The 57671-nt window shown below is 68.7% G+C and carries 52 protein-coding genes and 3 pseudogenes (1 of these 55 running past the window's edge); 13 read left to right on the top strand and 42 right to left on the bottom strand.

The features are described 5' to 3' along the window. Both RF637_RS02965 and RF637_RS02960 read left to right on the top strand, forming a co-directional pair. A protein-coding gene (locus tag RF637_RS02965) for a DUF349 domain-containing protein (protein ID WP_368844112.1) crosses the window boundary here: on the top strand, positions 1–558 show its 3' end. It extends 885 nt beyond the left edge of the window; only the last 558 of its 1443 coding nucleotides appear in the window; its start codon lies off the left edge, out of view; the stop codon is at positions 556–558. Between the two features lie 258 nt (positions 559–816). Continuing rightward, positions 817–1440, top strand: a complete 624-nt coding sequence (locus tag RF637_RS02960; RefSeq protein WP_368844111.1) for a type IV toxin-antitoxin system AbiEi family antitoxin — start codon at positions 817–819, stop codon at positions 1438–1440. Here RF637_RS02960 and RF637_RS02955 read toward each other — a convergent pair. From RF637_RS02955 to RF637_RS02895, 13 genes are all read right to left on the bottom strand, one after another. Continuing rightward, positions 1430–3883 (bottom strand): bifunctional (p)ppGpp synthetase/guanosine-3',5'-bis(diphosphate) 3'-pyrophosphohydrolase, encoded by a 2454-nt coding sequence (locus tag RF637_RS02955; protein ID WP_368844110.1) that lies wholly within the window; start codon positions 3881–3883, stop codon positions 1430–1432. The genes RF637_RS02960 and RF637_RS02955 overlap by 11 nt on opposite strands. 262 nt (positions 3884–4145) lie before the next feature. Beyond that, positions 4146–5180 carry a protein translocase subunit SecF gene (secF, locus tag RF637_RS02950; protein WP_035961645.1) on the bottom strand — a complete coding sequence of 345 codons (1035 nt, stop codon included), beginning with the start codon at positions 5178–5180 and terminating at the stop codon, positions 4146–4148. Next, the gene (gene secD, locus RF637_RS02945; RefSeq protein ID WP_368844109.1) at positions 5177–7111 is read right to left on the bottom strand and encodes a protein translocase subunit SecD; all 1935 of its coding nucleotides are present in this window, start codon (positions 7109–7111) and stop codon (positions 5177–5179) included. Before secD ends, secF begins: the two co-directional genes overlap by 4 nt. A 95-nt stretch (positions 7112–7206) precedes the next feature. Next, complete coding sequence (gene yajC, locus RF637_RS02940; RefSeq protein WP_368835255.1) at positions 7207–7794, bottom strand: preprotein translocase subunit YajC; 588 nt, start codon at positions 7792–7794, stop codon at positions 7207–7209. Positions 7795–7898: 104 nt separating this feature from the next. Continuing rightward, entirely contained in the window at positions 7899–8999 is a 1101-nt protein-coding gene (gene ruvB, locus RF637_RS02935) for a Holliday junction branch migration DNA helicase RuvB (protein ID WP_144931886.1), read from the bottom strand. Positions 9000–9001: 2 nt separating this feature from the next. Continuing rightward, a complete protein-coding gene (ruvA, locus tag RF637_RS02930) occupies positions 9002–9643 on the bottom strand; it encodes a Holliday junction branch migration protein RuvA (RefSeq protein WP_064845905.1) in 642 nt (213 codons plus the stop codon). Positions 9644–9828: 185 nt separating this feature from the next. Continuing rightward, entirely contained in the window at positions 9829–10554 is a 726-nt protein-coding gene (gene ruvC / locus RF637_RS02925) for a crossover junction endodeoxyribonuclease RuvC (RefSeq protein ID WP_368844108.1), read from the bottom strand. 4 nt (positions 10555–10558) lie between these two features. Next, on the bottom strand, positions 10559–11320 hold the full coding sequence (locus RF637_RS02920; protein WP_064846326.1) for a YebC/PmpR family DNA-binding transcriptional regulator: 762 nt from the start codon (positions 11318–11320) through the stop codon (positions 10559–10561). An 86-nt stretch (positions 11321–11406) separates the two neighbouring features. Then, positions 11407–12138 carry a glutamine amidotransferase gene (locus RF637_RS02915; protein ID WP_098055456.1) on the bottom strand — a complete coding sequence of 244 codons (732 nt, stop codon included), beginning with the start codon at positions 12136–12138 and terminating at the stop codon, positions 11407–11409. Positions 12139–12147: 9 nt separating this feature from the next. Then, the gene (locus tag RF637_RS02910; RefSeq protein ID WP_368844107.1) at positions 12148–13461 is read right to left on the bottom strand and encodes a MurT ligase domain-containing protein; all 1314 of its coding nucleotides are present in this window, start codon (positions 13459–13461) and stop codon (positions 12148–12150) included. A gap of 52 nt (positions 13462–13513) precedes the next feature. Beyond that, positions 13514–14089 (bottom strand): HIT domain-containing protein, encoded by a 576-nt coding sequence (locus tag RF637_RS02905; protein ID WP_144931830.1) that lies wholly within the window; start codon positions 14087–14089, stop codon positions 13514–13516. Beyond that, entirely contained in the window at positions 14086–16218 is a 2133-nt protein-coding gene (gene thrS, locus RF637_RS02900) for a threonine--tRNA ligase (RefSeq protein WP_144931829.1), read from the bottom strand. Before thrS ends, RF637_RS02905 begins: the two co-directional genes overlap by 4 nt. Positions 16219–16539: 321 nt before the next feature. Beyond that, on the bottom strand, positions 16540–17409 hold the full coding sequence (locus tag RF637_RS02895; protein WP_368844106.1) for a DUF2382 domain-containing protein: 870 nt from the start codon (positions 17407–17409) through the stop codon (positions 16540–16542). Between the two features lie 336 nt (positions 17410–17745). On the opposite strand from RF637_RS02895, the gene RF637_RS02890 reads away from it, so the two are divergent. From RF637_RS02890 to RF637_RS02880, 3 genes are all read left to right on the top strand, one after another. After that, positions 17746–18237, top strand: a complete 492-nt coding sequence (locus tag RF637_RS02890; RefSeq protein WP_368835251.1) for an NfeD family protein — start codon at positions 17746–17748, stop codon at positions 18235–18237. 50 nt (positions 18238–18287) lie between these two features. Next, positions 18288–19508: an SPFH domain-containing protein gene (locus RF637_RS02885; RefSeq protein WP_368844105.1), complete on the top strand. Its 1221-nt coding sequence runs from the start codon at positions 18288–18290 to the stop codon at positions 19506–19508. A 118-nt stretch (positions 19509–19626) separates the two neighbouring features. After that, complete coding sequence (locus RF637_RS02880) at positions 19627–19962, top strand: RNA polymerase-binding protein RbpA (protein WP_085105991.1); 336 nt, start codon at positions 19627–19629, stop codon at positions 19960–19962. A 164-nt stretch (positions 19963–20126) separates the two neighbouring features. Here RF637_RS02880 and RF637_RS02875 read toward each other — a convergent pair whose 3' ends face one another. From RF637_RS02875 to RF637_RS02805, 15 genes are all read right to left on the bottom strand, one after another. Beyond that, complete coding sequence (locus RF637_RS02875) at positions 20127–20867, bottom strand: polyprenol monophosphomannose synthase (protein WP_035961575.1); 741 nt, start codon at positions 20865–20867, stop codon at positions 20127–20129. Positions 20868–21055: 188 nt separating this feature from the next. Continuing rightward, positions 21056–22318 (bottom strand): hypothetical protein, encoded by a 1263-nt coding sequence (locus tag RF637_RS02870; protein ID WP_085105990.1) that lies wholly within the window; start codon positions 22316–22318, stop codon positions 21056–21058. Between the two features lie 48 nt (positions 22319–22366). After that, positions 22367–25195, bottom strand: coding sequence for an RNA helicase (locus RF637_RS02865; RefSeq protein WP_085105989.1), 2829 nt, complete (start codon positions 25193–25195; stop codon positions 22367–22369). 47 nt (positions 25196–25242) lie between these two features. Continuing rightward, positions 25243–26055, bottom strand: coding sequence for a twin-arginine translocase subunit TatC (gene tatC / locus RF637_RS02860; protein ID WP_085106078.1), 813 nt, complete (start codon positions 26053–26055; stop codon positions 25243–25245). A gap of 195 nt (positions 26056–26250) precedes the next feature. Then, positions 26251–26604 carry a Sec-independent protein translocase subunit TatA gene (gene tatA / locus RF637_RS02855; protein WP_144931827.1) on the bottom strand — a complete coding sequence of 118 codons (354 nt, stop codon included), beginning with the start codon at positions 26602–26604 and terminating at the stop codon, positions 26251–26253. Then, a complete protein-coding gene (locus tag RF637_RS02850; RefSeq protein ID WP_035961557.1) occupies positions 26588–26968 on the bottom strand; it encodes a hypothetical protein in 381 nt (126 codons plus the stop codon). Before RF637_RS02850 ends, tatA begins: the two co-directional genes overlap by 17 nt. A 24-nt stretch (positions 26969–26992) precedes the next feature. Next, positions 26993–29257, bottom strand: coding sequence for a WYL domain-containing protein (locus RF637_RS02845; protein ID WP_085105987.1), 2265 nt, complete (start codon positions 29255–29257; stop codon positions 26993–26995). Beyond that, positions 29258–29653, bottom strand: a complete 396-nt coding sequence (locus RF637_RS02840; protein WP_064846990.1) for an FKBP-type peptidyl-prolyl cis-trans isomerase — start codon at positions 29651–29653, stop codon at positions 29258–29260. A 64-nt stretch (positions 29654–29717) separates the two neighbouring features. Further along, complete coding sequence (locus RF637_RS02835) at positions 29718–30725, bottom strand: FKBP-type peptidyl-prolyl cis-trans isomerase (RefSeq protein WP_085106077.1); 1008 nt, start codon at positions 30723–30725, stop codon at positions 29718–29720. A gap of 104 nt (positions 30726–30829) precedes the next feature. Then, positions 30830–32239: a Pup--protein ligase gene (pafA, locus tag RF637_RS02830; protein WP_368844104.1), complete on the bottom strand. Its 1410-nt coding sequence runs from the start codon at positions 32237–32239 to the stop codon at positions 30830–30832. Positions 32240–32243: 4 nt separating this feature from the next. Beyond that, complete coding sequence (locus tag RF637_RS02825; RefSeq protein ID WP_098055493.1) at positions 32244–32450, bottom strand: ubiquitin-like protein Pup; 207 nt, start codon at positions 32448–32450, stop codon at positions 32244–32246. A 52-nt stretch (positions 32451–32502) separates the two neighbouring features. After that, on the bottom strand, positions 32503–34230 hold the full coding sequence (gene dop / locus RF637_RS02820; RefSeq protein WP_368844103.1) for a depupylase/deamidase Dop: 1728 nt from the start codon (positions 34228–34230) through the stop codon (positions 32503–32505). Further along, positions 34227–35939: a proteasome ATPase gene (gene arc, locus RF637_RS02815; RefSeq protein WP_368844102.1), complete on the bottom strand. Its 1713-nt coding sequence runs from the start codon at positions 35937–35939 to the stop codon at positions 34227–34229. Before arc ends, dop begins: the two co-directional genes overlap by 4 nt. Next, entirely contained in the window at positions 35932–37011 is a 1080-nt protein-coding gene (locus tag RF637_RS02810) for a tRNA (adenine-N1)-methyltransferase (RefSeq protein ID WP_144931822.1), read from the bottom strand. Before RF637_RS02810 ends, arc begins: the two co-directional genes overlap by 8 nt. A gap of 149 nt (positions 37012–37160) precedes the next feature. After that, positions 37161–38339: a site-2 protease family protein gene (locus RF637_RS02805; protein ID WP_240918840.1), complete on the bottom strand. Its 1179-nt coding sequence runs from the start codon at positions 38337–38339 to the stop codon at positions 37161–37163. Positions 38340–38420: 81 nt separating this feature from the next. On the opposite strand from RF637_RS02805, the gene RF637_RS02800 reads away from it, so the two are divergent. Next, a complete protein-coding gene (locus RF637_RS02800; protein ID WP_064846984.1) occupies positions 38421–39317 on the top strand; it encodes a PAC2 family protein in 897 nt (298 codons plus the stop codon). 28 nt (positions 39318–39345) lie between these two features. Here the strand turns inward: RF637_RS02800 and mshC are convergent, their stop codons facing one another. The 3 genes from mshC to RF637_RS02785 all read right to left on the bottom strand — a co-directional run bounded on the left by mshC (position 39346) and on the right by RF637_RS02785 (position 42116). Further along, positions 39346–40659 carry a cysteine--1-D-myo-inosityl 2-amino-2-deoxy-alpha-D-glucopyranoside ligase gene (mshC, locus tag RF637_RS02795; RefSeq protein WP_368844101.1) on the bottom strand — a complete coding sequence of 438 codons (1314 nt, stop codon included), beginning with the start codon at positions 40657–40659 and terminating at the stop codon, positions 39346–39348. 112 nt (positions 40660–40771) lie between these two features. Continuing rightward, positions 40772–41605, bottom strand: a complete 834-nt coding sequence (locus RF637_RS02790; protein WP_131333006.1) for an undecaprenyl-diphosphate phosphatase — start codon at positions 41603–41605, stop codon at positions 40772–40774. Between the two features lie 124 nt (positions 41606–41729). Then, entirely contained in the window at positions 41730–42116 is a 387-nt protein-coding gene (locus RF637_RS02785) for a primosomal protein (RefSeq protein WP_368844100.1), read from the bottom strand. Positions 42117–42203: 87 nt separating this feature from the next. Here RF637_RS02785 and RF637_RS02780 point away from each other — a divergent pair, with 87 nt between their 5' ends. Further along, positions 42204–42401, top strand: coding sequence for a DUF5703 family protein (locus RF637_RS02780; RefSeq protein WP_094067061.1), 198 nt, complete (start codon positions 42204–42206; stop codon positions 42399–42401). Positions 42402–42414: 13 nt separating this feature from the next. Here the strand turns inward: RF637_RS02780 and RF637_RS02775 are convergent, their stop codons facing one another. Then, the gene (locus RF637_RS02775) at positions 42415–43599 is read right to left on the bottom strand and encodes an acyl-CoA dehydrogenase family protein (RefSeq protein ID WP_368844099.1); all 1185 of its coding nucleotides are present in this window, start codon (positions 43597–43599) and stop codon (positions 42415–42417) included. 141 nt (positions 43600–43740) lie between these two features. Continuing rightward, on the bottom strand, positions 43741–45060 hold the full coding sequence (locus RF637_RS02770) for a M20/M25/M40 family metallo-hydrolase (protein ID WP_144996796.1): 1320 nt from the start codon (positions 45058–45060) through the stop codon (positions 43741–43743). A 211-nt stretch (positions 45061–45271) separates the two neighbouring features. Here RF637_RS02770 and RF637_RS02765 point away from each other — a divergent pair, with 211 nt between their 5' ends. Further along, the gene (locus RF637_RS02765; protein ID WP_231885618.1) at positions 45272–45778 is read left to right on the top strand and encodes a GNAT family N-acetyltransferase; all 507 of its coding nucleotides are present in this window, start codon (positions 45272–45274) and stop codon (positions 45776–45778) included. Between the two features lie 255 nt (positions 45779–46033). On the opposite strand, the gene RF637_RS02760 is transcribed toward RF637_RS02765, so the two are convergent. From RF637_RS02760 to RF637_RS02730, 7 genes and pseudogenes are all read right to left on the bottom strand, one after another. After that, positions 46034–46480: a pyridoxamine 5'-phosphate oxidase family protein gene (locus RF637_RS02760; protein ID WP_098055514.1), complete on the bottom strand. Its 447-nt coding sequence runs from the start codon at positions 46478–46480 to the stop codon at positions 46034–46036. Between the two features lie 134 nt (positions 46481–46614). Then, positions 46615–47424, bottom strand: coding sequence for an SOS response-associated peptidase (locus RF637_RS02755; protein WP_368844098.1), 810 nt, complete (start codon positions 47422–47424; stop codon positions 46615–46617). Between the two features lie 31 nt (positions 47425–47455). Then, the gene (locus tag RF637_RS02750; protein ID WP_064846977.1) at positions 47456–48178 is read right to left on the bottom strand and encodes a lipoate--protein ligase family protein; all 723 of its coding nucleotides are present in this window, start codon (positions 48176–48178) and stop codon (positions 47456–47458) included. A 131-nt stretch (positions 48179–48309) separates the two neighbouring features. Then, on the bottom strand, positions 48310–48744 hold the full coding sequence (locus RF637_RS02745) for a hypothetical protein (protein ID WP_207387829.1): 435 nt from the start codon (positions 48742–48744) through the stop codon (positions 48310–48312). Positions 48745–49673: 929 nt separating this feature from the next. Next, positions 49674–50786, bottom strand: a complete 1113-nt coding sequence (locus RF637_RS02740; protein WP_368844097.1) for a hypothetical protein — start codon at positions 50784–50786, stop codon at positions 49674–49676. Between the two features lie 424 nt (positions 50787–51210). After that, positions 51211–51426, bottom strand: coding sequence for a hypothetical protein (locus tag RF637_RS02735; protein WP_368844096.1), 216 nt, complete (start codon positions 51424–51426; stop codon positions 51211–51213). Between the two features lie 74 nt (positions 51427–51500). Next, positions 51501–51815 (bottom strand): annotated as a pseudogene (locus RF637_RS02730) (integrase core domain-containing protein); the annotation flags it as partial. Between the two features lie 54 nt (positions 51816–51869). Here RF637_RS02730 and RF637_RS02725 point away from each other — a divergent pair. The 5 genes and pseudogenes from RF637_RS02725 to RF637_RS02705 all read left to right on the top strand — a co-directional run. Further along, positions 51870–51917 (top strand): annotated as a pseudogene (locus RF637_RS02725) (hypothetical protein); the annotation flags it as partial. Between the two features lie 352 nt (positions 51918–52269). Beyond that, positions 52270–53148 (top strand): hypothetical protein, encoded by an 879-nt coding sequence (locus RF637_RS02720; protein ID WP_368844095.1) that lies wholly within the window; start codon positions 52270–52272, stop codon positions 53146–53148. A 180-nt stretch (positions 53149–53328) separates the two neighbouring features. After that, positions 53329–53496 (top strand): hypothetical protein, encoded by a 168-nt coding sequence (locus RF637_RS02715; RefSeq protein ID WP_368844094.1) that lies wholly within the window; start codon positions 53329–53331, stop codon positions 53494–53496. A 134-nt stretch (positions 53497–53630) separates the two neighbouring features. After that, positions 53631–54548, top strand: a complete 918-nt coding sequence (locus tag RF637_RS02710; RefSeq protein WP_368844093.1) for a hypothetical protein — start codon at positions 53631–53633, stop codon at positions 54546–54548. Between the two features lie 222 nt (positions 54549–54770). Next, positions 54771–56618, top strand: coding sequence for a DUF262 domain-containing protein (locus RF637_RS02705; RefSeq protein WP_368844092.1), 1848 nt, complete (start codon positions 54771–54773; stop codon positions 56616–56618). Positions 56619–56763: 145 nt separating this feature from the next. Here the strand turns inward: RF637_RS02705 and RF637_RS02700 are convergent, their stop codons facing one another. Next, entirely contained in the window at positions 56764–57186 is a 423-nt protein-coding gene (locus RF637_RS02700) for a hypothetical protein (RefSeq protein ID WP_368844091.1), read from the bottom strand. A gap of 40 nt (positions 57187–57226) precedes the next feature. Further along, a pseudogene (locus tag RF637_RS02695) lies at positions 57227–57541 on the bottom strand (IS3 family transposase); the annotation flags it as partial. Positions 57542–57671 lie beyond the last annotated feature (130 nt).

Below are 57671 nucleotides of genomic sequence, written 5' to 3'. Positions count from 1 at the left end.
AAGTACCGCGAGCTCATGGACCGGTGGAAGGATGCCCCGCGCGCGTCCCGCAAGGAGGACGACGCCCTGTGGGCCCGGTTCCGCGCCGCCCAGGACGTGTTCTTCTCCGCGCGCACCGCCGCGAACGAGCGGATCGACCAGGAGTACGCGGGCAACCTCACGGTCAAGGAGCAGCTGCTCGCCGAGGCCAAGCAGATCCTGCCCGTCAAGGACCTCGACGCCGCCAAGAAGCAGCTCGCGTCCGTCCAGCAGCGCTGGGAGGAGGCCGGTAAGGTCCCGCGCGCCCACATGCGCCGCGTGGAGAACGAACTGCGCGCCGTGGAGGACGCCGTGAAGAAGGCCGAGGACGACCGCTGGCGGCGCACCGACCCCGAGACCAAGGCGCGCTCCAACTCCATGCTGTCCCAGCTGGAGAACAAGATCGCCGATCAGCGCGCTGCCCTCGAGGCCGCCCGTGCGGGTGGCAACACCAAGAAGGCCGCGTCACTCGAGAAGGACCTGGCCACGAGCGAGCAGTGGCTCGCCACGCTGCAGGCCTCGGCGTCCGAACTGCGCTGATTTTCTGCCGCTGACTGCAGGAACGCCCCCGTCCCCGGTGTGCCGGGGCGGGGGCGTTCCTCGTGGTTCCTTCGGGTGGGCGTCCCACTGGTTCCTTCAGGTGGGCGTCCCGGCTGTCTCCTCACCGCGGCGGGAGACGCGAACGGCACTGGCTCGCGGGCCATCGCGGGAGCCCGCCGCGCGGCTCGTTGCACGGGCGTTCTCCACAATCGGTGCGCTGCCCTGCCCTTCCAGTACGCCGTGGGGTGGGATGGGTCCATGACCTCCGTGCTCACCGCTCGCGGCACCACCGCACCTCTCGTCCTGCTCCCGGGCCACCCGTTCAGCCGCGCCGAACTGAGCGCGATGGCCGAGGACGGTTTGCTGCGCCGCGAACTGCTCGACGCCTACGTACCCGCGACCGCCGCCCCCACGCTCCAGTTAAGAGCCACGGTGGTGAGCAGGGTCGTGCCCGGGCACCTGCAACGGCGGGGTGTGCTGGGGCGGCTCGGAGCCGCGTGGTTCTACCGCTGCGCACCCGAGCCCTCGCCCGTGACGATCCTCGTGGACAAGTCCGCGCGCACAACCACCACGGTGCCGCCGGGCCTCGTGATCCACCAGACGGGGTTCGCGCCGCGGGACCTCGTGGTCCACCACGGCATCACACTGACCACTCCCCTGCGCACCGCCGTGGACCTCGCGGTGCACGTCACGGGCCCGGCCGGCGACGCCGCTCTGCTCGCCCTACTGAGCGCACCGCGCCTGCACTGCTCACCGCAGCAGCTGCTCGCCGAACTCGAGGCCCTGGCCAAACTGCCGGGTCGCCGGGTCGCGATCGCCCGGGTCCGCAAGCTCGCACGGGCGCTCGAGGCCGGACACGCGGGCGGACCCGTCAGGAGTTGACCGGGCGGTGTCCCGAGGTGCGGTAGACGTCGTAGACGCCGTCGATCCGACGCACCTGGTTGAGCACATGGTCCAGGTAGCGGGTGTCCCCCATCTCGAACGAGAACCGGGAGATCGCCAACCGGGAGCGAGACGTGTGCACCTGCGCCGAGAGGATGTTCACGTGGTTCTCCGACAGTGCCTTGGTCACGTCGTAGAGCAGGGACTTGCGATCCAGGGCCTCCACCTGGATCTCCACGAGGAACAGCGAGGACTGGGTGGGCGCCCACGAGACGTCCTTGATCCGGTCGTCGTCCTCGGGGATGACCCGCATGTTGGCGCAGTCCTTGCGGTGCACCGAGATCCCGGACCCGCGCGTGACGAAACCCACGATCTCGTCCGGGGGCACCGGGGTGCAGCACCGGGCGATCTTGACATAGACGTCCGAGGCCCCCTGCACGAGCACACCCGCGTCCGAGACGCCGGGGCGCACGGGGTGGGTCACCCGCGTGGTCTCGGCGAGGTCCTCCTCCGTACCCTCGGCCCCGCCCAAGTGCTGCAACAACTTGTCGACGACCTGGTGGGCGCCCACGGCGTCCGAACCGATGGCCTCGTAGAGCGCGGCCACGTCCCCGCGGTTGAAGTCCTGGGCCACCGCGAGCAGCGCTTCGCTCGTGACCGTGCGCTGCAGCGGGAGGTGGTGCTTGCGCAGCGCCCGGGTGAGCTGGTCCTTGCCCCGCTCGATCGCTTCCTCGCGGCGTTCCTTGGAGAACCACTGCCGGATCTTGGTGCGCGCCCGCGGGGAGCCCACGAACTTGAGCCAGTCCTGGGACGGCGCCGCCTGTTCCGACTTGGACGTGAGGATCTCCACGCGGTCCCCGTGCTGCAACCGGGACGACAGCGGGGCGAGCTTGCCGTTGACGCGCGCACCGATCGTGCGGTTGCCCACCTCGGTGTGCACCGCGTACGCGAAGTCCACCGGCGTGGACCCCGTGGGCAGGGCCATGACCTCGCCCTTGGGCGTGAACACGTACACCTCGGCGGTGTTGATCTGATAGCGCAGTGAGTCCAGGAAGTCCGAGGAGTCCTTGGCCTCCTCCTGCCACGACACCAGGGAGCTGAGCCAGTTCAGCTCGCCCTCCTTGGCCTTGGGGGTCGCGGAGTTCGCCTGGTTGACCTTGTCCTTGTACTTCCAGTGCGCGGCCACACCGTACTCGGCGCGGCGGTGCATCTCGTGGGTGCGGATCTGGATCTCCACGGGACGCCCCGCGGGCCCGATCACCGTGGTGTGCAAGGACTGGTACATGTTGAACTTGGGCATGGCGATGTAGTCCTTGAACCGCCCGGGCAGCGGCCGCCACTTCGCGTGCAGCACACCCAGCGCCGCATAGCACTCGCGCACGGAGTTCACGAGTACGCGCGCGGCCTGCAGGTCGTGGATCTCGTCGAAGTCCTTACCCCGCACGATCATCTTTTGGTAGATCGAGTAGTAGTGCTTCGGCCGGCCCGTGATGGTGGCCTCGATCCCGGAGGCGTCCAGCGCTTCGGCGATCTGACCGCGGATCTCCGCGAGGTGCCGCTCGCGCTCGGGGGTGCGCTCCCCCACCATGCGCACGATCTCCTCGTACACCTTGGGGTGCAGGGCCGCGAAGGACAGGTCCTCGAGCTCCCACTTGATCGTGTTCATGCCCAGTCGGTGGGCCAAAGGAGCGAAGATCTCGAGGGTCTCGCGCGCCTTGCGCCCGGAGGACTCGGAGGAGACGAAGCGCCAGGTCCGGGCATTGTGCAAACGGTCCGCGAGTTTGATGACCAGCACACGGATGTCCTTGGCCATGGCCACGATCATCTTGCGCACGGTTTCCGCCTGCGCGTTCTCCCCGTACTGGATCTTGTCCAGCTTGGTCACGCCGTCCACGAGCGCGGCGACCTCCTCGCCGAACTCCTCGCGCACTTGCTCGAGCGTGTAGGACGTGTCCTCCACGGTGTCGTGCAGCAGACCGGCCACGAGCGTGGCACCGGTCATCCCGAGTTCCGCGAGGATCGTGGTCACGGCCACCGGGTGGGTGATGTACGGGTCCCCGGACTTGCGCTTCTGTCCCTCGTGGTGGGTGTCCGCGACCGTGAAGGCCCGCTCCAGGACCGAGAGGTCCTCCTCGGGATGGGTGTTCTGCACCGTGCGCAGCAGGGGCACCAGGATGGGCGAGCTCGGGACCGATTCACCGCTGAGCACCGAGAGGGTCGAGCGGGTGCGTTCGCTGCGCCCCGGGAAGACCGCCCGCCCGAACACGGACCGAGAGGCGGGCAGGACGAAGTGGGTGCCCCCAAAGTCACCGCGCGCCGCACTCGGGCGAGCGGGCGGGGCGGCATTAGGACGGGACGCCTCCTGAGCGGAGGGCGCGCCGGAGGACGTGACCGCGGAGCCCACGGGTGCCTGGGCACCACCGTTCTCGGACTGGCTGGACATGATCCGTGGCCTCCTCATCGTCGCCGCGACCGCGGGAGGCCGGACATGAGCCCCCGCGGGCTGATGTCCCAGTCTAAGCCCGCGCCGACACGCCGCGGACAACGGTGCCGGTGTGCCGCGGACGCAGTAAGGACGTGCCGCGGACGCATTGCTCACCTGCCGCGGACGCGGTACCGAGCGACGTCGCCGCCCGCACCGTTCGGTCACGGCGCACGTGGCCGGTCACGCCATGCGCGACCGGCCACGAGTGCGAGGTGTCGCGTCAGACCGCGACGGGATCCGCGCTCACCGGAGGGGCCTCGCCCGTGCGGTGTTCGAGCACCCGGCGGGTCTGCTCCCGCACGCCGGGTTCGCGGTCGCGCAACCACGAGTACAGGGGCGCGGCGACGAACAGCGTGGCGAGCGTGCCCACGATGATGCCCACGAACAGGGACAGCGAGAGGTCCTTCAACGTTCCGGCCCCGAGCAGGTAAGCACCGATGAACAGGATGGACCCCACGGGGAGGATGCCCACCACGGACGTGTTGATCGAGCGCACGAGGGTCTGGTTCACGGCCAGGTTGACCTGTTCCCCGAACGTGCGTTTCCTGCGTTCCTCGGGCGCGCTGCCGTCCACGAGCCCCGCGGTGTTCTCACGCACCTTGTCGAAGACCACCACGGAGTCGTAGAGCGAGTAGGACAGCACCGTGAGGAAGCCGATCACCGCGGAGGGGGTGATCTCGAAGCCCACCAGGGAGTAGACACCCGCGGTGATGACGATCGTGAAGAGCATGGCGGCGATCGCGGACACGGACATCTTCCACGTGCGGAAGTACAGCGCCATGAGTGCGAGCGCGAGCACCACGAAGATCACGAGCCCCCACAGGGCCTGCCGGGTCACGCCCTGGCCCCACGTGGGTCCCACGAAGTTGGAGGTCACCTGGTCCTCGCCCACGCCGTAGGCGTCCTGCAGCTTGTTCTTCAGGGTCAGGGTCTGGTCGTCGTCGAGTTGCTGGGTCTGCACCCGCACGGTGCCCGGGGCGATGTTCGTCACGGTGGCTTCGTGGGCACCGGGGGTCTCGGCGACCGCCCGCTCGCCCAGGGAGACGTCCGTGGTGGACACGTCCGAGACCGTGAACTCGGAGCCGCCCGTGAAGTCGATCCCCAGGTTGAACCCGCCCTTGATCACGGGGATCAGCACGGAGATCACCACGAGGGCCAGGCTCACGGCGAGCCACGGTCCCCGCTTCTGGACGAAGGGGTAGGACGTGCGCCCGCTGTGCAGGTCGTTGCCGAAACGCGCGAGTCGGTTGCTCATCGCTGGGTCTCCTCGGAATCGGGACGGGCGGTGGCCGCGGTCGCGCCGGCGGACGCGTTCCCGTCGGGTTCGGCGGCGGACGGCGGCGCTGCGGACGACGGCGCTGGGCTCGCTTGCTGTGCCGCGCGGCGTCGTCGTTCGGCGATCGTGAGACCGTCACCGTCCTCGGGGCTGCGCAGCCGGCCGGCGCCGCGGTAGAGCGGGACGGCGTCGAGCGCTTCGGGGTCCAGACCGGAGTGCCGCGCGCCGTTGCCGAAGTAGCGGGTGCGCGCGAGCAACACCATGACCGGGTGGGTGAACAGGAACACGACCAGCAGGTCTGCGATCGCGGTGAGACCGAGCGTGAACGCGAAGCCGCGCACGTTGCCCACGGCCACGAAGTAGAGCACCACGGCGGCCAACAGGTTCACGGCCTTGGACGCGAGCACCGTCTGGCGGGCACGTTGCCAGCCGTGGTCCACGGCGGCCGGGATCGTGCGCCCGGCGCGGATCTCGTCACGGATGCGTTCGAAGTAGACGATGAACGAGTCCGCGGTCTGACCGATCGCCACCACGAGACCCGCGACGCCGGCCAGGGACAGCCGGTAGTTCGCGCCCCACCCCAGCAGGGTGATGGCCAGGTAGGTCACGACACCGGCCACGACGAGCGAGGCGATGGTCACGAGACCCAGCCAGCGGTACTGGAACAGCGAGTAGATGCACACGAGCGCCAGACCGATCAGCCCCGCGATGATGCCCATCCGCAACTGGTTGCTGCCCAGGGTCGCGGAGATCTGCTGCTCGGAGTCGATCGAGAAGGACACCGGCAGCGCACCGTACTTCAACTGCTCGGACAGGAACTTGGCCTCGTCCTCGGTGAAGTTGCCGGTGATCTGCGCGCGACCGTCCGTGATCACGGCGTTCATGGTCGGGGCGGAGACCACGGAACCGTCCAGCACGATCGCGAACCGGTTGCGTGCACCGTTCTGCCCGCCCTGGCCGAGCCCGTAGAGCCGCTCGGAGAGTTCCTTGAAGGTCTGCGTGCCCTCGTCGTTGAATTGCAGGTTCACGGCGAACCCGCCCGTCGCGTGGCCCTGGGAGTTGGTCGCCTGGGCGTAGGACGCCGTGGCGATGTCCGTGCCGGGGATCTCGACCGGGCCCAGGATGAACTTGGAGTTGCTCTGCGGATCACACGCCACGATCGCCTTGTCCTGCGGCTGGGAGGCCCGCTCCTCCTGGGGCCGCGGCGCGCTGCAGTCGAGCGCCTCGTACCTGGCGAAGAGATCCCGCGTGACCCACTTGGGGTCGGAGGAGTTCTCGGGCTCACCCTCCGGTTGGGGGATCGACTTGGGGTCGGTGCGCTGGTTCTCCGGGGTGGCCGCGCCGGGACCCGAGACGATCACGGGACGGAACGCCATCTGCGCGGAGGCCTGGATCAGCTCACGTGTCTCGGACGAGGGCACACCGGGCATCGACACCACGATGTTGCGCCCGGACTGCGTGGTGATCTCCGCCTCGGAGACACCTGCACCGTCCACGCGTTGGCGGATGATCTCGACCGCCTGGTCGAGCTGCTCCTGGGAGATGTCCTGACCGGAGTTCTCCCCCTGCAGCGTGGGCGAGAGCACCATCTGTGTACCGCCCTCGAGATCCAGCGCCAGCTTGGGCGCCCACCCGGTGCGGTCGGTGGTCACACCGTAGACGAGCAACCCGGCGAGGATCGCGATCACCGCCGCGAGGGCCACCAGGGCCTTGCGCGCCGACGACGCCGCTGCGGCCGCTCCGGAGCGGGGTCGCCGCTTCGCGGTGCCCGTCCCGTTCCGACCGGACGTACCGTTCGTCGCTGCGGTCCCGTTCCCGGGAGTCCCCTCCGACGTGCCGGAGGCCTTGGTGCGCCGCCAACGGGACCCGCCACGCGATCCCGGGGTCTGCGCCTTCTTCTGTGCTGCCATTGCTGTCCTTCAACGAGCCCTCGACCGGGGCCGCGGCCCGGTCGACACATGAGAAACGGGCCGAGGTCCTCGGCCCGTGTCCCGGTGGGGGGAAATCAGGTGGTGGGGTTACCGCGGTCGTCGCGGTCGCGGGCGTCGCGCCAGGTCTGGTGCGAGGCGTCCGGGGCCGCCGCACCCGGTGTGGTGCCGGACTGGGCGGTACCGGGCTGGGTGGTGCCGCGATGGGTGGTGCCCTGCTCGCCGGCGGCCGTGGAACCGTCCACGGGGTCGATCGGGTCCACGCGGTGCGCCGCACCGGCCGCCTCGGGGGTACCGGCCTGCACGGAGTCCGCCTCGACCACGCCGGGGGCGGCGGTGGTCGCGGACTCGGCGGGCAGCTCGTCCACCACGGTGGTCACGGTCTGGGAGTGCACCGTGACGAGCTGGCCCGGGGAGATCTCGAGGACGGCCTTGTTGTTCTCCCGGTCCATGTCCCGCAGGGTGCCGTAGAGACCGAAGCTCGTCATCACACGCGTGCCCGGTTCCATGGTGGCCTGCTTGGCCTTCATCTGGGCCTGGGCCTTCTTCTGTCGGCGCATGGGCAGCCACAGCAGCAGGACCATGACCACGAGCATCACGGGCAGGAACCATGCGGTTCCGGCGCCGCCACCGGCAGCGTCCTGGGTCTGAGCGAGGATGGTCACGAAGGATCCGTTCTGTCGAGGTGCACGTACAGCGCGACCGGGCACGACTGCGCAGGGGTGCGAAGGTCCCGGCCGATCCTCCCCAGCTTAGGGGATGGATCTGGTCACGTGCTGGACGGATCCTCCGAGTCCGGTTCGGTGGCGAGCGCTGTTCTCAGCGCCGGGTCCTTGAACGCGGCGTGCTCGGGGACGTCGAGTCCCAGGTGCTCCCACGCCGCGGCCATGGCGATCCGTCCACGCGGGGTGCGACCGAGCAGGCCTTCCCGGACCAGGAACGGTTCCGCGACGGTCTCGACCGTCTCGGTCTCCTCCCCCACGGCGATCGCCAGGGTGGACAGCCCCACGGGGCCGCCGTTGAACTTGTTCACCAGGGCCGAGAGCACGTTGCGGTCCAGGCGGTCCAGGCCCCGGGCGTCCACCTCGTACATGTCGAGTGCGGATCCGGCAGCCCGCGCGTCGATACGCTCCACGCCGTGCACGAGCGCCCAGTCCCGCACACGCCGCAGCAATCGGTTGGCGATACGAGGGGTGCCGCGCGAGCGCGATGCGACTTCCGTGAAGGCCTCGCTCGTCATGGTGAGGTCGAGCAGCCCGGCCGAACGGCGCAGCACGAGCTCGAGTTCCTCGACGGAGTAGAACTCCAGGTGACCCGTGAAGCCGAACCGGTCGCGCAGTGGTCCGGGCAGCAGCCCCGCGCGGGTCGTGGCACCCACGAGCGTGAACGGGGGCAGGTCCAGCGGGATGGACGTGGCGCCGGCGCCCTTGCCCACCACGATGTCCACGCGGAAGTCCTCCATGGCCATGTACAGCATTTCCTCCGCGGGCCGGGACATCCGGTGGATCTCGTCCAAGAACAGCACCTCCCCGTGGGTCAGGGAGGACAGGATGGCCGCGAGGTCACCCGCGTGCTGGATCGCAGGGCCGGACGAGATCCGCAGGGGGACGTCCAGCTCCTGCGCGATGATCATGGCCAGGGTCGTCTTGCCGAGGCCCGGGGGCCCGGACAGCAGCACGTGGTCCGCGGTGCGCCCGCGCAGCTTGGAGGCCTCGAGCACGAGCGACAGCTGTGCCCGCACCCGTTTCTGCCCCACGAAGTCGTGCAGGGTCCCCGGGCGCAGGGACGCCTCGAGTTGCTGGTCGTCGTAGTCGCCCTCGGCGCCCACGAGACGCTGTTGGCCCACCGATCCGCGTTCCTCCACGGCCATGCTCACCGCCCCCTGGTCCGCGTGTGGGACGTGGCCTTGGCGGTGCCGAGCCACGACAGCACGGCGCGCAGGATCTCGGCCACGTTGGCGGACTCCGCCAGTTCGGGCTGGGTTTCGAGGGCGTCGTCGATCCCGCGGGCCGCGTCCTTCTCGCTCCAGCCCAGACCCGTGAGAGCGTCCACGACCTGCTCACGCCACACCTGCATGCCGGGCTGTGCGCTCTGCTGCGGCGCGGGGTCCGGCAGGACGAGCTTGTCCGCAAGTTCCAGGACGATGCGCCGCGCGGACTTCGGTCCGATCCCGGGGACGGCCGTGAAGGCCTTGTCGTCGCCGGCGGCGATCGCGCGCCGGGCGTCGTCGGGCCCGAGGACAGAGACCGCGGCGAGCGCGGTGCGCGGGCCCACCCCGGAGACCCCGAGCATGACCGAGAAGATCTCCTTCTCGTCCGCCTGGGCGAAACCGAACAGCACCGGCGCCTCGTCCTTGCGGGCGATGTACGCGGTGTGCAGGTGCGCGGTGGCACCGACCCGCAGCCCGGCGAGCGTGCGGGGGCTCGCGTTGACCTCGATGCCGAAGCCCGAGACCTCCACCACGGCGAGCGTGGCCCCCACGAAGCGCACCTCACCGGTTATCGAGGCGATCACGGTGCCCCTCCCCTCCCACGGCCGCCGGCCGAGAACATCGGTGTGTCCGAACGCGCCGCGACCTAGGGGCAGGACGTGGTGCGCCGTTCGAACACGTGTACGACTTCCTGCTCGTCACTGTACCAAGCGCCGGGGACACCCGGAACGAGTGCTCCCGCTCGTGAGGCGGGCCCGCAGCGGGAGGCTCAGGACACCCGGCCGCGCCGCCCGCGGGTACCGGTCGCTGTGCCCGGCGCGCGGGACGCGGCCGTACCGGATGCGCGGGGCACGGTCGCACCGGGGGCTCGCGACGCGGTCTCGGCGCGTCGCCACGCCTGCTGCGCCGGAGTCAGTGCGGCACCCCGGCGGGTCTGCATCGGGCGCGAACCCGAGTGGGTGGACGTGCGCTCGGCCGCGTTGACACCGGCCATCCCACCGCGCCACCCGTGGCACACGGCCAGGGCCAGGGCGTCGGCGGCGTCCGCGGGCCGCGGCGGGGCGTCCAGGCGCAGGATGCGCACGACCATGCGGTTCACCGATTCCTTGTCCGCGGAGCCGTCCCCGGTGACCGCGGCCTTGACCTCGGACGGGGTGTGCCACGCGACCGGGATGCCCCGCGCCGCGGCCGCGGCGATCACGACGCCCGTGGCCTGGGCCGTGCCCACGACCGTGGGAGCGTTGTTCTGCGCGAACACGCGTTCCACGGCCACGACATCCGGGCGGAAGCGGTCCATGAGTTCCTCGGCGGCCCGCATGATCGACAGCACGCGGTGTTCGAGGGCCTCGTGCGCGCGCGTCCCGCTCACCTGGACGTGCACGAACGTCCCGGTGCGCTGCGCGGACATGTCCACCACGGCGAAACCGCACCGGGTGAGACCGGGGTCCACCGCGAGCACGCGCTGTTGGGACTGCCGGGCCACCACGGGACTCACGGAATTACTCGTCGTCTTCGAGCACGGCCATGACCTCGGCCGGGATGTTGGCGTTCGAGTAGACGTTCTGCACGTCGTCGAGCTCCTCGACCGCGTCCGCGAGCTTGAGGAACTTGCGGGCGCCCTCGGCGTCCAGGTCCACCTTCATGGTGGGGCGGAACTGGGGGTCGTCGTTGTTGTACTCGAGACCGGCCTCGTCCAGGGCGGTGCGGATCGCGGGCAGGTCGGTCGCCTCGCTGACCACCTCGAAGTCGTCGGACTCGTCGAGCACTTCCTCGGCGCCGGCGTCGAGCACGGCCATCAGGACGTCGTCCTCGGTGAGACCGTCCGTCTTGGCGACCTCCACCACGCCCTTGCGCTCGAACAGGTACGCCACGGAACCGGAGTCCGCCATGGTGCCGCCGTGGCGGGTCACGGCCACGCGCACCTCGGAGGCCGCGCGGTTCTTGTTGTCCGTGAGGCACTCGATGTACAGCGCGGTGCCTTGCGGGCCGCGGGCCTCATAGAGGATCTCGGTGTAGTCGATCGTCTCGCCCGTGAGCCCGGCGCCGCGCTTGATCGCGCGGTCGATGTTGTCGTTGGGCACCGAGTTCTTCTTGGCCTTGGAGACCGCGAGTTCGAGCGCGGGGTTACCCGAGGTGTCCGCGCCGCCCATGCGGGCCGCGACCTCGATCCCCTTGATGTACTTGGCGAACGCCTTGGCGCGCTTGGCGTCAATCGCCGCCTTCTTGTGCTTGGTCGTGGCCCACTTGGAGTGACCTGACATGAATGACCTCCTCGAAAGAATGCGTCCGGCCCCTGCGGACCGGACACGGATCGACCTCCATGATAACGAGCGCGGGGCGGGGCCCGTCAGCGCGGGCGCGACGCTGCGACGTCGCGGGCGCGCTGGGCGAGCGTGTCGTCGAGTTCCCCCTCCGGCAGGGTCTCGCCGCGCAGCTCGAGTGCCGCCGCGAGCAGGAAGTCCGCGACACGCGGGTTCTTGGGCAGCAGCGACCCATGCAGGTAGCTGCCCAGCACGTTCGCGGTGCGCGCACCCTCCGTGGCGTCCTGCCCGTTGTTGCCGGCCCCCGAGACGACACTCGCGAGGGGTTGTTGCCCGGCGCCCAGGTGGGTGAGCCCCGAGTGGTTCTCGTAGCCGACGATCGTGCCCAGGTCCGCGGACTCGGTCACGATGTTGCCGATCAGCCGTTCCGGACCGGCCACCGTCTCGAGGTCGAAGATCCCGATCCCGGACAGTGTCTCCCCGGCCCCCGTGCGGAAACTGTGCCCGAAGAGCTGGTAGAGCCCGCAGATCGCGAGCATGGGCACGCCTCGGGCCACGGCCTCGTGCAGTCGCGGTGCCACCACGGCGAGGTCGTCGGCCACGCGGAACTGTCCCGAGTCCTGTCCTCCGCCGCCCACGAAGAGGTCGGCGTTCTCGGGCCACGGGTCGCCGGGGTTGTAGTCCACGATCTCGGTCTCGAGGCCGCGGCGTTCGGCGCGGCGCTTGAGCGTGAGTGTGTTGCCCCAGTCGCCGTAGATGTTCATGTCCCGGGGGTAGAGCTGCACGATGCGCAGCGCCCCGGCGGTGTCGTGTGCCACGGTGTCCTCCTAGATGGCCGCCACGTGCGTCATGTCGCCCAGGATCCTGCGCAGGGAGAGCATGGCCGTGTACGTGCAGAAGATTCTCATGGGGCGCTCCCCCGAGTCCGCGATGAACCGGCGTAACGCGTCCCCGAGGTCCGGTTCCACCGCGGCCACGCGCACGAGGTCGTAGTCCAGGCGCAGCGCCATGTCCCACGCGCGCACGCCCGAGACCATGTCCACGCCGCCGTCGCGCAGCGCGTCGAAGTCCACGTCCCACAGCCACGAGACGTCCCGGCCGTCCGCGTACTGGTCGTTGATCGCGATCATCGTGGCGTAGTCCTGCGCGGAGGCCGAGGCCAGGGAGAGCCGGAAGCCCGCGGGGTTCTTCACGAGCAGCAACTGCAGGGGCTTGTCCTGGACCGTGATGGTCTCCCCGCGACCGAACGCCGGGGTGACCTCCCCCAGTTCGGCCACGAGGGAGGGGACGTCCGCGGCGTCGCCGAGCACCTGCAGGCTCGTGGCGAGGGCGGCCGCGGCGTTGTACTGGTTGTAGACGCCGTACAGGTCCACCGTGGCGTCGTGCTTGCGCCCGCGCACGTCGAGTTCCACGCTGCGCGCGTTCACGGCCTCGAGCACGACGTCGGCGTCGGGCCGACGCGCGGACGGCACGTCCGAGTCCTGGGCGCCGGGGTCCACCTGTCGTAGCCCGTCACGCATGTCGTCGTCGGACGGGAACATGGGGCGCAGTGCGTCCGAGAGCCCGAACCAGCTCACGGCGGTGCCCTCGGTCACGTCCTGGGCGAGGCTCGCGATCCGAGGGTCCTCGCGGTTGAGCACGACCGTGCCCGTGGTGGCGCGCGCGACCTGGCTCAGCATCCGGCGCGTGGTGTCGATCTCCCCGAACCGGTCGAGCTGGTCCCGCATCACATTGAGCAACAGCGAGATCCGGGGCCGGACCTGCTTCACGAAGTGCACCGCGTGGGCCTCGTCCAGCTCGAGCACCGCGACGTCCGCCACGAGCCGACCGAACGCGTCCATCTCCGCGAGCAGGGACGCCGCGACACCGCGCACGAAGTTGGAGCCCGTGCGATTGGTGAACACGCGCAGTCCTTGTGAACGCAACAACTGGACGGTCATCTTGGTCGTGGTGGTCTTGCCGTTGGTGCCGCTGATCACCACCACGCCGAGTGGCAGCTTGGCGAGCTCCTCCGCGACGAACCCGGGGTGCAGTTTCTCCATGACCAGGCCGGGGAAGGCGGAGCCACCGCCGCGCAGGCTCGAGGCCCAGCGCACCCCCTGGCCGAGGACACGTACGAGTGGTCGGGACATGGTCTCCATCCTAGTGAGCGGGCGGATTCGCCCGGCGGGGCGGTCCGGGGCCCGCGGGGGGTCAGTCCCGGGGCCACGCGCGGGCGATGTCCTCGCGCGTGGCCGCCAGGGTCTGGATGAGGGGTTTGGTGTGGGCGACGACGGGCATGAAGTTCGCGTCCCCCGTCCAGCGCGGGACCACGTGTTGGTGCAGGTGCTCGGACAGCGAACCGCCGGCGGCCTGGCCCAGGTTGAGTCCCACGTTGAACGCCGCGGGGCTGGCGACGTCCCGGATCACGAGGACCACGGTGCGGGTCAGCGTGTTGAGCTCCCACAGTTCGTCGTCCGTGAGCTCCGTGAGCTCCGCCACGTGGCGGTACGGGCACACGAGCACGTGGCCCGGGTTGTACGGGAAGAGGTTGAGCACCGCGAAGCAGTGCTCCCCGCGGTGGACGATCAGCGCGTCCTCGTCCGAGCGGCCCGGCGCGGTGCAGAACGGGCATCCCGGAGGCTGCTCCACGGACGTCTCCTCCCCGCGCACGTACGCCAACCGGTGCGGGGTCCACAGCCGTTGGAAACCGTCCGGGTCGCCGGGCAGTTCGAACTCGTCCCGGCTCACGCCCTCCCCGTCCGACGCCGCGGCGTCCGGGGCACTCACGACTGTCCCGACGCCGCGTCACCCGCCGCGGTGTCGGCCGCGACGGCGCCGTCCCCTGCGGCCGGGGCCTCCGGGGTGTCCTGCGCGGGTGCCGTGGGGTCTACGTTCTGACGCCGATCGATGTGGCCCGTGATCAGTTCCATCGCGTCCTGCTGGGACACTCCGTTGTACTGCGAGCCATCGCGGAAGCGGAACGAGACGGTACCGGCCTCGGCGTCGTCGCCCCCGGCGATCACGACGAATGGGATCTTGTCCTTGGAGGCCGTGCGGATCTTCTTAGGGAACCGGTCCGAGGACGTGTCCACCTCCACACGCACGCCGCGTTCGCGCAAGGCCTGAGCGAACTCGTCGAGGTAGTCGTCGAAGGCGTCCGCCACGGGGATCGCCCGGACCTGGGTGGGCGATAGCCACACCGGGAACGCCCCCGCGTAGTGCTCGGTGAGCACGCCCATGAACCGCTCCACGGACCCGAACAGGGCCCGGTGGATCATTACGGGCCGGCGCCGGGTGCCGTCCGACGCCTGGTACTCGAGGTCGAAGCGCTCGGGGAGGTTGAAGTCGAGCTGGATCGTGGACATCTGCCACGTGCGCCCGATCGCGTCCCGCGCCTGCACCGAGATCTTGGGACCGTAGAACGCCGCTCCCCCGGGATCCGGTACGAGCTGGAGCCCCGAGTCCTGGGCGACCTCCTGCAGGGTGCGAGTGGCCTCCTCCCAGATCTCGTCCGAGCCCACGAATTTCTCCGGGTCCTTGGTGGACAGTTCCAGGTAGAAGTCGTCCAGACCGTAGTCCTTGAGCAGGGACAGCACGAAGTTCAGGGTGCTCGTGAGCTCGCCCTTCATCTGCTCACGCGTGCAGTAGATGTGGGCGTCGTCCTGCGTCATCCCACGCACACGCGTCAGACCGTGGATCACACCGGACTTCTCGTAGCGGTAGACCGCACCGAACTCGAACAACCGCAGCGGCAGTTCCCGGTAGGAACGGCCCCGGGAGCGGTAGATCAGGTTGTGCATGGGGCAGTTCATGGGCTTGAGGTAGTAGTCCTGGCCCGGTTTGGTCAGCTCACCCGTGGCCGGATCGCGCTCCTCGTCCACGTGCATGGGAGGGAACATCCCGTCCCGGTACCAGTCCAGGTGACCCGAGACCTCGTAGAGATGACCCTTGGTGATGTGGGGCGTGTAGACGAACTCGTACCCGGCCTGGGCATGGCGCTCGCGGGAGTAGTCCTCCATCTCCTTGCGGATGATCCCGCCCTTGGGGTGGAACACCGGCAGCCCGGAGCCCAGTTCGTCCGGGAAGGAGAACAGGTCCAGTTCCACACCCAGCTTGCGGTGGTCGCGGCGCTCGGCCTCTGCCAATCGTTCCTTGTACTCGCGCAGTTCGTCCTTGGTGGGCCATGCCGTGCCGTAGATCCGCTGCAGCTGCTTGTTCTTCTCGCTCCCGCGCCAGTACGCGGCGGCCGAACGCATCAGCGCGTAGCCGTTGCCGATGTGCTTGGTGTCCGGCAGGTGCGGGCCGCGGCACAGGTCCCGCCACACCACGTCCCCGCTCTTACGGTCCAGGTTGTCGTAGATCGTGAGGTCACCGGCGGCCACCTCCACCGAGGCACCCTCCGCGGACTCGTCCATGGCACCGGAGCCGGGACCGCCGGCCAGGTCGATGAGTTCGAGCTTGTACGGCTCGTCCGCCATCTCCGCCCGGGCATCGTCCTCGCTCACGCTGCGCCGGCGGAAGATCTGGTTCTTGTTCACGATCTTGAGCATCGACTTCTCGAGCTTCTTCAGATCGTCCGGGGTGAACGGCTCCTCGACGTCGAAGTCGAAGTAGAACCCGTCCGTGATGTAGGGCCCGATCCCCAGTTTCGCGTCCGGGCGCAGCTCCTGCACGGCCTGGGCCATCACGTGGGCCGTGGAGTGGCGCAGCACCTCGAGGCCCTCGGGGTCACCGATCAGCACGCGCTCCACGGTGTCCCCGTCCCGCAGCTCGATCGCGAGGTCCTTGAGCTCACCGTTGACGTGCGCCACCACGACGTCGCGCTGCTCGCTGTACAGCTCCGCGGCCGTGGTGCCCTGGTCCACGGTGCGTGACTCGCCGTCCACCGTCAACCGCAGGGAAGGGGCATCCGTCATGGTGTTTCTCCTCGTCAGATCTTGTGTGCGCCCGCCCGTACCGGGGGCGGGCCGTCGTGCAGGACTCGCGCGCTGGACGCGCCGACGACCTCATTGATGCTACCGCCCCGGCCCCGCCGCCACGAAGACGGGCACGACCCCGCTGCGGGGCCGCGTCCGTGCGGACCGCACCTCTCCTACCGAGCCGGCCGCCTCCACGACAGCGCGGTGCGCGGACGCGGGCGTGCCCCGGCGCGGTTGTACCCGGACATGGCTGTACCCCGGGCCGGAACCCGGGGTACAACCGTCAGTGCTCACACGGCGTCAGCCGCGCGCCGCGGATCAGCGGCGGGGAGCCTCGCCGTCACGGCCGAGGTCACCACGATCGACGTCGGTCTCGACATCGACCTGTTCCTTGCGGACGTCGGCCTCGACGCGCTGGGTCTCCTGGACGGTCTGCTTGTTCAGCCCGACCTCTTCCACGGCCACGGCTTCCTTCTGGACGACGGGACGCTCCTCGTGCAGGGTCACGTCCACCTCTTCCTCACCAATGGTGCCGTTGTCCACGCGAGCGTTCGTGTCGTTGATCGGCGTGCGCTCGACGGTGACCTCTTCGCGCTCGACGGGGACGTCCACGGTCTCGTGGTCGGTCACGACGTACTTGCGCAGGCGGGCGTGGCCGGCCTCGCGCTCCTGCGTGCCCACGTTGAGGCGCTCCTCGTGGCGGACCACGGAGGCCTCGTCACCGGCGGTCGCGGCGACGTCGCGGCGGTCCTGGGCCACGGCGTCGCGGTCACGATCGGCAACATCGCGATCGGCGGCGGCGGTGCCGGCGACACCCGCGGTACCAGCGGTACCAGCGGCAGCGCGATCACGATCGGTGCCCGCGGTACGGCCGTCGTCGTAGTTCAGCTCGTAGTAGCGGTACAGCTCCTCTTCCTCGGCCGGGGAGAGGTGCTGGTCGGCGTCGACCTTCGGAGCGTCCTTGATGACGTCCTTGGTGTAGGGCAGGACCACACGGTCGCCGTCCTGACGAGCGCCCTTCACAGGAACGAAGTTCTCCTTGGCGCCGAACAGACCGGTGTTGACGGTCAGGAACGTCGGCTCGCCCGAGTTATCGTCCAGGAAGACCTGCTCGACCTTGCCGATCTTGTCACCGTCGGAACCGTAGGCCGTGCTGGACAGAATTGCATTCACGTCGAACGTGGTCATCGCATTAACTCCTCAGTAAGTCTCTGCTGCCGGCGCACGGTTTGTGCGCCGTAGGCCGCCGCACCCGCAATGGGTGTGTGGTCTGGCTTCGTGCCCCATATTACGACCCCCATAGTGACGCGCCACTGATTTCCCGTACGTTTCTCTCACGGGGAAACCGGCGCGCCGTTGCCGCGGGAGCGCCGCGGCATGTGATTACCAGCGGCACTGGCGTGGGGCCTGCGGGAGCACGTCGGTGTCGTAGGGCACAATGGGCTGGACCACGTGAGATGGATCCCCGGGCTCGCACCGGGGCATCCGAGAACCGATGACACCGGACGAGGACGGAGCCGCACCGTGTGGGACGCACTGGTCAACAATCCCTGGATCCTGTGGCTGATCGTGATGCTGGTGCTCGCAGCCATCGAGATGCTCACCCTGGACTTCCTCTTTCTCATGATGTCGCTCGCCGCCCTGGTCACCGCCGGCGTGAGTCTGGTCGTGGACAGTTTCACCGCGCAGGTGGTGATGTTCGCGCTGGTGTCGGTGCTGCTGATCTTCTTGATCCGCCCGATCGCCCTGCGACGTCTCAACAGGTCCACGCCCACGACCCGCTCCAACACCGATCGCCTCATCGGGCTGCGGTGCATGGCGCTGGAGCCCGTGAGCCAGCACAGCGGCCTGGTGCGCCTGGAGGGGGACATCTGGACCGCCCGCACCGCCACGGCCGCCGCCCTGCCCGAGGGTAGCACCGCCTACGTCCACCGCATCGAGGGGGCCACCGCGGTCGTCGCGGACGTGGCCCCGGTGCCCACGCAGACCAACCCCGGGCGCGGCGTCCGACCCTGACCCCGGACGAGCGCCCCGGCGCACCGCCGAACCCCCACCGAAAGGACCCCATGTCCATCGTCATCATCGTCCTGTTGGCCGTGGTGGTGCTCGCCGCGGTCATCGCCCTTATCAAAGCGGTGCGGATCGTCCCGCAGTCGCGCGCGGGCATCGTGGAGCGACTGGGCAAGTACCAGTCCACCCTCAATCCCGGGCTGCACTTCCTCATCCCCTTCATCGACCGGTTGCTGCCCCTGATCGACCTGCGCGAACAGGTCGTGCCGTTCCCCGCCCAGTCCGTGATCACCGAGGACAACCTGGTCGTGGGCATCGACACCGTGGTCTACTTCCAGGTCACTGATCCCCGCGCCGCCACGTACGAGATCACCAATTACATCCAGGCCGTGGACGAGCTCACGAGCGCCACGCTGCGTAACGTGGTGGGTGGGTTGAACCTCGAGGAGACCTTGACCTCCCGCGACAAGATCAACGCGGAGCTGCGCGGCGTACTGGATTCCACGACCGGGCGCTGGGGCATCCGGATCTCCCGCGTGGACATCAAGGAGATCACTCCCCCGCCGTCCATCCAGGACTCCATGGAGAAGCAGATGCGCGCCGAGCGTGACCGCCGCGCCGCGATCCTCACCGCCGAGGGCGAGAAGCAGTCCCAGATCCTCACCGCCGAGGGTGAACGTCAGGCCGCCGTGCTCTCCGCAGAGGGTGACGCGAAGGCCGCGATCCTGCGCGCGGACGGTGAGGCGCAGGCCATCGCTAAGGTATTCGACTCGATCCACCGCGCCCGCCCCACCCAGAAGCTGTTGGCGTACCAGTACATCCAGACTCTGCCCAAGGTCGCCGAGGGCACGGCCAACAAGGTGTGGATGATCCCCGCCGAGCTGAGCACCGCGCTGCGCGGTGTGGGTTCCTACCTCAACCCCGGCGCGTCGGACGACCCCGAGGACGACGAGTACGAGGACGAGGCCCCCGCTGCACCGGACCTGCCGGAGAGCGCCCCCATCGTGGAGCACGAGACCGTCAAGGTCACCGAGAAGGACCTGGAACCGGACCTCACCTTGACGGACCCGAGCGAGTTCGAGATGCCGGATTCGCCCTACACGTCCCCGATCGCCCAGGAGGCCGCCGATCCCCACGTGGACGAGGTCAACCTGCCGGTCACGGACTCGGAACCCACGACCGCCGGCACCACCGGGACGGATGCCGAGTCCGGCTCGTTGCCCCGGCACGCCCGCCCGGAGGCCCCCGAGACCGATCCGGGGAATGAATCCCGCTGACTCCCCGTTACGCTGGGGAACGAAGAGTGGGCCCGCGAGGACGGGACGCCCGGTGTGAACGCACCGCAGCGTCGTCGTCGCGCGGCCCACGAGAACGTACGTCGGGAAGGATCGTCGCGTGAGTGATCGCAGCCTACGAGGGATGCGCCTGGGCTCCCAGTCCATGGAAACCGAGGCCGGGGTGGAGCCGGCGCCGCGTCAGCGCGTGGAATACCGCACCGCGGAGGGCGAGTCCGTGTCCGTGATGTTCGCGGCGGAGGCGGAGATCCCCCCGGTGTGGACCACCAAGACCGGCCAGGAAGCCATCCTGGTCAACGGTGAGAAGCCCGAGAACCCCAACGAGAAGCACCAGCGCTCCCACTGGGACATGCTCCTGGAGCGGCGCAGCATAGAGGAACTCGAGCAGACCCTCGAGCAGCGGCTGGCGTTCTACAAGGAGCAGCACGCTCTCTGATCCCTTCGCGCGGTCGATGATCGACCGCCGACACACCAACGGAACGACCCCCGCCCGATGGGCGGGGGTCGTTCCGTTGGACGAATAGTAGGTACGCGCGAGGCGATGCCGGCGCGGTGGCTCGAACCGACCCGTGAGCCGGCCGGGCACGGAGCAGCGGCCGGTCAGCGGCCCAGGCCCAGCTTCCCGGCGAGCGTGCGCGCACGGGCCGTGAGGCCCCACTTGGCCACGCTCGTCGCGGCCTCCACGGTGACGTCGTTGCTCATCTTGGACGCACCCTCCTCGCGTTCGACGAACGTGATGGGCACCTCCACGATCTTCAGCCCCAGGCGCTCGGCGCGCCACGCGAGGTCGATCTGGAAGCAGTAGCCGCGCGAGCGGACCGAGTCCAGGTCCAGGGCCCGCAACGTGGTGTCCCGGTAGGCGCGGAAGCCACCCGTGATGTCGTGGATGGACGTGCCCAGCAGGACACGCGAGTAGATGTTGCCACCGCGCGAGATCAGCTGTCGCGGCAGCGGCCAGTTCTCGGTGCGCCCACCCGGGACGTAGCGCGAACCGATGGCCATGTCCGCGCCCTGCTGCACGGCGTCGAGCAGCAACGGCAACTGCTCGGGCTGGTGGGAGCAGTCCGCGTCCATCTCCACGAGGACGTCGTAGTCGCGCTCGAGACCCCACGCGAAACCGGCCAGGTACGCGGGCCCCAGGCCCTCCTTGGCGGGTCGGTGCAGGACGTGGATGTTGCCGTCCTGCTCGGCCATGGCATCGGCCATGTCACCGGTACCGTCCGGGCTGTTGTCGTCGGCGACCAGCACGTGGGCGTCCGGCACGGCGGCGCGCAGCCGCTTGATGACCGTGGGCAACGATTCACGTTCGTTGTACGTGGGGATGATGGTGAGAACTCGCACCGGGCGTCCTTTCATGCCGCTGGCAGCCGGGCACCCGAGCCCGGACAGACCACTGGGCGGGCCCATCCGCCTTCGGACCAGAGCGGCCCGAAGGGCGCGCGCTGTTTTCTAAGGACGGATGAACCCACCCGGCAGTAAGAACTCAGTCTAACGTCAGGGGCGATCAGGACCAAGATGAAAACGCGACGTCATGGGCGCGGTTCCGCGCCGCTCACGAGTGTCCCGGCCACCACGGTGGCCTCGCACCGCGGCAAGCGGGAATCGTCGAGCGCGGGCAGGACGGGCGTGCGCGCCCGCGGGTCCGTGCTCCACGACGCGCCCGTGCCCTGGGCCTGTTGCACCATGACGGATTCGGCGTCCCACACCGCGAGCGTGGCCTCCGCGCCCGGTGCGAGCTGCCCCGCGAGGGGTGTGCCCCCGCGGTGAGCGCGCCACACCCCGCGGGTCAGAGCCAGGAACGCAGCGCGCGCGGAGGTGCGCAGGTGCTCGTCGGGTGCCTCGAGGGCCGCCTTGACGGCGGTCCACGGATTGGGGTCGTCGGTCATGAGCGTCACGGGCACACCGGCACGGGACAGGTCCCGCAGCGGGGCCCGTCCGGGCACGCACGAGACGGTGATCGCCAGATCGGCCAGGCGTTCGCACTGGGCCTCGGACAACTGTTCGACGCCCACGATCCGGTGCCCCCGCGCATGGAACGCCCGGCCGCCGAGTTCCTCCGCGGCGGCGTCCGCGGCGTCCAGCAACGCGTCAACGCGGGGATCCCCCGACGACGACGCATCTTCCGTCGATGCCTCGTCCTCCCCCGCGGTCTCGTCCGGATCGTCCTCGGGGCGGTCGTTGCCGGAGGCGTCGCTCCCGGACAACTCGTTCCCGGACAGTCCGCTTCCGGACGGGTCGTCCCCGAACGAGCCACTCTCCGACGCGCCGTCCCCGGACGGGGGCAGAACGAGCACCGCTTGCAGCCCCACTCGCGTGCATACCACGAGGTGCTCCCGCGCGGCATCGGCCAGAGCAGCGGGATCACCGAACGCAGCGGCGTCGAACCCCAGGGCGGGCGACGGCAGTGCCGAGGGGTCGAGCTCGTCGGTGTCCCGCGCGCGGCGCACCAGGATCGGTAGGGCGCGCAGCCCGTCCGCGCGGACCTCCCGCGTCGCGGCGTCGAGCGCGTCGGGGTCCGAGCTCACCAGTTCCACGGCTCCGTAGCCGTGCTCGGCGCGCGGAAGCTGCCCGGACCCGACCACTCGGTGGTGGGCGACGAACGCGGGGGTGACCACCGCGGCCCTCAGGTCTCCCGGGGTGACGTCCGCGCCGGCCATGGCCCGGGCGGCGTCGTCGGAACCGACCCACGCCACGGTCGCGCCGTCCAGGAAGATGGCGGTGGCGAACGGGTCAGCGGGCGAGTACACCGATCCGTTGATCCACACCCGCACGGCTTGTTGTTCTGACTTCACGTGATTCCCTCCGACCGGGCGTGCGGAACCCCCGCGCCCGGCATTGTCCTACTGGTCGAAGACGCTGTACTCGACGACGCCTCGGCGCACGGCCTCGATGGCCCGGTGCGCGGTCTCGCGCAGCTCGGGATCGAGCCCTTCCACGCCGCGCAACTGGTCCAGGACGTCCACGGTCTGTTTGGCCCAGCGCACGAAGTCCCCCGCGGCCAGGTCGGTGCCGGTGAGCGTCCGGGTCAGAGTGGCGCCCCGGGCCCAGCGGTACATGGCGTCCGCGAGCCCCAGCTCGGGGGCGGCGGTGAGCGGCAATCGGTGCTCGGCCTCGCGCGCGGAGAGCACCGACCAGTTGTGGAGCAGGATCTGAACGGATTCCTCCATGTGGGCCGTGGGCATCTTGGGACGCGCGCCCTGGTCCTCGCGCCGGGGCTGGTAGACGAGTGCGGTCATGACACCGGCAAGTCCGGGAGCGTCCAGTCCGTCCAGGAAGCCGTCCCGCAAGCACAGTGCGAGGAGCAGGTCCCGCTCACCGTAGAGCCGGCGCAACTGTTCGCCCGCCGCGGTGGGCTGCAGGTGACCGGATTCGTCCGGGCTGAGGTACTCGAAGTGCGTGAGCACCGCGCACACGCGGTCGAAGGTCGCGGCGATGCTCCCGGTGCGCCCGGCGATCTGCTTACGCAGTGCCTGGGTGTCCTTCTCGAGCTTCCACGCGCGCTCCGCCCAGCGAGCGTGTTGTTCGCGGTCCGAACAACCATGACACGGGTGCGAACGCAACCGTCGGCGCAGGTCCTCGATCCGGTGATCGCGCGCGGAGGTCCCCCGGTCGAAGCGGATCGCGTGACCGCCCGAGCGGGCGCGCGCGGGACGGTGCTCGTGCAACGCGGCCCGCACGGTCGCGGCAAGGTCCTTGCGTTCCTGGGGGGACTTCCCCGAGAAGTGCTTGGGGATCCGGATCCGGGATTCGGGTTCCAGGGAACCGTCCAGGTCGTTGACACCCACCCGGCGCAGTTTGCCGTCCACCGTGAGAATGTGGGGGCGCGGGTCGAAGGGGTGCGCGTCCTCGCGCAGCACCACGGCCCACCCGGCGTTGCGGCCCTGAGGGATCTCGATCACGTCCCCGGGCAACAGGTCCTGCAGGGCCACCGCGGCGTCGTTACGTTGACGCGCCGAGCGGGACTTGCTCGCGGACTTCTCCTCGGCCGTGAGCTCACGGCGGAGCGCAGCGTACTCGGTGAAGTCGCCCAGGTGGCACGTCATGGCGTCCCGGTAGCCCTCGAGGGTCTTCTCCTGGGAGCGCACCCGTTTGGCCAGGCCCACGACCGAGCGGTCCGCCTGGAACTGCGCGAACGAGGTCTCCAGGATGGACCGGGAGCGTTTGGCCCCGTAGCGCGCGATGAGGTTGGTGGACATGTTGTATGTGGGCCGGAAGCTCGAGTTCAGCGGGTACGTGCGCGTGGACGCGAGTCCCGCGACGGCCTGGGGGTTCATCCCGTCCCGCCACAGCACCACGGCGTGGCCCTCGACGTCGATCCCGCGCCGGCCCGCGCGCCCCGTGAGCTGGGTGTACTCCCCCGGGGTGATGTCCACGCGAGCCTCACCGTTGAACTTGTCGAGGCGTTCGAGCACCACGGAACGGGCCGGCATGTTGATCCCGAGCGCCAGGGTCTCCGTGGCGAACACGGCCTTGATGAGCCCCTCCGAGAACAGCTGCTCGACCACTTCCTTGAACACGGGCAGCATGCCCGCGTGGTGGGCGGAGATCCCCCGGATGAGGCCCTGGTACCAGTCCTCGTAGTTCAGCGCCGCGAGGTCCGCGGTGGACATGTGCGCGGTAGCCTCCGCCGCGAACGCGCGCAGGGTGCGCTGCTCCTGCGGCGTGGTGAGCCACAGGCCCGCGGCCACGCACTGTGCCACGGCGGCGTCGCACCCGGCGCGGGAGAAGATGAAGGTGATGGCGGGCAGCAGGGCCTCGGCGTCGAGCCGGCGCAACAGCTGGGGGCGGGAGATCCGCTCCTGCCGCCCGGTGCGGGGCTCCTGGTGGCGGCCGCCGTGACGACGGCGATTGCGGTGACCGGGTCCGCGCCCACCCGACCGACCCCCGCGGGGATGCTGGGCGCGGAACAACCGCAGCAGCTCGGGGTTGACCTCGGGTTCGTCCCGGTGTTTGTCCGAGTGGCGCTGCGCGGCCTCCTCGACCGTGGTGTCGTCCACGAACAGGTCCAGCAGCTGCGGCCCCACCTGGACGTGCTGCCACAGCGGGACCGGACGGTGTTCGGAGACCACCACGTCCGTGCTGCCGCGGACGTCATCGAGCCATGCACCGAATTCCTCGGCGTTGGAGACGGTCGCGGACAGGGACGCGAGCTGGACGTGCTCGGGCAGGTGGATGATGACCTCTTCCCACACCGCACCGCGGAAGCGGTCCGCGAGGTAGTGCACCTCGTCCATGATCACGAACCCCAGGTTCGCCAGGGTGGACGAGCCCGCGTAGAGCATGTTGCGCAGCACCTCGGTGGTCATCACGACCACGTCCGCTTCCGAGTTCACGGACGTATCACCCGTGAGCAGACCCACACGGTCCGAGCCCCAGCGGCGCGAGAATTCGTGGAACTTCTGATTGCTCAGCGCCTTGATGGGCGTGGTGTAGAAGGCCTTCTTACCCCGGGTCAGTGCGAGGTGGATCGCGAACTCCCCCACCACGGTCTTTCCCGCGCCCGTGGGGGCGGCCACGAGCACTCCCCGGCCCTCCTCGAGAGCGCGGCACCCCTGCGTCTGGAACGGGTCCAGTTCGAAGTCCACGGTGTTCTCGAAGGCCGATAGCTCCGTGCTCACGTGGGCCGCGCGAGCCTTCGCGGCAATGTACCGTTCGGCGGGGGAAGACATGCTTCCACCCTACGCGGTGCCTCTGACACCCCGGGAATCGGGGCGGATCAGTCTCCGTGGGCGGTGCTGCCCATCGAGCGCAGCGCTTCCGCCGAGGTTCCCCGGTCCGCGTTCGCACCGGTCGCGGCGGCCTGCCGGGCCTGCTTCTTGGCACGACGCCGGTCCAGGTACAGACACAGCCCCACGGCCACGAAGAACAGCACCAGCAGCGGGATGGCCAGGTAGAGCATGGTCACGGGATCCGGACCCGGCGCGGCCATCGCGGCGATCACGAGCACGACCACCACCACAATCCGCCACGCCTTGAGCACGGTGCGCCCGGACAGCAGGCCCAGCACGTTGAGACCCACGAGCAGCACGGGGACCACGCACGAGATCCCGAAGGTCAGGATGAGCTGGAGGAAGAAGCGCAGGTAGATCCCGGCCTCCACGAAGTTCGCCCCGCCCTCGGGCGTGAACGCGGTGAGCGCGTAGACGGCCGCGGGCAGCGCGGTCACGGCCAGGGCGCACCCACCCAGGAACAAGGGGATCGCCGCCGCGAGGAAGGCCATGGCGTAGCGGCGTTCGTTCTTGTGCAGCGCCGGCGTGATGAACGCCCACAACTGGTACAGCCACACCGGCGACGCGAAGATCAGCCCGAGCACCACGGCGACCTCCACCATGATGTTGAAGGACCCGCCCACCGAGGAGTAGTTGATGGTCGCGGTGCGCCCGGACTCGGCCAGGCGCTGCAGCGGCTCGGTGATGTACTGCATGAACGGCTCGTACGCCATGAAGCCGAGCACCGCGCCCAGCACGGTGGCCACGGCGGACTTGATGAGGCGGTTACGCAGTTCCCGCAGGTGCTCCTTGAGCGCCATCTGGGCCTGCGGGTTGTGCCGCCGCGACGTGCTCTTGCGGCGTTCCCGGCGCTGTTGCCGAGTGGAACCGGGGGCCTTCCCGGAATCCGTGGTGGACATGGGTCCCTGTCCTCTCTGACGGGCCGTTCACCCGCATGCGACGGGGCCGAGCCGTGCGGCTGGGCCCCGCGCGGGTCCCGACGGACGATGCCGGGATCAGACGGTGGGGCGCTGGTTCTGGTCCACGGTGGGCGCGGGCTGGCCCGGCTGCGGGGTGATCACGGTGGACTGCTCGGCGGCCGGCTGTTGCACCGAGGGCTGCACCGTGGGCTGGGTGCTCGACTGCGCGGCGGTGGTGCCCGCGACGGGCTCGCCATCGGCGACCGGCTGGCCGTTGACGGTCACGTTCGGATCGTCGTCGCGCTTCATCTCCTTGACCTCGGACTTGAAGATGCGCAGGGACTGGCCCAGGCTACGAGCCATCCCGGGCAGCTTGGGGGCACCGAAGAGGAGCAGGATGACCACGAGGATCAAAACAAGGGTCAGGGGGCTGTCAAACAAGCGGCCCATGGCGGAGTCCTTTCTGTTCAGCCCGGCGCACGTCCGAATACCTCTGGGGCTGCCCCAGGGTGTCCCTGCGCTGCATCCTGCGGATGAGCCGAGCTGTTTGTCGTTGGTCCCGGCCGCTACGGTAGGCGGCGCGGGTCTCGTCCACCGGGGTGAACATGGCTGGCGGGGCGGGTGTGCGCAACGGCGTGGAGTGTCCCTGGGCCGCGGCGTTCCAGCGGGTGGCGAAATCGGTACCGCTTCGCTCGATCTCGTCCAGCGCGGGCAACACCTGCGTGCGCACGACCCGGTAGAGCACCCACCCGATGAACGCGGCAGCGCCCAGGACCAGAACGGTCCACAGCACGACCCACATCCACCACAGCATGGCCCCAGTATAGGCAGTCGACGGCTACGGACGCCCGGGGGTGGGCTCGGGACAGCTGCTGTTCAACCACTGTTCAACGGCGGCCACAGCCTCGGGCGGTGAGACCACGCCCACGTGTCCCGCATGCCGTGTGACCAGGGACGACAGTGCATCCAGTGTGGGGAAGTCCACCTCCGCGGCCACGTACTCGGGCAGCGGACGCGGCCCCCGCGCCGCGCGTGCGCGGGACCCGGGAATCGGCTGGGAGTTCGCCTCCCGGGGCGCGGCGTCGGATTCCTCTGTCTCCCCCGGTGCCGAGGGCACGGAGACCTCCACGAAGCGCTTGGCGTGGTAGTGCTCCACGATCCACCGCCCGCGCCGATCAGTGACGACCACAGCCTGGACCGGACGACGCTTGGCCGGTTGGATGCTCGAACGCACCTCCGATTCCATGCGCGGGTGCACCTCGGCCTCACCCGCGTCCTCGCAGCCCACGATCCGGTCGGTGCGGAACGTGCGCGGCGCGTTGGCCTGCAGGCACCAGCCCCGCACGTACTGCTGCCCGTCCGAGAAGATCATCCGCACGGGGTCCACATGCCGCTCCGTGACCTCGTCCCGGGAGGCCACGAGGTACTGCAACCGCACGCGCCGGCCGTTCTTGATCGCGTCCCGCAGGCGGGTGACGAGCGCGCTGTCACGGGGCTCCGCGGCGGCGTCGGCGTCCGGTGCCGCAAGCGCGTCCGCGAGCGGCAGCGCGTCCGCGGCGGTCGCGACCTTCTGCATGGCCGAGCGCACGACCCTGCTGTCACCGCCCGGAACGGCCTGCAGGGTCTGCAACCCCATGAGCAGCGCGCTGGCCTCGGGGACCGTCAACCGCACGGGTTCGGACAGTTCCTGCGCGTTGCCCAGGTAGATGTGGCCGTCGTCCCAGGACGCGTCGATGAGCTGGTCCGGCATGTGCCCCGGGCGCCCGCACACGAACAGGGTCTGCAGGTCGTTGACGAGTTCCGCGTCCGTGATCCCGAAATGCCTGGCCGTCTCCTCGAGTTCCGCGCCCTGATGGGCGTAGACGTGGCGCACGATGTGTAGCAGCCGCGCGAGGTGCTGTTCGGTGCTGGCCTTGGCCGCGCCGTAACGGCGCTGCTTGCCCCAACGCACGTCCACGCCGGGCATCCGCGCCTGGAAGGCCCGCGCGTCACGGAGTCTGCGGGCCACGGCGTCGGCGACCGCGTTCTGGGTCGCGATGTCCTCGGCGGTCGGGGCGTCGTCGCTCGTCGAATCGGGTTCGGCCGACGGCCCGCCCTCGGCCGTCGGGGTGCTCCCGCCCTGTGCGGCGTCGCCCCGAATGCCGGGCACGGGTTCGCGGGGCACCCGGGCGTCCGGGCCCGCCGCGCACACGTGTTCCGCCGCGGACTCGGTGTCGTGCACCGCGAGCTGCACGGCGTCGTAGCCCTCGGGGGCCCGCCACGCGGGCGAGTCGGACGGCGCGGCAATGCGGCGCAGCAGCTGGCCCGCGCCCTGGCGGACATGGACCACCACGCACAGCTGCGGCGGCTGGCTGACCATGCGCGCGAGCTGACCGCCCATGGAAAAGTCCCGGGGCGGCTCGAACGTCTCGCGCGTGGTCTCCACCTCGGAGATGATGCGGGAGAGCCGGAACGTGCGCTGTGCACGCCGGTCCGTGTCCCAGCCCGCGAGGTACCAGGCCCCGTAGCGGGAGCCCACGCCCCACGGCTGCACCGTGCGCTGGGAGAATGCCCCGGTGCGGTCCACGTAGTCGAAGCGCACTGTGCGGTGCGCAAGCACTGCCGAGAGCAGCGGCTCGAAGGCGGGGTCCGCCACGGCCACGGTGGGCTGCAGGTCCCGGCCCGGCGCGGCCTCGCCGCTGAGCGCCGGTTCGAGCTTGTCGAGGGCGCGGCGTGCGAGCCGGTCCTGGGCAGCGTCGTTCCATGCGTCCGCCGCGACGGCGAGCACCGCGGACTCCTCCGCACTGAACCGCACCCGGGGCAGCCGGTACGAGCCCCGGGGCACGCGGTAGCGCGGGGTGAGCTGCGCGTCCGAGGCCCAGGGGTCGTCGTCAGGGATCTCCTCCACCGGGTACCCGAGTGAGCGCAGGTGCGCCTTGTCGCGCTCGAACATGCGCTCGAACGCGTCCTGGTTCCCGGCGCGGTCGTAACCGGGCACGATCCCGCGCAGCTGCTCACGGGTGTACCCGGACTCGCGGTCGAGCAGGGCGATCAGCAGGTTGAGGAGCCGCTCGGCGGACGCCGTGGTGGAACGGCGCGCCGAGGGCCCCGCGGAGGGCGCCATTCAGCGGACGTCGAGCAGGTCCACCACGAAGATCAGGGACTCGTCCGGGCCGATCACGGCGCCGGCGCCGCGCGAGCCGTACGCCAGCTCGGAGGGGATCTCCAGCCGACGCCGACCACCCACCTTCATGCCCAGCAGACCCTGGTCCCAGCCCTGGATGACCTGTCCCACGCCCACCGTGAAGCCCAGCGGCTCACCGCGGTTCCAGGAGGCGTCGAACTCCTCGCCGCCCGAGTACGTGACACCCACGTAGTGGCACGAGACCGTGTCCCCGACCTTCGCCTCCCGGCCGGTGCCCTGGATCTCGTCCACGATCCGCAGCTCGGTGGGAACCGGGTCCTGGGGGAAGTCGATCTCCGGCTTGGAACGATCAAGCTTGCGCTGTCCGAATGACACGGGCTCTACCTTTCGTCGTGGGCCCCCGGGCGGGGCCGTGCCGAGCACACAGTGTAGCCGTGTCTCACTTGCCGGACGCAGAGGACTCCGGGCTCGCGCTCGGTGCCGTGGACGCACCGGGAGTGGCGCTCGCCGAGGCCTGCGGGCTCGCGGTCTCCGTCTTCGGGGTGGGTGTGGTGCCGAGGATGTCCACCACGAACACGAGCGCGCCCGCGGGGTACTGGGAGTCCTTGCCGAGCTCCTTCTCCGTGCCGTAGGCCTTGTCGGTGGGGATCACCAGCTCCACGCGCGAGCCCACCTTCTGGCCCTCCAGACCCTCCTTCCAGCCGGCGATCACACCGTTGAGGGGGAAGGAGGCCGGGGTGCCCTTCTCGTAGGAGGAGTCGAAGGACTTCCCGTCCGCCCAGCGCACGCCCACATAGTTCGCGATCACGGTGTCCGACTCCTTGACGGTGTCACCGTCCCCCTCGATCAGCACGTCCGTCTTCAGCTCCTTGGGCTCGCTACCGGAGGGCTTGGCGATCGTGGGGGTGCCCTTGTCGTCCTGCGTAACGTTGGGCATGCCCTTGGAGGGGGTCTTCATCTTCTCGTTGAGCGACGGCATGATCTTCTTGGTCACCTGGTAGACCTCCACCGAGGTGGAGTCGTCCCCCTCGGAGGCCGCGCCGCTGGTCTTGGGAGAGCTGTACGCGATGATCTCCCCCTCCTTGGCCTTCGTCAGGGCGTCGTACATCTGCGGCAGGGAGTCCTTGAGCTCGTCGTTGACGGTCAGCACCTGTCCGGCACCCTGACTGTAGGTGTCCCCCAGCGAGGAACCATCCGAGCCCTTGTACAGGGCCGCCTGCAGCATGATGCTGTCGCCGGCGTGGATCTCCTCACCGTCCCCCTCCTTCAGGACCTTCGTCTGCGCGTCGTCCACCTTCATTGGGGTCTTGAAGGACACCGACGGCGCGGTGCCCTGCGAGGGGTCTGCGGACAGTTCCACGGAGTCCCAGCCCGAGCCCCCGCCGCAGCCGGTCAGCAGCAGGGACAGGGCGAGCGCGGCGGTGCCGGCAGGGATGATCTTTCGCACGAGGGGGTGACCTTTCGTCATCGGGGTGCTGGCTCGGGGCCAATGTAGAGGACCCGCGTGGGCCGCGGCTGGGAGAGTCCCCGGAACACTGCGGGCGGGTGGGGTCAGGCGCGTCCGGAGGTGATCTCTGCGATCAGCTCCTCGACGTCCGGCTGGGTGGTGGCGAAGGGGTCCTTGCACATGACCGTGCTCTGCTGGTGCTCCCCGTTGAGCTTCAGGTGCACCCAGTCCACGGTGGTGCTGACCCCGGCGTCGTGGGCCGCGGCCACGAACCGCCCGCGCATCCGCGCCCGGGTGGGAGGGCCTTCGACGACGGCGCGCTCGACGTCCTGCGGGGCCACGAACGTCTCCACGGCACCGCGGCGCTCCAGCATATGGAAGAGTCCGTGGCGCGCGGAGGTGTCGTGGTAAGCGAGGTCCAACTGCGCCATGCGGGGGTGGGACCAGTCCATCCCGTGGGCGCTCGCGTAGGAGTCCAGTAGCTTCTTCTTGATGGCCCAGTCCAGCTCGCGGTCCACCAGCGAGCTGTCCTGCTCCTCGACGGCGCGCAGCCCACGGTCCCACAGCCCGACGACCCAGTCGAGGCGGTCGTGGTGCGCGCCGTGGCGCTGCACGAACCGGGTGACTTCCTCAAGGTACTCGCGCTGCAGTTCGATCGCCGAGCGGTAGCCCCCCGCGGCCAGCTCCAGCGGTGCCAAACCGGTGAGGTCGTGGGAGACCTGCCGCAGGGCGGCAGCCGGGTCCGCGAGCGTGCGGTCCGGCAGGATCTGGCCCGCCTCGATCATGCGCAGCACCGCGTCCGTGATGCCGATCTTCAGCGCCGTGGTGGTCTGGGACATGGACGAGTCGCCCGTGATGACGTGCAGCCGGCGGTAGTGCTCGGCGTCCGCGTGCGGTTCGTCCCGGGTGTTGATCATGGGGCGGGAACGGGTGGTGGCCGAGGACGACCCCTCCCACACGTGGTCCGCCCGCTGGGAGAACGAGTAGCCGGGGCGCCCGTCCCCCAGGGCCAGGGAGCCGAAGGGCGGCGGCCCGTCCGGGTGCACCCGACCCGCGCCCACGAGGATCTGGCGCGTCACCAGTAGCGGCAGCAGGTGCTGGACCAGCCGGGAGAACTCCGTGCGGCGGGCAATCATGTAGTTCTCGTGCGAGCCGAACGAGTTGCCGGCGGAGTCCGCGTTGTTCTTGAAGAGGTGCACCGTGCCGCCCACGCCCTCGGCGTCCAGGCTCTCCTGCAGCTGAGCGCGCAGGTCGTCCACGATCCGTTCGCCGGCGGCGTCCTGGGCGACGACATCGTGCAGGGTTGCGGCCTCGGCCGTCGCGTACTCGGGGTGGGAGCCCACGTCCAGGTACAGGCGCCCGCCGTTAGGCAGGAACACGTTGGAGGCCCGCCCCCACGCGAGCACCGGTGCGAACAGCCGCCGCGCCGTCTCGTCCGCACCCAGGGGACGGCCCTGCGGTGCGCTGTGGATCAGGCCGAACTCGGTCTCGATCCCGTAGATCCGCCGTTCCACGGTATTACTGGCCGCCCTTCTGCACGAAGCCCTTCACGAAGGCCTCCGCGTTGGTCTCGAGCACGCCGTCGATCTCCGCGAGCAGGTCGTCGGTGCCCTGGGTGTCCCGCTGGGCCTGTGCGGCGCCCGAGGCGGGCGGGGTCGCGGGGGCCGGGGCGTCCGGTTCCTCCTCGCGGCGGGATCCGGTGCGGAAGATGCGTTCCTGTGCCATGGTGTCCTCCTGTGGCTTCTCGAATGAGGTGTGCTGCGCCCGACCGGGCGGTTCAGCCGATGTCGCTGCCCGTGACGAGGGCGGGCCGGTTCGCGGCCACGCGCTTGATCCAGGTCTCGACGTCCGGGGCGTCGAACCAGTCCTCGCACGTGTCCCGGGTGAGGTCGTGAGGTTCGGGCATCCTGACCCGAGCTCCCCGGCGGATCCCGGGGAACGTCACGGTCAGCGTGTCCCAGCCCACCGCGGCCATGTCCCGCGGGTACCGGGACACCGCGGTGCCCCGGAAGTACGCGCGGGTGTCGGTCGGCGGATGGTCCGCGGCCGCAGTGATCCGGTCGTGGTCCACGAGGGTGCGGATCCGTCCGGCGGTGGCGAGCTTGTGGTAGAGCCCCTTGTCGGGGCGCACGTCCGCGTACTGCAGGTCGATCGCCACGAGCCGGGGATCGTCCCACGCGAGACCGTCGCGTGTGCGGTACGCGGTGAGCAGCGCGTACTTGGCCGCCCAGTCCAACCGGTCGGACAAGCGCGCGGGGTCCTCGGCGAGGTCCGTGAGCACCTCGTCCCAGGTCTGCAGCACGTGGGCGGTGTCCTCGTCCAACCCGTTCGGGGCCAGCTCGGTCTCCAGCGCCAACGCTGCGCGGTAGTACTCGCGCTGCAGCTCCACCGCGGTCAACTCCCGACCGTTCGCGAGCGCCACCGTGGTGCGCAGGGACGGGTCGTGACTGATGGCCTGCAGCGCGGCCACGGGATCCGCGAGCTCGAGGCGCGGCGCCCGGTCGTGTTCCACGAGGTTCAGCACCAGGGACGTGGTCCCGAACTTGAGCAGCGTGGCCACGTGGGAGAGGTTGGCGTCCCCGATGATCACGTGCAGGCGCCGGTAGCGGGTGTCGTCCGCGTGGGGTTCGTCCCGCGTGTTCACGATCGGGCGGTGGATCGTGGTCTCGAGCCCCACGGTGCGTTCGAAGAAGTCGGCGCGCTGACTCAGTTGGAACCCAGGACATGAACCGTCCACCCCGAGGCCCACACGGCCTGCACCGCACATGATCTGCCGGGACGCGAAGAACGGCAGCAGGGCCGCGGTGATCCGCTCGAAGGGCACGGCGCGTTCCACGGTGTAGTTCTCGTGCGCGCCGTAGGACACCGACTTGTTGTCCGTGTTGTTCTTGTAGAGGTTCACCGGCGCGGCATCCGTCCCCGTGGAAACCTCCGCGAGGTACTCCACGGCGCGGGCGGCCACCACGTCCCCCGCGGCGTCCCACGTGAGCGCGTCCAGGGGCGTGGTGACCTCCGGGGACGAGTACTCCGGGTGGGAGTGGTCCACGTAGACCCGCGCGCCGTTGGGGATCACGGTGTTCATGATCACGCGGCGCCAGTCGAGGTCCTCCGTGTACATCGCGGTTTCGCTGATCGCCTCCGCGGCGATCTCCTCCGCGGTGAGCACCGGCGCCTCATCGGTGAGCTGGCTCGGGTGGGCGTCCTCGCGGGCCACGGTGAACCCCCGGGCATCCGCGAGCGGGGTCTCGGAACCGTAGTCCCACCCTGTGCCGAGCGGGGCGTCCGGGGAACCGGGCTGCGCGGCGTCGTCGTCCGATGGCGTGGGCCCGGCCGAGCCCACGGACCGTTCCCCGCGTGCCGCCTCCTGTTCCCGAAGCCGTCGGGCGACCCACGCAGCGTACCCCGTGACCACGCGGGTCGAGAGCACCGTGGGGTTCGCACCCGGCTCACCCTGGGCCAGCACGCCGAACTCGGTCTCGCTGCCCATGATCCGCCGTACCGTCATGCCGCGCCCCCGTCCGGACGCTGCGTGCCGGAGACCCCGGGGCGGTCCACCGCGATCCGGACGTCCTGGATGGTGTCCGCGCGCCGACCGGTCAACCGGGCCCAGTCCTCCGGGTCCGCGGTGTTAGGCAGGTCCTGTTGTTCGTGGAACTCCTGGTTCACCGCGTCCACGAGGTGCTGCGAGGTGATCCCCCGCCGGCCCGTGGTCAGCAGCGTCTTGATGGCCTGCTTCTTGGCGCGGTCCACCACGTTGCGGATCACCGCGCCGGACACGTAGTCCGCGAAGTACAGGGTCTCCTGGCCGCCGTCGCGGTACGTGATCGTGAGGAACTCGGTGTCCGGGGTGCGCGCGTACATGCGCCCGATCGCGGCGTCCACGAGCTCCCGGGCGGCCTGCGCGCGGGAGCCGGCGCGAGCGACATCGTCCTCACGCAGGGGCAGGTCCTCGGTGACGTACAGCGAGAAGATCTCCCGCGCGCCCTGCTCGTCCGGGCGGTCGATGCGGATCTTCACGTCCAGGCGACCGGGGCGCAGCACCGCGGGATCGATCATGTCCTCGCGGTTGGTCGCGCCCACCACGATCACGTTGTCGAGCTGCTCCACGCCGTCGATCTCCGTGAGCAACTGCGGCACGATTGTGGTCTCCACGTCCGAGGACAGCCCCGAACCGCGCACGCGGAACAGCGAGTCCATCTCGTCGAAGAACACCACAACGGGGATCCCGCGCGCCGCCTGCTCGCGCGCGTTCGCGAAGATCGAGCGAATCTGGCGCTCGGTCTCCCCCACGTACTTGTCGAGCAGCTCGGGGCCCTTGATATTGAGGAAGTAGCCCTCGGGCCGCGCGCGCCCGGCCTTGGCCGCGCTGCGCTCGGCGAGCGAGCGCGCAACAGCCTTGGCGATCAGCGTCTTGCCGTTGCCCGGGGGACCGTAGAGCAGGATGCCCTTGGGCGGGCGCAGACCGTGTTCGCGGTAGATGTCCGGGTGGACGTAGGGCAGTTCCACGGCGTCGCGGATCGCCTCGATCTGAGGCCCCAGCCCTCCGATGTCTGTATAGCGGACCTCCGGGACTTCCTCGAGCACGAGCTGTTCCACGTCCGTGCGTTCCACGGGTTCCAGGGCGAAGCCCGTGCGGTGGTCCACGGTCAGGGCGTCCCCGGGCTTGGGGCGCTCACGCCGCAACCGACCCGAGAGTAACAGCACGCGTTCCTCGTCCGAGCGGCCCACGGTGAGCACGCGGTCGTGGTCGATGACCTCCTTGACGGTGGCCACCTCCCCGGTGCGCTCGTAATCGAGCACCGCGATCACCACGTAGTGCTCGTTGAGCAGCACCCCCAGTCCGGGCTCGCACGCACTCAGCGACATGAGAGGGCTCAGGGCCACGCGCATCTTCCGTCCCGCGGAGAGCACGTCCACCGACGGGCCCGTGACCACGGGACCGTCCCCGGTGGCCTCCCCCAAGGGCTGGCGACCGTGGTTGACCTGCAGCACCACGGCGAACGTCGCGGGCGCCTCGGCCTCCGCCGCGAGGGTCTTCTTGAGCGTCACGATCTCCTGGCGGGACGCGTTGAGCAACCGCACCAGCTTCTCGTTCTGCGATCCCACCGCCGCGAGCTGCTTGTCCAGGTTGCGCTTCTGGTCCCGCAGCATGTTGATCTGGCGCTGGGTGATGTCCGCGGCCGAACGGCCCGCGGTGCCGCCCGATTCAGTCATCGCGCACCTGACCCTCGTCCGCGCGGGCCTGCTCGTCGATCTCCCGCTGGGCGCGCGCGGCGTGCTCGGCCAACGACGCCGCATCGCGGCCCGCGCGGCGCAGCTTGCGGTCCGAGACCACGCGCTCGCCCAGGGCCACGGGAGTCCACGCCTGCAAATCCTCTTCCGTGTACTCGCTCTTGGAAGCGCGCCGCTTCGGAGCCAACCTGGGTGCGCCGTCCACGAGTCGGCGGGACTGGATCAGGAACCCGGTGTGCGCGACCATGCGGTGGTCCGGGCGCACCGCGAGCCCCTCCACATGCCACCCGCGCACCATGGTCTCCGAGGCCTCGGGCTCGGTGAAGCGGCCGTCCGCGCGCATGGCCTCCGCCACGCGGGACAACTGCGGCACGGTGGCCACGTAGCAGATCACCACGCCGCCGGGCGCGAGGGTTGTGGCCACGGCGTCGAGGCACTCCCACGGGGCGAGCATGTCCAGGATCACGCGGTCCACGGACCCGGGCTCCTCCCGCGCGGCCAGTTCCTCTGCGAGGTCCCCGAGGCTCAGTTCCCACGCGGGGTGCGGGCCGCCGAACATGGTCTCGATGTTGCCCCGGGCGATCTCCGCGAACTCCTCCCGGCGCTCGAACGAGTGGACGTGGCCTTCGTCCCCCACCGCGCGCAGCAGGGAGATGGTCAGCGCGCCGGAACCGACCCCGGCCTCCACGACCCGGGCGCCCGGGAAGACGTCCGCCATGGTCACGATCTGCCCGGAGTCCTTGGGGTAGACCACCGCGGCTCCGCGGGGCATGGACAGCACGAAGTCCTTGAGCAGTGGCCGCAGCGCCTGGTACTGGATCCCCGAGGTGTTGGACACGACCGTGCCCTCGGGTTGGCCGATCAACAGCTCATGTGCCAGCACCCCGCGATGGGTGTGGTGTTCCCCTCCGTCCACCAGGGTGATGGTGGTCATCTTCCCGGTCTCGTCCATGAGTTGGACGCGCTCGCCGGAGCGGAACGGGCCGCGCCGGTTGGCTGCTCCCCGCACGGTGGCGCCGGTGGGGTTCGGGTGGGATTCCTGCTGCTCGCTCATCTGCTCGCTCTCACGCGTGGTCGTCGTCGGGGCCGTCCGGCTCCGTAGGTACGCCCGCACCGCGGGCCGCCCCGAGCCATTCTCCCACCGTAGCCCCGATCGGATCACCACGCCCCGCGGCGATGGCCCCCACCGCGCTCATGGAGCGATCAGGCGCGCAGGGCCAAGCGTGCGAGGTCCTCGTGGTGCACCACGCCCGTGACGTGACCGGCGCCGTCCACGACGCACACCCAGGCGCGGCGCCCGGACTCCAGCACGCGGGCCAGTTCGCCGCCGGGGGTGCCCGGGTCCACGGTGGTATCCGCGGGGTGCCATTCGGCTACGTCCCCCACGGCGACGACGCCGCGGTGTGCCAGTGCCACCCGTTCGGCGAGCTCGGGGTCCAGCAGGCCCACGGCACCGCGGTCACGGACGACAACGTCCGGGGTCCATCCCCGGTAATCGTCCCCCGTGGCGGCCATGACGGTGGCGTCCACGAGGGCCAGGGGCGTAGTCGGGGAGAACTCCATCGCGGGACGCGCGACACCCCCGGCCCGCACGGCGTCGAGCACGCCCAGAACGCGTGCCTGGCGCAGCGCCTGCCCCGCGCCCATGAAGATGAACCCGGCCACGAGCAGCGTGATCACGAGCACCACCGGTTGGCGCCATACCTGCGCCCACAGCAACCACGCGACCGTGAGGATCGCGATCCCGCGCCCGCACCACGCGGCCACGGTCGTGCCCTTGGCCTCCGAGCGGGTCAGTGCCCACACGATCGCCTCCACCACGCGCCCGCCGTCGAGCGGCAGTCCGGGCAGCAGGTTGAACAACCCCAGGATCCAGTTGGCCAGGATCAGCAACTGGACGAGCGCCCACCCCGGGCCCGCGAGGCTGTCCGCGGTCACGAAGAGAACACCGGTGCCCAGCGCGGCGAGCACCACGTTGCTCAGCGGTCCGGCCAGGGACACGAGCGCGGTGGGCAGCGGCGTGGTGCGCACGCTGCCGAACGCCGTGTGCCCACCCATGAGGGTCAGCACGATCCGGGTCACTGGCCACCCGGCCGCGCGACCCGCGAGCGCGTGGGCGAGTTCGTGCACCAGCACGCTCAGGGCCAGGCCCACCGCGAAGCCCAGGGCCAGGAGTAGGTTGAGCCAGCCGAGCTCGGGGTACAACCGCCACAGCACGGGCCCGTACATCACCAGGGTCAGCCCCGCGATGAGGAACCACGAACGGTCCAGCAACAGCTCCACGCCCAGCAGCAGACCCAGCCGCACGCCGCGGGGTCGGGGGCCGGCGGGGGCCGGTGCGGCGCGGTCGTCGGAGGGCTGGCGGAACCGGGGAAGGGGCATGCTGAACATGGTAGGTGCGCCCGCCGGTACCGCGCTGGGGATCGGCTCGTGGAACACCCGCATGGGCCGTACAGTGGGACGGTGACCACGTTGGACAATAATTCGGAGCAACCCGGTATCGGACCTTTCGGGGTCGTGCGTGACGGTGCGGACCAGGAGACCGTCACGGTGCTCATCGCCGCGTTCGAGGGCTGGAACGACGCCGGCGACGCCGCCACGGACACCCTCAAGCTCATCCGCGAGCAGCTCAACGCGAAGGACGTGTTCGAGGTCGCCTCGGACGACTACTACGACTACCAGTACTCCCGTCCCGTGATCCGCCGGCCCCTGACCGGGGAGCAGAAACTGCACTGGCCCACCACGCGGTTGTCCAAGGCGTCGGTGCCCGGGACCAACCTGGACGTCGTGCTGCTGCACGGCTGGGAGCCGTCCTACCGGTGGCGCGCGTTCACCGCCGAACTGCTCGAGCAGGCCGCGGCCCTGGACGTGGACTTCGTCATCATGCTCGGCTCGCTGCTCGCGGACGTCCCCCACACCCGCCCGATCCCCGTGACCCTGACCTCGGACACCGAGGAGCTGCGCGAGGAACTGGACATCGATGCCCCCCAGTACGAGGGACCCACCGGGATCGTGGGGGTGCTCTCCCACATGGCCGCGCTCGCGGGCTTCCCCACGCTGAGCATGTGGGCCGCCGTCCCGCACTATGTGGCGCAGTCGCCCTCTCCCAAGGCGCAGCTCGCGCTCGCGCGCCGCCTCGAGGACCTGCTGGGCATGGCCCTGCCGCTCGAACCCGTGGTCGAGGACGCCGAGGCGTGGGAACGCGGCGTGGACGAGCTCGCCTCCGAGGATCCGGAGGTCGCGGACTACGTGCGCCAGCTCGAGGAGGCCAAGGACACCGTGGACCTCCCGGAGGCCACCGGGGACGCGATCGCCCGCGAGTTCGAGCGTTACCTGCGCCGCCGCGACGACCGCGGCTGACCGCGCGGGTCCGTCGGAGGCGGGGCGCTCAGAGTTCGATGCCGAGCAACGCCTCGACCGTGGCGCGCGCCAGCGCGGCGTCCTCGGCCGACGCCCCCGCACCACGCGCGGCGGCACCGCCCAGGTTGCGTGCGGCCCACGCGTCCACCGCGATCAGTGCCGCGGGAGCGTTGAGGTCCTGACCGAGGGCCGCGCGCACGGCCTCGAGCAGGGAGTCCGCCCCGGCCGTTTCGGGTTTGACGGCGGCCTCACGCCACGTGGCGAGGCGACGCTTCGCCTGCTCGAGCAGGTCGTCCGTCCAGAACCAGTCCGTACGGTAGTGGTTGGCGAGGATCGCCAGGCGGATCGCGGCGGGATCCACTCCCTCCCGGCGCAGGGTCGAGACGAGCACCAGGTTGCCCTTGGACTTGGACATCTTCTCGCCGTCCAGCCCCACCATCGCGGTGTGGACGAAGTGCTCGGCCATGGGCTCACCGGACAGCGCGTACGAGTGGCCTGCGCCCATATCGTGGTGCGGGAATGCGAGGTCCGAGCCTCCGCCCTGCACGGTGAACGGCGCGGGCAGGTACTGCAGCGCGATGACGCTGCACTCGATGTGCCATCCGGGGCGGCCCTCACCCAATGACGCACCACCGTTCCAGAACGGTTCGTCCTCGCGCTTGACGCGCCACAACAGCGGGTCCAGCGGATCACGCTTGCCCGTGCGTTCGGGGTCGCCGCCGTGATCCGCCAAGAGGGGCAGCATGCGCTCCCGGTCCAGGCGACACGTGGAGCCGATCACCCATGCGTCGGGGTCGTCGGCGCGCAACCGCCCGGCGGCGTCGACGTCGAAGTAGACGTCCCCCGCGGGCTCCGAGCGCCCGTCCTGGCCGGTGCCCTCCGGGACGCGGTACGCGAGCCCGCGTTCCACGAGGCGTTCGACGGCGGGCACGATCCACTCGACGGCCTCGGTGGCCCCCACGTAGTGATCGGGGGCCAGCACGTTCAGGGCCGCCATGTCGGTGCGGAACAACTCCGTCTGTTCCTCGGCGAGCTCGCGCCAGTCCACGCCGGTGTCGTTCGCCCGCTCGAGCAGGGGGTCGTCCACGTCGGTGACGTTCTGGACGTAGTCCACGGGGAAGCCGGCGTCCCGCCACACCCGGTTGAGCAGGTCGAAGTTCACGTACGTCGCGGCGTGGCCCATGTGCGTGGCGTCGTACGGGGTGATCCCGCACACGTACAGTCCCGCCCGGCCCTCACGCGGTTCCAGCCGTTCGAGCTCCCCCGTGCTTGTGTCGTGCACGAGGGGTGCGGGCGAGGTCCCGGGCAGTTGCGGAACCGGACGGCTGGACCAACGCTTCATGTTCACCTTCGCTTGGACGATTCTTGGACTCCCTCGAACGCAACGGGCGCACCGGGGCCGCTATTCCCTGGTGACCGCGAACGCGCACGTCACGGGTCGAGGGCGGTGCTGATCAGGCGCTGATGAGCCCCGTTCCGAGCATCACGAACAGCGCGGCACCCAGCAGGATGCGGTACCACACGAACAGGTTGTAACTGCGTTCCGAGATGTAGTGCATGAACCACCCGATGATCAGGTAACCCACGCCGAACGCGATCAAGGTTGCCACCGCGGTCTGGCCCAGGGAGTAGACCCCGCCGGGTTCAGCGCCGCTGACCGCCTTGTACAGCTGGTACAGGCCGGAGGCGAACACCGCGGGAATGGCCAGCAGGAACGCGTAGCGTGCCGCGGCCGCGCGGGTGTAGCCCATGAGCAGACCCGCGGTGATCGTGCCACCCGAGCGGGAGACACCGGGCACCAGTGCCAGCGCCTGGGCGAAACCGAAGCCCACGGCGTGCTTGACGGTCAGGTCCTCCAGGTGACGCTCCTGCTTGCCCATGTAGTCCGCGATCGCCAGGAACAGACCGAAGACGATCAGCATGGTCGCGGTGATCCACAGCGAGCGGAACTGGGTCTCGATGTAGTCCTGCAGCAACAGACCGAGTACGGCGATGGGCAGTGAACCCAGGATGATGAACCACCCCATGCGGGCGTCCGGGTCCTTGCGGTCCACGCGGCCGCTCAACGACAGCGCCCACTTCGTGATGATGCGCACGATGTCCCGCCAGAAGAAGATGATCACGGCGGTCTCGGTGCCCAGCTGGGTGATCGCGGTGAAGGTGGCCCCGGGGTCCGCCCCGTTGGGCAGGAACTCGCCCACGATCCGCAAATGGGCGGAGGAGGACACCGGCAGGAATTCGGTCAGCCCCTGTACGAGGCCCAGGATTATCGCTTCGATCCAGTTCACGCGACAACTGTACGGCACCCCCTCCGAGGTGCTTCCCGGCCCGTCCTGGGAAGCCGCTGGACACGCACGAAGGCCCCCGCCCGCGGCGGAGGCCTTCGCAGCTCACGTGATCCGATCCCCCGGGTCAGCGCCCGGAACGGCGTCCGTTCGAGGAATCACGGTCCTCGTTCTCGTCATCGTCATCGTCATAGTCGTCCTCGTCGATGAGATCCTCGTCCATCATCTCGTTGTCCTCGAGAAGATCGTCGTCATCATCGTCGTCGTCGTCATCATCGTCGTCGTAGTCGAGGTCGTCGTCGGAGTCGTCCTCCTCGGCGAAGACGGTGAGCGGGGTGACCTCGTCGTAGGCGTCGTAGAGGGCTTCCTCGTAGGCTTCGAAGGTGTTGGCGATGGCCAGGTAGGCTCCGTCCACCGTGGGATCGTCGTCCGAACGGCGGTTCGCCGCGGCGGCGAGGTGTTCTTCGAGGGCGTTGACGAGCGCTTGCAGCGCGGCGCGGGGATCGGTGCTCATGGTGTAGACGTTAGCCGTTATCGGAGCAGAATGGGAGCAATGAAAGAACAACGTCTGAAGCACAGTTCGGTATCCGGTCACCCCACCATGACCGGGCGCGACGACCGGTACGAGTACCTCTCGCTCACGGTGGCGCCGCGGGAGAAACCCGCCGAGGCACGCAGCCGGGTGCGGGAACACACCGAGTACGGCAAGTGGGAACTCATGCGCTCGGCGGTGCTCTACGGGGGCCAACGCCGCTATGTACTGCGCCGGCGGATCATGCGGGTGGACCGCACGTTCTGAGCCCGGGATCCGCTCAGGAGGAGACGGGTCCCAGCAGGGATTTCGCCGTGGCCGCGTGGACGGATTCCTCGTCCGAGGGGTGGTACATCCCCGCCAGCACGTCCCGGTAGAGCCGCTCGAGCTCGGAACCGCGCCGGTACTGCGCTCCCCCGGACGCCCGCAGCGCCAGGTCCACCACGGCGCGCGCGGCTTCCGTGGCCCGGTGCTTGACCCCGGAGAACAGGATGAACCACCGCGGCCCGTGCGCCGGCTCCCGGTCCGAGCCCAGGGCGTCCACGTCCGCGCACAACTGCCGCAGTTGCAGTTCCACCCCGTCCCGTAGCACACCGGCCCCGGCCACGTGCCGGCGGATGTCCGGGTCGTCCGAGTACGGGGCGTCCTTGGCCAGGGATCGCCTCGTGGTCGTGATCTCCACGGCCACGTCGATCGCGCGGTCGGCGATCCCCGTGTACACCGCCGCGAGCAACAGTTCGAAGCACCCGAAGATCCCCCACGCCACGGGGTCCGGGTTGGGTGCGGCAGGGGTCCTGGTGAGCACGTCCTCGGTGCGCAGCAGCGCACCGTCCAGCACCGTGGTGCACGACTGCGAGGCCCGCATCCCGAGCGCGTCCCAGTCCTCGCGCACCGTGACCCCCTCCGCCGGGGACCCGTGGTCCTCCCGAGTGAGGAACCCGAAGACGAGGGGTGCGGCGTCGTCGTCCCCGGAGACCCGGGCGTGGACGAGCAGGCGCGTCCAGCGCGGGGACAGGGACGTGAAGATCTTGGTGCCGTGCAGGCGCCAGCCCTCGGCCACGGGCTCGGCGCTCGTGGTCGCGTCGAAGAGGACGGAATCGTTGCCCGCCTCGGAGATCCCGAACGCGAAGACCTCCCCGGCCACGGCGTCGAGGAAGATCCGCTGCGCGCGATCGTCCCCGCGCAGGTGGAGGGTGTGGCCGATCCCCACGATCACGTGGTGCATGTTGATCCCCAGCGCGGTGGCCGGTGCGGCCGTGGCGAGGCGGCGCTGCGCCTGCGCGGCCTGCTCGAGCGTGAAGCCCAGCCCGCCGAACTCGCGCGGGACGAGCATCCGCAGGTAGCCGATCTCGCGCAGCGCATCGAAGTCCTCGGCGAAGAACGCATTGTCGCGGTCGGTCGCGGCGGCGCGGTCCCTGATCTCGGCGAGCAGCTCGTCGGATAGCAGTTCGGTCACGGCGGTCATGGGGGCTCCTTCGGTGGTCAGGCCAGTGGAATGGGGCGGAACGCGGGACGGGCCGGCGTCGCGCGGGGCGTGCACGAGGTCGCGAGGACTTGGCAGTACGACGCGGGGCCGACGTTGTTCGGGCCGGCGAGCGCGGGGGGCTCAGTACGTGCGCAGCAAGCGGTCCAGCACACGCGAACCGAACTCGAGCGAGGCCACGGGCACGCGCTCGTCCACGCCGTGGAACATGCCCGTGAAGTCCAGTTCCGGAGGCAGCTGCAGCGGGACGAATCCGTAGCCGGTGATCCCGAGCGTGGCCAGGGACTTGTTGTCGGTGCCCGCGCCGAGCATGTAGGGCAGCACCACGGCGTCGGGGTCCTCGGCCTGCAGCGCGTCCACCATGGCGTCCACCACGTTGCCCGAGAACGGTACCTCCAGCCCGATGTCCTCGAACTCGGCCTCGAAGCGCACCTTGTCACCCGCGAGCTCCTGGAGCTTCTCCATCACCAGATCACGCTGATCCGGCAGGAACCGCACGTCCACGGTGCCCTGCGCGGTCCCGGGGATCACGTTCGTCTTGTACCCGCCGTCGAGCATCGTGGGGTTCGAGGTGTTCTGCAGGGTCGCCCCCACGAACCGGGCCACATCCCCCAGTTCGCGCAACAGCCGCTGCGGGTTCTCCGGATCGAACTCCACGCCGGTCAGCTCGGTGACCTCGTCCAGGAACGCGCGGGTGGTCTTGGTCAGTTCCACGGGCCACGTGTACTGCCCGATGTTCGCCATGGCGCGGGACAGGTGCGTCACGGCGTTGTCCTCGTGCAGCCCGGAGCCGTGCCCGGCCTGGCCCTGTGCGATGAGCTTCAACCACAGCAGGCCCTTCTCCGCGGTCTGCAGCAGGTAGGCCCGCTTGCCGCCGATGTTCGCGGAGAACCCGCCCACCTCGCTCAGTGCGTCCGTGACACCGTCGAAGACCTCGGGATGTTCGCTCACCATCCACTTGGAGCCGTAGCGCATCCCGGCTTCCTCGTCCGCGAAGAACCCGAAGACGATGTCCCGCTCGGGCACGGTTCCCGTGCGGCGCATGTGGCGCAGCACCGAGAGCATCATGGCGTCCATGTCCTTCATGTCCACCGCGCCGCGTCCCCAGATCATCCCGTCCCGCACCTCCCCCGCGAACGGGTCCAAGGACCAGTCCTGCGCCGCGGCGGGGACCACGTCCAGGTGGCCGTGCACGAGCAGCGCGTCCGCGCTCGGGTCCTTGCCCTCGATACGGGTGAACACGTTCGCGCGGCCCGGGGCGGACTCGAAGTACTGGGCTTCGAGGCCCACCTCGTGGATCAGCTCGGCCACGTACTCAGCCGCCGCACGCTCTCCCTTGGCCTCGCCACTCGCGTAGTTGCTCGTGTCGAAGCGGATCAACTCGCGGCAGATCCGGGCGGTCTCGCCCTCCGGTGTGGAATCGGTCTGGGGGTTCTCGGTCATGGTTCTCGCTCTCCTCACTAACGCCGGACGGTGGCCTCCGGGCTGCGGTCCCCGCTTGGGACGACGACGCCGCTCGCGCCCACCGCGGTGCCGTGGGCCGGGGCTCGGACGGGCCTGCCCCTCCACCGTAGTACGCCCGTGGAAACCGGGGTCTTCTCGGTTACCCTGAGGGGCAAGAACTACCGTGTGCACCGATGACCCATGGGAGGCCATGATGACTGGAACCATCACGCTGATCGCGCGGACCGAGCTGACCCCCCGGGAGCTCACGGCCACGAGCCGTTCCGTGACGGACGAGGACACCGCCGCGCTCGCCCGGTTGCTCCGGGAGGCCTACGGCTCCGGGACCGTGGGCACGCAGGAGGACGCGGAGACCACGGTCCGGGACGCGTTCCGGGGTGAGTTCGGCCCGTTCCTGCAGGAACAGTCGCAGGTGATCGAGGACGAGGACGGCAACCCCGTGGCCGCGGCCATCGTGCTCGAGCGCCGCGATGACCCGCACCTGCCGGACGTGCCGTACCTGTTCGAACTTTTCACGGCGTCCTCGCACCGCCGGCGCGGCTTGGCGGAGCAGCTCGTGCGCCAGGTCATGACGTCCCTGCACGAGAACGGCTACCACGAGGTGTGCGTGCGGATCCCGGAGGACAACTCCGCGGCGCTCGCGCTCTACCTCACGCTCGACTTCAACCGATGGATCCCGGAGCAGGACGAACTCTGACGGTGCTGCGGCTGTTCGGGACGCAGCTGCCCGGAACCGAGCCGTCCCAGACCGACCCGCCTAGAACCGAACCGTTCTGAACCGGATGCAAGAGACCCGGATCGCCTGAGGCGACCCGGGTCTCCTGCTGCGGATGGATGCACTGCATGTCGTGGAACGAATCGGCGTCCGCCGAGCGCACCGGCGCCCCTCCGTGACGCGCCCGCGCCGTCGTTCGACAGCGAGGCGCGAACCCGTCAGCGTGGCAGCAACCCGTCAGCGCAGCGTGAGCTCGTCGCTGCGCGGCGGGACCTGGGATGCGTCCGTGCGCGTGGCCCAACGCACCGTGATGTCCAGGACCCGCAGGTTCTCGGGATCGTTCGTGTCGGTCGCACCCGGGTGCTGTGCCGCAAGCGTCTGACCGGCCGGAGCGGCGTCGGCCCCTTCGAGGACCCTGGCCTCTCCCTCGAGCTGCACCTCGTGCGTGCCGTCGCGCATCACGACCATGGACACGCGCGGGTCGGACGTGATGTTGGAGAACTTCCGGGACTTGGTGTTGGTCCCGAAGACGATGTGTCCGTCGTCCGTGGCAGCCACGTGGACGTACGCGGATTCGGGATATCCCGTGCCGCTGTTGCTCGCGAGCACGCCGGCTCCGGCCGAGCGGACGAAGTCGATCAGCCAGCGCGTGTCATCGGTCAGGGTGTTGCCCAGTTCAACCATGTCTACCCCCGGTTATCGTCGGTGTGTGGTGCGTCGGCGCACCGTCTCCACCATAGGCAGAGGGCCGAGGTCTTGCGGTGCGGCGGGCCGCACCGAGGACATTCACCGGGGTTGTGACACGCCCCCGGCTGCGGTTACAGCAGGGTCTGCAGGGGTTCCACCAGGTACTCCCCCTGGGACTTCACCGACCCCACGTCCGTGCTCACGGCATGCATGCGCCACTGCGCGGCGACCTCCAACGCGCTGGCCACCGCGCGGTCCACCAGTTCCGGGGCGTGGTCCTTGTCCGGGGTGATCCATTCGCGCGCGAACGCTTCGGTCATGCCCATGGGCAACCGGTTGTGCAGGGCTCCCAGCGCGGCGAGGTGCGAGTTCTCGTCGTGCGCGTCCGGGGCCTCCCGCGTGAGGATCGAACACGAGAGCAACCACCGGCCCGCGTCGTCCTGCGCGTTCTTGCCCGGCCGGGTCTGCTCGGCGCGCGCGAGGTCTGCGGCGTCGTCGGGAACGTGCCACCACTCGTAGATCCCGGCGAACCAGATCGGGGAACCGTCCTCGGGGTGCACGAAGTACGGTTGCTTCTTCCCGCGCCCGGACTCCGGGGCCTTCCACTCGTAATAGCCGTCCGCGGGGATCGCGCAGCGCCGGGCTTTGACCGCGGCCCGGAAGGACGGTTTCTCGGTCACGGTCTCCGAGCGGGCGTTGAACATCTTGGACCCGATCGACAGCTCCTTGGCCCACGAGGGCACGAGGCCCCAGCGCGCGGCGTGGATCTCCGGGAGCAGCTGACCGTCCGGTGAGAGCCGCTCGAGCAGGATCGGGACCGTGTGCGTGGGAGCCACGTTCCAGTTGGGTTCCACGCCCCCGGCAATCGAGTCGTCGACCTGCGCGTCGAAGGGCAGTGCAAGCTGGCCCGGGGTCCGGGCGATCACATAACGACCGCACATGGTGCTCTCCTCCCGCGACGGGTTGTCGGTCCTACCGCGATCCGCTCACGGGGCCGTACCCCATGTAGGACGAGTATCGGTCGTACACGCTCATGAGCGCGGCCTCGACCTCGGCGACCGTGGTGCCCGGTCGGACGTCCGCGACGCACCCGGCGGTGGCCGGTTCCCACGACACACCCAGGCACGAATACACGTCCTCCAGGACGCTACGCAACGGCTCGGCTACCTCGATCACGAGCACCGTGGAGAAGTACCACGCCCCGGCCACGACACGCTGCGCGGTACCGGCGAGTTTGACCGGTTGGTTCGGATCCGCCGCTGTCCCCGGTGCGTGCACGCTGTACTCCCCCGCGCAGTACTCCCCCGGGATCTCTCCCACCTGGGCCGGGATCTCGAGTTCCTCGAGCGCTGCGACCACCATGTCCCCGAACAGGCGGTACCGGTCCTGGATACCCGTCTTAGGATCCGGATCCGGTTCCACGTGATCGATGACCAAGCAACCCCCGTGGTACGCGGCCGCACGGCCACCCACGCGGCGCACGAGCGGGGTGAACGCGGCGTCGAGCGCGGCCTGACGGGCCCGGGGGAACCCGGGGTTGAGTTCGTCGCGGCGACCGAAGGCCACCGTGGGCCGCGGTTGGTACACGCGCAGCACGGGTTCGGTGGCGCCACCGCGCGCGGCGTCGAGGATGGACAGGGCGCGGCGGTAGTCCTGTTCGGCGCCCAGGGACTCGCGCTGACGTATGAGTTTCATGCTGGCGCCAACTCTAGTGCAGCGGGGCCCGCTCGGAACCCGGACGCGGCGGCACGGGCGGGTCCGTTCCCCGCAACTCCTCGCTCACCCGGCCGGACGTGGCGCGCGCTACGTCGACGACGTGTGGAGCATCACGCCGCGGAGGTGGTCAACCGCGCGGCCGGACGGGGCGGGGTGATGAGCGCAGTGGCCATGCGGCTCTCCTCGGCCGCGGTGACCGGACCGTGAGCGGCGGCAGCTACCATCGCGGTCTTGAGCACGTGGTGGTTCGCGAGCAGATCCGTGGAGTTGCCCAAGGAACGCAGCACCCGCCACGACATGGCCACACCGCCGCGCGAGACGTAGCGATTGACGTAGCGCACGGCGGCGTTCCACCGTTTGCGCTGGTCACGGGTGAGTTCCGCGCCCTCTTCCTGTTCCTGCAGCCACGCACGAGCACCCACGAACACGCGGGACACCAGTTCACGTTCGAACGGTTCCACTGTGCCGGCTCCGCGCATGAGCTGGTTGAGCGTGCCCAGCTCGGCGACCGAGAGCACTGATTTGACGGACGATTTTGCGCGCATCACGTTCAAGCCCCCTACGAAGATCTCCCGTGGCGAGTGCATGACTGTGCAGTTCTTCACGGTTGTCGATCGTGCCCCCACCAACCCGGCGTTCCCCCCGGAACGCCTGAGGGTTGGCGGGAAACCTCTCCCCTTGCGGCTCCAGCCTAGGAACGGCGGCCACGTGATGACAGCCGCACATTGGGGGACGCACCCGCGCGCCACCCGCTCTTCATTCCACGGCCCATTCCACGGCCTTGTTTCCCGCACACTCCCGCCCAACACGCCCCCCTTGCCCCGCGGCGAGCGCACTGCACAACATCTGTGCTCCGATATGCACCGAAATCGGGGGTAAAAGTGGTCGTTTCGCGGCACAGATGTTCACCCATCACAGTCCACGCCCACCACACCCGCGGATCGCCCACCCACCACGGCATGCGACGAGGCCCGGGCCCGCATACACCGTGCGGATCCGGGCCTCGGAACGCCCTCCGGGAGGGGGGCGCTCAGTGACTGTGAGATGCCTTCCTATCTGAGCAATTGCTCAAATGTAAGAGACCCGAGAATCCAGGCCTGTCACCCCTCAACAGGCTCGTAGCTTCGCCGAGCTATCTGAGCATTTCTTGCATTCTGACATGTACCCGGCTATCACGAGGCAAGGACTGGTTGACACCCCAACGCCGTCTCAGCGCAGGACTGTTTGCTGAGACACGCGCCGTCAAACTGTTTTTTGCTGCCCTCGAGGATAGTCAAGCAGGGACACCGGGAAATACTACGAGCGAGCCGTCGCTGCTGCGTTCAATCTCAATCGCAACGTCTGTGTGGTGGGTCCCCGCAATGAGGCCATCGCCCAGGGCGCGAAGGCGATACGCAGCCTTGAGCAGTTTGTCCACCTCTCCTGGGGTGTACATGATGCTCCGGAAGCCACCGCGACGCTTCAGTTCCAGAGTCTACAGCCGAAGAAGAACTGATTCGATCCCTTTTTCCAATTCGTCAATACGACGCTCGTCGGCCTGCAACGCGCGGACGAAGGTCTCGAATGGACGGCTCGTCCCCTCCAGCTGCGCATGTTCCACGGCCTGCAGAACCAGCACCCGGCGCTTCAGGGCGATCGCGAGCCTCGCAAGCTCGAGGTGGGCACGGAAGGTGCCGCCTTCCTCCGTGATACCGGGGAAGGCACTAGTGAGGGCTCCAAGTTCAACCGAACCCTCCGGGAGCGCAGCCAGCGCGTTTTGCCACTTGGTCAGCCGGCTACGAGTCCGAACAATAGACGTGTCGATGGCGTGCGCGGCGGAGTCCAGGCCCAAGGACAGGCCGAGGCGGCTCTCGTCCAGGAGGATTGAAGTGGCCTTGTCGATAGCGTCACGGCAACCGTCGAGCTCATTGCGTTCGTTCTCGAGCTTGTCCTCATGCAGTTGCTCCAGCAGATCAGTGATCCGTTCGATCGATTGCTTGCGCTGGTGCTTGGCATGAGCGCTGACACTGACTGCCACGGCCATGAGCACCAGTGGGGCGGTCACCGTCAACGCCCCGGCGCTGGCGGCTGCCGCACCAGCGGTGGCGGCCGAGCCGGACGCCGCTCCCGCAACTGCCGCCTTACCGGCGACGGGAACGAAGGTGGCCTGCGCTGCGATGCCGGCAGGGCCGACCAGGGCGCCGTGAATCCCACCCGCATGCGCCTTGGCCGCCATTGGCTTCACAAGGCCTTTGCCGACCTGTGCGGCGACCTTTGCCGGTACCACCATGCGGTAGAGCACGTCACCGGTATCGGCTAGGTATTGCGTCGGCGGTGCTGCCTTGGCCGTTTGAGTGACGAGCTGCGACAACTGCTGTGAGAGCGGACTCGCTGCATGCAGCGCAATACCGCCCTTCCGCTCACGATTGGCCGGAATCGGGTGCGCTTCCAACGTCGCGATCGGAGCCGCTGCCAGTGTTACCAGAACCGTTCGCAGCTCTGCGAGGCGGGCGAGTGTCAGGCCCTCATCGCCTATCACATTCGGGACGCTTACTTCCTCCGTAGCCAGTGTCCACATGGGCACGGGCGCATTGCTATCGGCAGTCACGTCTTGATTCCTTCCCAGATGCACCCCCACCATAGGGGTCCTTCACGAATGAGCATGGGTACGGTCCGCGGGGATGTCTCGGGGAACCGCCGAGGCGAGAGCTCCTGCTCTCTCGTGTGGGCGCGAGCACTCGCTCCTCAGCCAGGTTTTCCGGCCCCTGTAGGTTCTCGGGATCGCCCGGGCGGAACGAGTGCCGAATGATGTGAATGTCCTGTAGTCATACCGGCGAGCCACAGCTTTCTCTAGCCCCGAGAGCACGTGCCCCAGCGTGAGAGACGAACCTCCAGCAGCGGGTGCAGTGGCCTGCGCATCAAGGGGAACAGGAGGCATTTCCTCCACGAGGACGCCCTATCCCCGGTCAGCTCGGGCCGTTCCCCCAGCATCCGAGCCCTCCATGGGCGAGGCCACGAGTGCAACTGAGGCGCTACTGGCGGACCTCAATCTTGGGATGGTTTTCCATGACCCACTCGGCCATCCGGCGGGTCCGCCTTTCGATGAACTTCAGCGTGGCTTCCCGGTACGTCACGTACTCCTCGGTTGTGGTCGGTGTACCGGGACGCTGGAATTCTTCCAACGGCAGGTAGAACTGAACCTTCTCGTAGTCGTCCGTCACGAGGTCTTGGAAAAGGAAGAAGGCCACGAACTCCTTGAACCCGCCGCCGAAGAGCGCTAAGAAGTCCGCGTAGGCGTTGATGACATCAGCGAGGGGGCCCTCTAGCTGTAAGAGGGCATGACGTTATTGGCACGGGCCGGAGTGCGTGAGGCCGGGGGCTGATCGCCGCAGGCGGTATGCGGCAGATGATAGTTAAAGTGGTTGACCCACACCCCGATCGCGTCCCGGCGGGCCTGCTCGGTGGCGTAGGGGCGGGCGTAGAGCACCTCGTCGGCCAGCAGCCGGTTGTACCGCTCCACCTTCCCGTTGTGGCGCGGGGTGTACGGGTGGATCCTCTGGTGCCGGCCGGCCAGGGCCTCCACGCAACGGGTGAAGTCCTTGGCCCGATAGTTGGCGCCCTTATCGGTGACCACCCGGACCGCGGCGTGCAGTTCCGCTCCCTCACCGAGGGCCTCACCACCACCGGCGCCATGGGCAAGGCCATGCTGACGATCATGGTCGCATTCGCCCAGCTGGAGCGCGACCCGCTATCCGAGCGCACCCGCGCCGATTTGGAGGCCGCCTCGGCGCACGGGAGGGTTGGCGGCGGGCCCCCGTCACCGCAGGCGACCCCAAGGTGCAGGACGCTGCCCGCTACAAAGCCCAGGACCTGTCCATCACCGAAATCGGCAAGCTCCTCAGCGCCTCCCGCCCCAGCGTCTACCGCTACCTCAACGCCGCGACCTAGGCTACCGCCACGTCAACAACGTGGCGGTAGCTGTGGCGGCCGGGCACACCCACAGGAATCCTCCGTCCGGAGGATCGTCCGGAGACGTCGAGGCAATGGGCAATGATGGAGGCCCCAGCCACACTGCACCGAGGAGATCCGCCTTGCCTCAGAAGAACACCGCGTCCCGCCATGTTGCCAGCTACGACCTAGGGATAGCCAAGGATCTGATGAGGACCATGCAGCTCATGCAGAAGACGCTCATTTCGCAGACCATGGGCGGCTCTGCTGCGGTCTCCGCGTTACAGAGGTCGCTAACCTCCCCTGTGCTGAAGGCTTTCGAGGAGCAGCAACGGCGCGTCACGATGCCTACCATCAATGCCTTGGCGGCTCAATACCGTGCGATCACGGTCCCGGCAGCGACGAGCTTGACCAGGTCCATCCTGGCCAGCTCTGGCGCCACCAGCATCCCGAAAGCATTCACCGCTCCTGTGCTGCCTCACTTCGAACTCCCCAGCATTCAGCGGATGATCACGCAGACCACGGCCCCGACTGCCTCACAGTTCCTGGCAACCGCCCCCGCCCTGAACCAGATCATCAGCGACATGGTGCGACAGCTGGAGGAGGCCGCGGAGCGCGAGGAAACCCTCGCGGATCTAAATACCGCCGAACCCGTGGAGCTCTTCCCGGACGAGCAGACCATGGAGCAGGCCTGGCATGACATCGAGCGCATGTTCCGCTCCGACAAGCAGATGCGCCGAAGCATCAAGGCCGATGCCAGGCGGCTTGCCACGCAGGCAAAGATGGGCCACAAGAAGCTTGTGAAGCTCTTGATGGTCGTCGTGTGGCTGTGCGCGGTCATCGGCCCGTGGACCGACGGCGAGAAGAAGGTCGACGACTTCGCAACGCCCATCGGACTACTGGCCGCCGAAATCATCACTTACCTAGAGGTGTACCCGGAGAGCCGGCCAAACCTGTTGCAGAAGAACGGGCCCCGTCGTCGGCGCCACCGTAGGAAGAATCACCGCCGCGGCCACCGCTGACCCGAGATCGGTGAGCTCCGGACCGCCTAATAAGCAGTGATAGCCAGGCACGGCACGACGGCGAGCGTTCGTCTCGGCATCCACGTAGTCCAGGTCTTCCCACATGCGGACACTTCCACCAGCCCTTAGCTGGCGGTTTGCATTAGCTACCATTCGGATATCGTCTACTAAGAGGAAGTCATGTCCCCGCACACACAGCGCCGCAGCCTCAAGCGGGAGCTGTTCCGCATCGCTACCCTCGTCGTCGTGGCCTGCGCCGCCCCCAGCATCCTCCCGTACGCGGCGGAGACGATCCCAGAGCTTGTCACCCCAGCCGTGACAGCCTGGATGAACGCTGGCCAGCTGTAGCGTCCGACTCGCCCCACGACAAAGCGCCCCACTCGGGAGAGGTCGGGGGCGCCGCGTTGCTCAGGAGTGCGTCCTTCGGGGCTACTGTCTTATCTGGACTTCGTTCGATTCTTGAGACAGGAAGAAGCCCCAGCATGAGCAGTCGTTCCGCCCTCAACCTGTTCGAGCACGACCTGCGACGCAAGCTGCAGGAGCAGCAACCGGGCGGGGGGTACGACCATCAGGCGGTAGAGGAGTTCGACCTCTCGCGACTCCTCATGGCGGTCATGAACTGGCGGATCTGCCTCATCCCGCCGCGCCCAAGGCAAGTTCATGTCTCCGAATACATGCAGTCCCAGCCAGAGATGGTCGAGCATATAGAGGCCGTGACGGAGATTGGCCGCAGGCTGCAGGAGGGCGCGGATGTGCTGCCCTACCTCAGTAAGAAGGCAAACAAGATCGTGCTGCATCGCGACAACGACACGCCGAAGCAGAGTCGAAAGCGTCGCATGGAGCTCGATGCCATGCTCTACGACTGGGGCGTGTACCACCTCCACCTCGGCACCGAGCCCGACCCAAAGGAGCCGGAGTACATAGCCCGTAAAGGACCACTGGTGTTCGCGGCCGTGAGCTCCGAGGAAGTCCTCATGGTAGGCATCTTTGGCCACGGCGACTGGGCCAAGGAACAGGTGGCTGAAATCATCACCACCAATTGGCCGCAGCACTCCAAGCTCAGGCCCTCCCTAACGGGTCTCCAGCCCGTAACGCCCGTTCCTCCCGGAGAGTTACAGGTGTTGCGCAACCATGGGGTCAACGTGCTGCCCGTGATTCAAGGCCGACTGCACTCATCGGCTGGACTGACCCTGGACGGCGGCTCGCTGGAGGTCGCCGACAGGGCTAATAACATCATCGGATGCCTCCAGTGGATCGACGGGCAGGTCGCCGCACACAGCCCTGCCTACCGTGTCGCCGAGAAGGTTGGGTGGTACGGGCTTGAGGGCGCCAACGGATTCGACCCCATCGTGGCGTTCCCTTGGTGGTATGACGGTGAGAACTGGCGACCTACCCCATGACATGGTGACTTCGAGGGTTACCTCCGAATCCTGGCGTCCGCCCCCGTGCTACATGCGGAGTCCCCCGCCAATAAGGAGCGCAGTCATGGCAACATTCAGGAACCCCATCTACTTAGAGGTTCCGCCGATTTGGACCGTTGCCGATTTAAAGGACATGACTTAAGTGGACGCCACGTCGGGGCTACACGAGGCGATAGCGATACGACAGTAAGGTATTGATGCATGGGATACCTGCCCCCGATGACGATCGCTGACACGCTGCTGCGCATCCAGAAGGGCGAGTTGATCCTGCCCGCAATACAACGGGAGTACGTCTGGAAGCCGTCGCAGGTAGTCGTCCTGTTCGACTCGATCATGCGCGGGTACCCGATTGGCAGCTTCCTGTCGTGGAAGGTCGAGCCCGAAACAGGGAAAAAGTTCCGGTTCTATGGGTTCCTCAGGGACTACAACGAGTTTAATGGACGGCATAACCCGACGCTTGATCTGGCCCCCGGCCAGGCAATCACTGCGGTTCTCGATGGCCAGCAGCGGCTGACGTCGCTGAACATCGGCCTGCGCGGAACCTACGCCCACAAGAAAAAGTACACACGGAGCAACAACCCCCAGAATTATCCCGCCCGCAAGCTTTACCTGAACGTGCAGGGCGAAGCGGAACAGAACGAAGCGGGCCTGCGCTATGACTTCCGCTTCCTCACCGACGACCAACTCGCTGCGGCAAGCACTGAGCAGGCACGGTATTGGTTTCCGGTGCACCGGGTCTACGAGACCGACGATCTTGGCGACCTGTGGGATCTCGCCGGCGACGCCGGGCTTGCCAATGAACGCGCGGCCCGCAGCATGCTTAGCCAGCTCTGGAAGGCGATCCACAGCGCCTCGGCCGTGCACTTCTACGAGGAGACGGACCAGGACGTCGAGCGGGTGCTCGATATTTTCATTCGCGTGAACTCCGCGGGCACTGTCCTCTCGTACAGTGACCTCTTGCTGTCAGTCGCCACAGCCCAATGGAAAGAACGTGACGCCCGCAGTGCAATCCACGGGCTCGTGGACGAACTGAACTCCACCGGACAAGGGTTCGGGTTCACGCAGGATGTCGTACTGAAGTCCGGGCTCATGCTGGCGGGCATCGGGGACATCGGCTTCAAGGTCAAGAACTTCACCGCCGAGAACATGGCCACCCTCGACCGCGACTGGGACACGATCAGCGACTCCCTCAAGGTTGCTGTGGGTCTCCTCAGCGACTTCGGCCTGTCTCATTCCACGCTAACCGCTGGCAGCGTGCTCATACCGATCGCCTATTACGTCCGCCGACGCGGCCTCACGCAGAAGTACCGCGAGTCCGTCGGCGACGCCGCCGACCGTGAGCGGCTACGTTCGTGGACCCTGCGGTCACTGATCGTCTCTGGCGTATGGGGCTCTGGCCTCGACTCATTGCTGCGGGACTTGCGTCAGACGATCAACGATCACGGCACGGACGGCTTTCCGGTTGGCGAAATCGAAAAGCGCATGGCCGCACGTGGCAAGTCACTTGCCATCACCTCCGAACAGGTCGAGGACATCCTGAACTTGTCCTACGGTGCACCCCGTACTTTCGCCGTCCTGGCCATCCTTTTCCCGCACGTGAACACGCGCAACATTCACCACGTCGACCATGTGTTCCCGCAGGCCCTGCTGTCTCGACCGAAGCTGAAGCAGGCGGGTATTGATGGTGACACCGCTAGCGAGCTCCAGATGAAGCGGGATCAGCTCCCCAACCTCCAGCTGCTCGAAGGGTCGGAGAATATGGGGAAGTCCAGCACGCCACCAGCCGAGTGGGCGTCTGCGGCTTTCATGCCCGACCAGTACCAGGCGTACCTTGACCGCAATGACCTTCCGCCGTTGCCCACCAACGTGAAGGAGTTCAATGATTTCTTCACTGAGCGCCGTGCAGCCCTTGCGCGGCGAATCACTGTCACGCTCGGGGGCACCACCACGACGACCGCCAGCACAGCGGACACACACACAGATGGCACGGAGTTGGCTCTTCGCGTGAGCATTGACGAGGAGATGGCCGAGTCGGCCTACGTTGAGTAGCAGACATCCTTGCGCGACAAGGCGATCAATTGTCGTGGCAGTGCGGTCGAAGCCCTGGACTCGAACGAGCGTGAACAGGTGGGCTTCGACGACTCATGCCATCCAGAGTGCCACCTAGTCGACGCGCCAATGTGCAATTCGGTCATCAGTCGCAGCTATCGCAATGCCCTGTCAAAGGTAGGTTTGTCCCGCAACTCGCGCACTGCGCGCCGGCCTCCGGTGTTTGGTGCAACGTGGGCCGTCGGGTCCGGCTCTGCTTATCCCAGTACAACGGTGTGAACCCGGCCTTTGCATCTGCCGGAATTTTGAGTGCATGTTTTTGATAGCACTTGAACCGCTCTTCAGCCGCGAAGGCATCCAATGCATGCTGGTCTTCCTGTTGTGGCTGCCCTGTCAACTCGAGCCAGTAATTGAACCCCATGCCGACCATCCCCGTGTCAGCCTGCACCACCAGAGAAGGAAGTGCTGGCAGGCCTCGCTTACGGCAGCGCTGAAGGACCTTGCCCAGGACGTTCCCAATCCAAAAGCGATCCTCCATGGTTGTGGCGCGCTTGGTCTTCTCAACCACGCGTTTGGGACTGCCGCACGATTAGGTGACAGTTGGGGTGTCAGGCCACGAGGCTCGCGGCCGGGTTCATGATGGTCTCGTATTCGATGGGGGTCAATCGGCCCAGGCGGGCCTGTCGGCGGCGTCGATGATAGGTGCGCTCGATCCAGGTGATGATCCCGATGCGGAGCTCCTCTCTCATCCTCCAGCGCTTGCGGTCCAAGACGTTCTTCTGGAGCAGCGCGAAGAAGGACCCCATTGCGGCGTTGTCCCCGGCGGCACCGACCTGACTCATCGATCCGATGAGGTGATGACGGTTCGGGGCGTGCACGAATTTTCGTGACCTGAACTGGCTCCCGCGGTCCGAGTGCACAATGCATCCGGCGGTGTCGCGACGCCTGGATATCGGGCCCTTCACAGATGAGTGTGGGTAAGGGCCCAAGCGGGGTGCGTGTCACGGGGGTCGGGTAGGGGTCGAGGCCTCCAGGATGGGGGTGCTGAATCCA

The sequence above is a fragment of the Kocuria sp. CPCC 204721 genome, assembly GCF_040980945.1.
GTDB classification, from domain to species: domain Bacteria; phylum Actinomycetota; class Actinomycetes; order Actinomycetales; family Micrococcaceae; genus Kocuria; species Kocuria marina.
This window is presented reverse-complemented; position numbering and strand designations above follow the sequence as displayed.

What these genes read in the sequence shown, in the direction of transcription:
- RF637_RS02960 (WP_368844111.1), top strand. Translation starts at nt 817, where the DNA reads ATGACCTCCGTGCTCACCGCTCGCGGCACCACCGCACCTCTCGTCCTG.
- RF637_RS02955 (WP_368844110.1), bottom strand. Translation starts at nt 3,883, where the DNA reads ATGTCCAGCCAGTCCGAGAACGGTGGTGCCCAGGCACCCGTGGGCTCC.
- secF (WP_035961645.1), bottom strand. Translation starts at nt 5,180, where the DNA reads ATGAGCAACCGACTCGCGCGTTTCGGCAACGACCTGCACAGCGGGCGC.
- secD (WP_368844109.1), bottom strand. Translation starts at nt 7,111, where the DNA reads ATGGCAGCACAGAAGAAGGCGCAGACCCCGGGATCGCGTGGCGGGTCC.
- ruvB (WP_144931886.1), bottom strand. Translation starts at nt 8,999, where the DNA reads ATGGCCGTGGAGGAACGCGGATCGGTGGGCCAACAGCGTCTCGTGGGC.
- RF637_RS02920 (WP_064846326.1), bottom strand. Translation starts at nt 11,320, where the DNA reads ATGTCAGGTCACTCCAAGTGGGCCACGACCAAGCACAAGAAGGCGGCG.
- RF637_RS02910 (WP_368844107.1), bottom strand. Translation starts at nt 13,461, where the DNA reads ATGGAGACCATGTCCCGACCACTCGTACGTGTCCTCGGCCAGGGGGTG.
- thrS (WP_144931829.1), bottom strand. Translation starts at nt 16,218, where the DNA reads ATGACGGATGCCCCTTCCCTGCGGTTGACGGTGGACGGCGAGTCACGC.
- RF637_RS02895 (WP_368844106.1), bottom strand. Translation starts at nt 17,409, where the DNA reads ATGACCACGTTCGACGTGAATGCAATTCTGTCCAGCACGGCCTACGGT.
- RF637_RS02885 (WP_368844105.1), top strand. Translation starts at nt 18,288, where the DNA reads ATGTCCATCGTCATCATCGTCCTGTTGGCCGTGGTGGTGCTCGCCGCG.
- RF637_RS02865 (WP_085105989.1), bottom strand. Translation starts at nt 25,195, where the DNA reads ATGTCTTCCCCCGCCGAACGGTACATTGCCGCGAAGGCTCGCGCGGCC.
- tatC (WP_085106078.1), bottom strand. Translation starts at nt 26,055, where the DNA reads ATGGCGCTCAAGGAGCACCTGCGGGAACTGCGTAACCGCCTCATCAAG.
- tatA (WP_144931827.1), bottom strand. Translation starts at nt 26,604, where the DNA reads ATGGGCCGCTTGTTTGACAGCCCCCTGACCCTTGTTTTGATCCTCGTG.
- RF637_RS02850 (WP_035961557.1), bottom strand. Translation starts at nt 26,968, where the DNA reads ATGCTGTGGTGGATGTGGGTCGTGCTGTGGACCGTTCTGGTCCTGGGC.
- RF637_RS02845 (WP_085105987.1), bottom strand. Translation starts at nt 29,257, where the DNA reads ATGGCGCCCTCCGCGGGGCCCTCGGCGCGCCGTTCCACCACGGCGTCC.
- RF637_RS02825 (WP_098055493.1), bottom strand. Translation starts at nt 32,450, where the DNA reads ATGGCACAGGAACGCATCTTCCGCACCGGATCCCGCCGCGAGGAGGAA.
- dop (WP_368844103.1), bottom strand. Translation starts at nt 34,230, where the DNA reads ATGACGGTACGGCGGATCATGGGCAGCGAGACCGAGTTCGGCGTGCTG.
- arc (WP_368844102.1), bottom strand. Translation starts at nt 35,939, where the DNA reads ATGACTGAATCGGGCGGCACCGCGGGCCGTTCGGCCGCGGACATCACC.
- RF637_RS02810 (WP_144931822.1), bottom strand. Translation starts at nt 37,011, where the DNA reads ATGAGCGAGCAGCAGGAATCCCACCCGAACCCCACCGGCGCCACCGTG.
- RF637_RS02805 (WP_240918840.1), bottom strand. Translation starts at nt 38,339, where the DNA reads ATGCCCCTTCCCCGGTTCCGCCAGCCCTCCGACGACCGCGCCGCACCG.
- mshC (WP_368844101.1), bottom strand. Translation starts at nt 40,659, where the DNA reads ATGAAGCGTTGGTCCAGCCGTCCGGTTCCGCAACTGCCCGGGACCTCG.
- RF637_RS02785 (WP_368844100.1), bottom strand. Translation starts at nt 42,116, where the DNA reads ATGAGCACCGATCCCCGCGCCGCGCTGCAAGCGCTCGTCAACGCCCTC.
- RF637_RS02780 (WP_094067061.1), top strand. Translation starts at nt 42,204, where the DNA reads ATGACCGGGCGCGACGACCGGTACGAGTACCTCTCGCTCACGGTGGCG.
- RF637_RS02775 (WP_368844099.1), bottom strand. Translation starts at nt 43,599, where the DNA reads ATGACCGCCGTGACCGAACTGCTATCCGACGAGCTGCTCGCCGAGATC.
- RF637_RS02770 (WP_144996796.1), bottom strand. Translation starts at nt 45,060, where the DNA reads ATGACCGAGAACCCCCAGACCGATTCCACACCGGAGGGCGAGACCGCC.
- RF637_RS02765 (WP_231885618.1), top strand. Translation starts at nt 45,272, where the DNA reads ATGATGACTGGAACCATCACGCTGATCGCGCGGACCGAGCTGACCCCC.
- RF637_RS02760 (WP_098055514.1), bottom strand. Translation starts at nt 46,480, where the DNA reads ATGGTTGAACTGGGCAACACCCTGACCGATGACACGCGCTGGCTGATC.
- RF637_RS02755 (WP_368844098.1), bottom strand. Translation starts at nt 47,424, where the DNA reads ATGTGCGGTCGTTATGTGATCGCCCGGACCCCGGGCCAGCTTGCACTG.
- RF637_RS02750 (WP_064846977.1), bottom strand. Translation starts at nt 48,178, where the DNA reads ATGAAACTCATACGTCAGCGCGAGTCCCTGGGCGCCGAACAGGACTAC.
- RF637_RS02745 (WP_207387829.1), bottom strand. Translation starts at nt 48,744, where the DNA reads ATGCGCGCAAAATCGTCCGTCAAATCAGTGCTCTCGGTCGCCGAGCTG.
- RF637_RS02715 (WP_368844094.1), top strand. Translation starts at nt 53,329, where the DNA reads ATGTCCCCGCACACACAGCGCCGCAGCCTCAAGCGGGAGCTGTTCCGC.
- RF637_RS02710 (WP_368844093.1), top strand. Translation starts at nt 53,631, where the DNA reads ATGAGCAGTCGTTCCGCCCTCAACCTGTTCGAGCACGACCTGCGACGC.
- RF637_RS02705 (WP_368844092.1), top strand. Translation starts at nt 54,771, where the DNA reads ATGGGATACCTGCCCCCGATGACGATCGCTGACACGCTGCTGCGCATC.